This window comes from Nocardia farcinica (assembly GCF_001182745.1).
Classification (GTDB): Bacteria; Actinomycetota; Actinomycetes; order Mycobacteriales; family Mycobacteriaceae; genus Nocardia; species Nocardia farcinica.
On sequence record NZ_LN868939.1, the window covers coordinates 854,896 to 909,547 of the forward strand.

Here is a 54,652-nt window from a genome sequence, read left to right on the forward strand (position 1 = left end):
CTGGTGGACGGCGTCATCGGGCCGGAAGCGGCGCTGGTGCTGCGGTCCGCGATGCTGGGGTGCGGGGTGCGGATCGGCTGACGGGTGGCGCCCGCGCCGCCCCTGCCGATCAGCGCGACTCGAGCAGTGCGCGGACCCGGTGGAAGCGGTTGTGCCACCAGGCCACCCGCTCCCGGTCCGGGTGCCGGTACCGCTCGACCAGCTCCGGGTCCGGGCCGAGCGGGGCACGGGGCACCGGCAGGTACCCGTCGACCGGGCGCAGCGGTGCGGCGACCAGGTCGCCTTCGAACAGCGATGTCGTGCCGAGCCCGCACGCGTGGTCGAGTTCGGGCAGCGCACCGGCCAGCGCCAGCTGCGCACCGAGCCCGATGCTCGTCTCCAGCGCCGAGGACACCACGCACGGCAGCCCGGCGGCCTCGGCCACCGCCAGCGCCCGCCGCACGCCGCCCAGCGGCGTGCACTTGATCACCGCGACGTCGGCGGCCCCGGCCACCGCGACGCGTAGCGGGTCCTCTGCGCGCCGGATGGACTCGTCGGCCGCGATGGGCGCCTCGACCTGCGCGCGCACCGCCGCCAGCTCCTCGATGGTGCGGCAGGGCTGTTCGACGTATTGCAGACCGCCCGCCGCGCGATCCAGTTCGGCGATGTGGGCGACGGCGGTGTCGACGTCCCACGCGGCATTGGCGTCCACCCGCACCGCGCCGTCGACGCCGAGCGCGTCCCGCACCGCCGCCACCCGCTCCAGGTCCTCCCGCAACGACCCGGGGTGGTCGGCCACCTTCACCTTGGCTGTGCGGCAGCCGGATTCGGTGACGATCCGGTGCGCGCGGGCGGCGTCCACCGCGGGCACGGTGCAGTTGACCGGCACCCGGGTGCGCACCGGCTCGGGCCAGCCGGTGCCGGCCTGCTCGAGCGCCGTGGCCAGCCAGCCCGCCGCCTCCCGGTCGTCGTACTCGGGAAAGGGGCAGAACTCGCCCCATCCCAGCGGGCCGGGCACCAGCATCCCTTCGCGCACCGTGATGCCCCGGAACCGGGTGCGCAGCGGAATCGCGTAGACGATGGGTTCACCGAAGTCGCTCATCGCCGCCAGGATACGGGCGATTCCGCCGCGCCCGAGTTCAGAGCCGTTCGAGGATCATGGCGTTGGCGAGTCCGCCCGCCTCACACATCGTCTGCAGGCCGTAGCGGGCGCCGCGCTCGCGCATGGCGTGCACGAGCGTGGTGGTCAGCCGGGCTCCGGAGGCGCCGAGCGGGTGGCCGAGCGCGATGGCGCCACCGTTGACGTTGACCTTGGCCAGGTCGGCTCCGGTCTCCTGGGCCCAGGCCAGCACCACCGGCGAGAACGCCTCGTTGATCTCGACGAGGTCGATGTCGGCGAGCTGGAGGCCCGCCCGTTGCAACACCTTCCGGGTCGCCGGGATGACGGCGGTGAGCATCAACAGCGGGTCGTCACCGGCGACGGCGAAGCTGTGCAGCCGGGCCAGTGGTGTCAGCCCGAGCTGCGCGGCGCGCTCGCCGGTCATGATGAGCACCGCCGCGCTGCCGTCGCTGACCTGGCTGGCCGACGCGGCGGTGATCTGCCAGCCGATCTGCGGGAACCGTTCGGCCATCGCGGGGTCGTAGTAGGCGGGCCGCAGCCCGGCCAGGGTCTCGAGCGTGCTGCCCACCCGGATGCCCTCGTCGGTCTCCAGCCCGGCGAGGGGCGCGAGCTCGGCCGCGAACTGCCCGTTCTTGGTCGCGCGGGCGGCCTTGTCGTGGCTGGACAGGGCGAACTCGTCGAGCTGGGTGCGGGTCAGTCCCCATCTGGCGGCGATGAGTTCGGCGCTGATGCCCTGCGGCACCAGCCCCTCGGGGTACCGCTCGGTGAATGCCACGCCGCCGAGGTCGGCCGAGCCCGCGACGTTGGCGCCCATCGGGATGCGGCCCATCGATTCCACGCCCGCGGCGACCACCACGTCGTAGGCGCCGGCGAGCACCCCCTGCGCCGCGAAGTGAATGGCCTGCTGGCTGCTGCCGCACTGGCGGTCGACGGTGGTGGCGGGCACGGATTCGGGATATCCGGCGGCCAGGGCGGCGCGCCGGGTGATGTTGGCGCCCTGCTCCCCGACCTGGGTGACCACGCCGCCGATGACGTCGTCGATCAGCACCGGGTCGATCCCGCTGCGTCGCACCACCTCGCGCAGGCTGTGCGCGAGCAGGTCGACGGCGTGCACCTGGTGCAGCGCTCCGTTCGGCTTGCCCTTGCCGATCGGCGTGCGAACGGCTTCGACGATGACCGCGTCTCTCATGGGAGGTTCCTTCCGAACCGCGAGCCGGGGCGCCGGTGCCCTGACTCTACTGACGTATAGTCAGGCTAACGCCTGGATATAGTCGACTCAAGTCAGAAGTCGGTATGATGTGCGTCATGGCAGCCGTGATGGAAGGACCGCTGGCCGATCTGTCGTCGTGGCGGACCGACGAGTGCTCGATCGCCAAGGCGATGGACCTGGTCGGCACCCGATCGGCGATCCTGATCCTGCGCGAGGCCTACTACGGCACCCGCCGTTTCGACGGTTTCGCCGCGCGCGTCGGCATCACCCCGGCGGCGGCCGCGGCCCAACTGCGCAAACTCACCGAGGCCGGGCTGCTCGCCAAGCACCCCTACCGCGAGGAGGGCAAGCGCACCCGGTACGAGTACGTGCTCACCCCGATGGGCCGTGACCTGCTGCCCGCGGTGCTGGCGCTGATGCAGTGGGGCGATGCCTACCTGCAACCGGGGCCGCCGCCGCTGCGACTGGTCGACGCGGCGACCGGCGACCCCGTGCGCGTGCAGGTGCGCAGCGCGAGCGGCCGGGAGATCGAACTCGACGAACTCGGCGTCCGGGTGAACGAGGAGTACCTGCGCGCTCGCGGGAAGAAGTGAGCCGGGACGTCCCGGCTCGGCTCAGTTGAGTCGGCGGCCGTCGTCGGCGCCGAAGAAATAGACGTGCTCGGGCGAGGTCGACAGGAACAGCCGCTCGCCCTTGGCGGGCGGGTTGCGCCAGTCCGCGCGCGCCACGATGGTCTCGCCCGCGTCGCCGATGGTCCGCCCGTAGACGTAGGCGTCCGAGCCGAGCTCCTCGACGACCCCGACCTCCATCTCGATCCCCGAGCCGCCGATCTCGAAGTGCTCCGGCCGGATCCCGACCTGTGCCGTGGCGCCCGCCGCGTCGGCCACCGAGCGCGGCACCGGCAGCCGGTATCCGCCGAGCAGCACCGCGCCGTCCTGGATCGGCAGCGTGAACATGTTCATCGCAGGTGAGCCCATGAATCCGGCCACGAAGGCGTTGGCCGGATCGCGGTAGAGATCGCGCGGGCTGGCGCACTGCTGCAACCGGCCGTCCTTCAGCACCGCGACCCGGTCACCCATCGTCATGGCCTCCACCTGATCGTGGGTGACATAGACCGTGGTGGTGCCCAGCCTGCGCTGCAACTGCGCGATCTGGGTGCGCGTCTGCACCCGCAGCTTGGCGTCGAGGTTCGACAGCGGCTCGTCCATCAGGAACACCTGCGGCTGCCGCACGATCGCCCGGCCCATCGCCACCCGCTGCCGCTGCCCGCCGGACAGCGCCTTGGGCTTGCGGTCCAGGTAGGGCTCGAGGTCCAACAGCGCGGCCGCCTCCCGCACCCGCTGCTCCTTCTCCGCCTTACCGACCTTGGCCAGCTTCAGCGCGAAGCCCATGTTCTCGGCCACCGTCATGTGCGGGTAGAGGGCGTAGTTCTGGAACACCATCGCGATGTCGCGATCCTTGGGCTCGGCGTGGGTCACGTCCTTCGCACCGATGAGGATGCGCCCGTCGCTCACCTCCTCCAGTCCGGCCAGCATCCGCAGCGAGGTGGACTTGCCACATCCGGACGGGCCGACCAGGACCAGGAACTCGCCGTCGGCGATCTCCAGTTCCAAGCGATCGACGGCGGGCTTGCTCGCCCCCGGGTAGAGCCGGGTGGCGCGCTCGAAGGTAACCGTGGCCACGGCAGATACTTCCCTTCACCGGCAGGAACGTGCCGGACGATCCGAGTACAGGGTGTCGGCAGGACTCTAGACCACGGCGGTCCCGGGCCGCCGATTTGCTCGGTGCGATCAGCGGCCGCCCGGTGTTTGCGGGAGTAGCCTGCGGGTAGGCGGAGATGACCGGACTCGCGAGCAGAGGAGCATTTCGATGACCGATGTCGCGTCGCAGGGCGCTGCCCAGGGAGACGACCGCCGCGTCCTGACCAACAGGCAGGGACATCCTGTCTTCGACAACCAGAACCAGCGCACGGTGGGTGCCCGTGGACCCGCGACTCTGGAGAACTACCAGTTCTTGGAGAAGATCAGCCATTTCGATCGGGAACGCATCCCCGAGCGTGTCGTGCACGCCCGCGGGGCCGTCGCCTACGGTTATTTCGAGGCGACCGGCAAGTGGGGTGACGAGCCGATCGAGAATTACACCCGCGCAAAGATTTTCGCCGAAGCCGGCAAACGCACCGACCTCGCGATCCGTTTCTCCACCGTCATCGGCGGTCGGGATTCCTCGGAGGCCGCCCGCGACCCGCGCGGCTTCGCGATCAAGTTCTACACCGAGGACGGCAACTGGGATCTGGTCGGCAACAATCTCGGCGTGTTCTTCATCCGGGACGCGATCAAGTTCCCCGATGTCATCCACGCGCTCAAGCCCGACCCGGTGACCTTCCGGCAGGAGCCCGCGCGCATCTTCGACTTCATGTCGCAGACGCCCGAGGCCATGCACATGCTGGTCAACCTGTTCAGCCCGCGCGGCATCCCGGCGAACTACCGCACCCAGCAGGGCTTCGGCGTGAACACCTACAAGTGGGTCAACGCCGAGGGCGTCACCCACCTGGTGAAGTACCACTGGATCCCGAAGGCGGGCGTGAAGAGCCTCACCGAGGCCGACGCCGCCGCCATCCAGGCCCAGGATCTCGGGCACGCGAGCAAGGATCTGTACGAGCACATCGAGGCCGGCGACTATCCCGAATGGGAGTTGCGGGTGCAGATCATGAGCGACGACGAGCATCCGGAGCTGAATTTCGATCCGCTCGACGACACCAAGGTCTGGCCGGAAAACGAGTTCCCGCCGAAACCGGTCGGCAAGATGGTGCTCAACCGGAACGTGAGCAATCACTTCCTGGAGAACGAGCAGATCTCCTTCGGCACCGGCGTGCTGGTCGACGGACTGGATTTCTCCGACGACAAGATGCTGGTCGGCCGCACGTTCTCGTATTCGGACACCCAGCGCTACCGCGTCGGCCCGAACTATCTGCAGCTGCCGGTGAACCAGGCCAAGAACGCGCACGTGGCCACCAATCAGCAGGGCGGGCCGATGGCCTACGGCATCGACGATGTCGGCGAGAACCCGCACGTCAACTACGAACCGTCGATCACCGGTGGTTTGCGGGAAGCCCAGTATCCGACCCACGACGAACAGGGCCCGGAGATCAGGGGCAGGCTCACCCGCAAGCGCATCCCGCGCACCAACGACTACGAGCAGGCCGGCCAGCGCTACCAGCTCATGGAGCAGTGGGAGAAGGACGACCTGGTGACCAACCTGGTCGCCAACATCGGCCAGGCCACCCGCGAGGTGCAGGAGCGCATGGTGTGGCACTTCTACATGTGCGACGACGAGCTGGGCGAACGCGTCGGCCAGGGGCTCGGCATCAGCGCCGACGACGTGCGCGGACTGCCCCCGCTGCAGAGCCAGACGCTGTCCGACGAGGAATTGCAGCGCGCGGCCAACCTGGGCAAGAACGGCCCGCGCAACGTCGAGGGGTTGCAGATGACCCACTGCGTCCCCGACGAACGCGAAGTGCACGCCGCCGCGTGATGGCGTGATCTCCGGTGGGGCGGGCGCGGGCCCGCCCCACCGTCGTCTGCCGGTACCCCGCCACGAGAGGACAGCCATGAGCCGACCGGTTCGGATCGGAGTTCAGCTCCAGCCCCAGCACGCCCCCGACTACGGCCGCATCCGCGACGCGGTGCTGCGCGCCGAGGACGCGGGCGTGGACATCGTCTTCAACTGGGACCACTTCTACCCGCTCACCGGCGACCCCGACGGCGCGCACTTCGAATGCTGGACCATGCTCGGTGCGTTCGCCGAGCAGACCGAACGGGTCGAGATCGGCGCGCTCGTCACCGGCGGCGGCTACCGCAACCCCGACCTGCTGGCCGACATGGCCCGCACCGTCGACCACATCAGCGGCGGCAGGCTGATCCTCGGCATCGGCGGCGGCTGGTTCCAGAAGGACTACACCGAGTACGGCTACGAATTCGGCACCCCGGGGACCCGGCTGAACCTGCTGAAACAGAACATGGAGCGGATCACCGCCCGCCTGCGGGCACTGAACCCCGCTCCCCTGCGCGACATCCCGATCCTCATCGGCGGCGGCGAACGCAAAACCCTGCGCCTGGTCGCCGAATACGCCGACATCTGGCACAGCTTCTCCGATCTGGACACCCTCGCCCGCAAGAACAAGATCCTCGCCGACCACGCCGCGGCAGCAGGCACCGACGCCGCCCGCATCGAACGCTCGGTCCAGTGGCCCGGCCTCGACCAGGCCCCCGCCTACCTCGCCGCGGGCGTCAGCCTGTTCACCATCGGCACCAGCGGACCGGACTACGACCTGTCCGAGGTCGACACCGCCCTGCGCTGGCGCGACGAGGTGAATCCCCCGGACGTCAGCGGCGCGGCCTGAATCGCAATCGAGGCGGAGGCTCCACCGAGCCGGCTGACCGTGGACCGACCCGGCCCGCGGGCTCGACCGCCACTCAGGTGAGGAAGGTGGCGAAGGCCGACCAGAGGAGGGGGGAACGGTCGACCGCGCCGGTGGCCCGCCAGGCGTCCAATTGGCCACGCTGCCAGGCGAGTTGGATCGCCAGCGGGTCGTCGTGGTCGTGGGCGACGTCGAGTTCGCGGATGGCGGACTGGAGGGGGGTGGCGGTCGAGCCCGCGAGGCGCTGGACGGCGAGGTCGGTGGGCAGCGGCCAGCGGGTGGCGGTGACGAGTTCGGCGCCGCCGTGGAGCATGGCGGCGACGAGGCCGAGTGCCTCGGTGAAGCGCAGGTCACCGCCGCTTTCGCAGGCGATGAGGGCGACCCGGCTCGGGATCGGCCAGAGGTCGTGGCCGGCCACCGGGTCGGCGGTGAGGATGTGCGTGCCGAGCAGCAGGTCCTTGGCGGAGAGGGGGCGGTGGGTGCGTTGCGGGTCGGCGAAGCCGACGGTCTCGGCGGTGCAGGCCAGGTGGAGTTCGGCGGTCTCGCTCTGCCCCGATCCGGGGCGCGCCGAGGTGACATGGCCGACGTAGACGAGGCGAGAAGCACCTTCCCGCAACGTCGTCGACAACCAGGTGCGGTCGAGATCGGTGCGGCGGAACAGGTCGTAGGGCTCGTCGACGGCCGGGCGGAGGCGGCCGCGTCGGAGGTGTTCGGTCATGCGGGCCGTCAACGGCGTCGGCGTGGTCATGCGGCCGAGCACCGAGCCGAGGGCGGAGTCGGCGCGGAAGCCGGGGACGCGGGGGTCGAGGATCGCGACGACGGGAAGGTCGCGATCGGTGGCCCAGCGCCGGGGCGTGCGGCCGGGGGCCTGCACGATGCCCGCGGGGGCGAGCAGGCTGAGGTCGGCGATGTCGAGCAGGCGCAGGTCGGGGTCGGGCGCGAGGATCTCCCACGGCACCTGGGCGACGCGCGGGGAGGGCTGGATCCGGATATGGGGGCGGATCGCGCGGGTGTGCAGGTCGTGGAGGTCGACGGCCAGACCGTGCGGGAGCAAGGCGCGGGAAAGATGCTGCGCCAGAGCGGCTTCGCGAGTCGGATCGGCCAGCGCGCCGGTGGTCAGGCTGCGTTCCAGTGCGCCGGGGGCGGCGGGGTCCGGCAGTGCCCCGGCCAGCGCGCGCACGGCGGCGTCGACCGCCGCGGCCGGTATGGCCGCCGCGCCTCGGCGCGCCGGGTCGTGCGCCCATCGCCAGGAGACGTAGAGGTCACCGGCGTCGGCCATCTTGACCAGCACCGTGGGTCGCTGATCGGGCATGGCAGGTCGCGGGATCGCCGCCGCCGCGTTCGGCGATGTCATGCCCGCACCACCTGCCCGGCTCGAACGGAACGGCCGTACTTCTGTTCGGCGACGGCGATGTAGTCGGCCAGGGCGATGTGACCGTCGGGGAGGACCACGCGCGGAGGCGGGCCGACGGGCAGGCCGGCGGCCGCCGCGACATGGGCCAGGGCGGCGCCGAGCGCGAACGCGGGACCCGCGCTGTCGGTCGGCTCGGCGGGTGGTTCCAGCGGGGTCAGCGGGAGATCCGGCCGGTCCGCCTGCTCGGTCCGTGACAGGTCGAGGGTTGTTCCGGCGCAGCGCGTTTCGATGAGGTCGGTGACCAGTTCCCCGTCCCCGCAGAGGTGGGCGAAGCGGAAGGCCAGGCGCATGGCCGGGTCGGCGATCTCGCGGTTCCACTGTTCGCGGTGGCTGCCGTTGGCGAAGGTGTAGCGGACGGCGTCGATCGCGATGGCGGCGGGGACGGCGAGTGCGCGGCCCTCGGCCAGCAGGTCCGGGGGCGGCTCGGCCATGCTGTCGACGACCGACTCGAGCAGGGCGGCGTGCCAGTAGTCCAGTTGCGCGCAGTGCAGGCCGAGGCCGTGCTCGGCGTAGGTGCGGTAGGCGGCGTCGAGCAGGTCCCGGCCTTCGGCGAGGCCGGCGCGGGCGTAGGCGAGGGTGGCCAGGCGGGTGCGGACGGCCGCCAGATCGAGGACGGCGCCGGAGGAAGCGAAGTAGTCGAGCGCGCGGCGGTAGCGGTGTTCGGCCTCGGCCGACTCGCCCCGGCGTTCGGCGAGGAAACCGGAGGTCTTGAGCCCGACACCGGCGCGGTAGGCGAGGCCGCCGCGTTCGAAATACGCCTGCGCGGCCGAGAGCGGGCCCTCGGCTTCGTCGAGACGATCCATGCGCAGCAGCAGGACGGCCAGATTCTGCTGGGTCTCGGCGACGGCATTGGCATCGCCCGCTGCCTCGAACGCCGCCAGCGCCTGCCGCGCGAAATCGACCCCGAGGTCGCGGCGTCCGGTCTCGAAGTAGGCGCCCGCCAGGTTCATCAGCGGATGGCCGCTCAGCGCGGGGGCGAACCGCACCGCCACGTCCAAGGATTCGGTGGCGAGCTCGATCACGCGCGACCACTGCGAGCGGTGGAAGGCGACGGCGGTGAGCGAGAGCAGGCAGGCCACGCGCAGGGTGCCGAGGCTGTCGTCGCCGGCGACCAGCGCCCGGGCTTGCGTCAACGCCGACTCGGCCTCGTCCAACGCGCCGAGATGCTGGAGCGCCTGCGAGTAGTTCACCAGCGCCGACGCCCGCTTCTCCGTGGCATCGGCCGGTATCTCGGCGAGTGCGGCGCGGTAGCGGTCGGCCGAACCCCGGTGGTCGCCGAGTTCGTCGGACATGGCGGCGGCGTTGATCAACGCGCTCACCCGCACCCCGTCCGCGCCGACGCGTACCGCTTCCTCGAAGATCCGTAGCGCCTCGGCGGCATCGCCGCGCTGGTACGCCGCGGCGCCCGCGTGCAGGAGGTCGAGGCCGACCGGCTCGGTATCGCTCATCGCGCCGCCCCCGCGGTGCGGGCCGTTCGCGCGGGGCCGCTCGCGTCGTCGAGGCGTCTCATCGCTAGAAATCCGTGTCCTCGGCGGCCGCTGCCAGCTCGGCGCGCAACGGGCGGTCGTCGTCGGCGGCCGGCGCGGCGCGGTGCAGTCGGTTCCGCGCGAATGCGCGAATGCGCTCGCGCGCAACACTGCCGGACTCGTCATCGATCGCAGGTCCGACCCCGGGCACGTACACCCGCACGCTCGACACCGTTTCGGCGTCGGTGTCCGCGCTGCCGGACCAGGTGTCGCCGACCAGCTCGAGTGCGATGTCGACCGCCTCGTGGCCGGTGTCGACACGGGCGTGTGGGCGCAGGTGGACGGGGACAGCGCCGCTCAGGCCGGGTGCGGCGACGGCGCGGACCCGCACGAGCGTGCGGCCCGCGGCGCGGGTCAGCTCCCAGGAGACGGCGTGTTCGGAGGCGTCGAGCAGGCCCGGTGGGCAGCGCCGCCAATCCCAGCCGCCGCTGCCGCGACCGAAGGTCAGGGCGCCACCCGGGTCGCCGGTCGCCGCCCCGGCGGCCAGCGCGTAGTCCTCGGCGCGGGCCGTCACCGGGACCGGGGTGGATTCGCGGACCGGTGGCTGGGCGTCCGCACCGTCCACGAGCAGATCGCAGTCGTCGGTGAGGGTGGTGATCTCCTCGTCCAGCAGGCGCTGGTCGAGCGCGGGGATGCCGTCGACGGTGGAGGCGGGCCACCAGCGGGCGGCCCAGTGCGCGTAGGCGAGCCGCCACGCGGCTCGGAGAATTCCGGGACGCGCAGGCTCGGCGGTGAGTGTCACCGGCGGGCCGTCCCCGGCGCCGGGCGGCGCCACCGAGGCCGCGGCCACCGCCACGGGCTCGCCGTAGACGGCCCACAACCAGTCCTGTGCCGCGTCGAGATCGTGCAGGACGGCCGCCGGAACGCGACTGCCGGACAACAGGCTCCAGCTCAGATGTCCGCCGACGACCTCGAGGACCAGGGTGTCCAGCGCGGGCGCGGGATCCAGTACCGAGGGAGCGCCCGGCGGGGTGATCGCCCACAGGTCGGACTCGACGCGGCGCAGCTGGACGGTGTCGGGCATCAGCTCGCCCTCGGTTCGGTCGTGCCGACGGCCGGAGCCGCCGCAGCCGCGCTGAGCGCGTTCTTCACCCGGGTGCGGTGGTCGAGGATCACCGATCGGGCCACCCCGTCCAGCAGATCCCACAGTTCCTCGGGTTCGTGCACCGGCAGTCCGCGCACATCGCGCCCGTGCAACCGCACCCACAGCCTGCGCAGATACGGACGCCACGGCGCACGGAGTTCGGCGGCGACGACGGTCAGCGGATCCCGGTCCTCGGCGGCATCCGGGACCAGGTGCACCGCGAGCCGTCGCGCTTGCAGCACATACGCCTCACGACGCCACCGGGAGTTGACCACGCGATGCGCCGCGGACTCGGCGGCCGCGCCGCCGGGGCGGTCGATCGGCTCGAGCCCGAGCCCGAGTTCGGTGCCCGCCGCGGCGGCCGCCCGCAGGGATTCGTCCAGCAGGGCCCAGGGCGCGCAGCTGCGGGCGATCTCGTCGGTGACCAGGTCGGGGATCGGGGGCAGTTCGGCGCGTTCGGTGGATGCCTGCAGAACGGTGAAGACGCGTTCGTAGATGGTGCGGTCGAACGGCAGGGCGAGCGCGGCGGTGGCGGCCGATGCCCCGAGCGCGGGCCGGGCGGGCAGCGGGTGCGCGGTGAGGCCCAGTTCGCGGGCGGTCACACCGAACTCGCTGTACCACAGCGCTATTCCGGTGTGGGTGCCCGCGTTGGCGGCGATTACCGCGGCGAGCAGCCGCGCGCCCTCACCGCGGTGCGGGCTCGTGCGGTCGGCGGCCGCCGTCAGCAGGTCGAGGAGCTGACCGGAATGGGACGGGTCCCGCGGTCGCGGTGGGGGGCGGCGCGTCCACGCCGTCTCGACGAGTTCGGCCAGCCGGGCGGTGACCCCGGCATCGGACAGATGGTCCTTGAGCGCCTGGGTGGTGCGGCCCGCCGCGAACGAGTGGATCTCGCGAAGGGTCGCCTCCGCGCGCGGCCGGTCGCGGGTCGGGTGCGGGTGTCCGTATTCGGTGGCGAGTTCGAAACACCGCTGGAAGTACAGGTCCTGGGCGTTGCCCTCGGTGATGCGCAGCGCCCGGCGCACCTGCTTGAGCAGGGTGAACCAGGCGGCGGTCGCGCGCAGCACATCGGCGGCGGCGTGCACGCGAGTGGCCAGCAGGGTGGCGCCGTCGGCGGTGAGGACCGCGCCCGCGCAGACGGGATGCTGCACCGGCCGGATGACCAGTGGATCGAGGATCAGCTTGACGGTGCGGCGCAGCGGCCCGCCGTGCGGCCCGCTCAACGCCTCCACACCGTCGAGCCCGCGCCACACCTCGTCGAGCACCGAGGCGCGGGGTCGTCGCATCGGCTCAGATTAACGGCTCACCACCCGGTACGCAGTCGCTCAGTCCCGGTCGTGGTGGCAGACGGCCTCGAGCATGATGCCGAAGGGATCGAGCCAGAAGGTGGCGTAGTAGGGCTGCGGATACTCCGGGAAATGCCGCGGCGGATGCAGGATCGGCGAGCCGAGCGCCAGCGCCCGCTGGTGCACCTGCTCGACGCGGCGACGGTCCGGCACCATGAACGCGATGTGCTGCAACCCGGTGCCGTGCCGCGAATAGGCGGCGTCCTCGGCCGCCGGGTAGACGAACAGGTAGGTGCCCGGCTTGCCGCGGGCCGGACGGTAGGCGAATTGGTCGTCGGCGCCGAGGAACTCCTCGAAGTCGAGCAGCGGCACGAGTTCGTCGTAATACGCCTTGGCGGCGGCGAGGTCGGGGACGTTGATCCCGAAGTGGCCGATCATGCGACCACGCTCGCACAGCTCGGCGCCGAAATTCCCAGAAATTTCTCGGATCGGTCCTGACCTGCGGTTTCAGCTCTGCCGAGCGGCTCGGATCCCCGTGCTCGGCGGACCAAAGTTGGGATCGGTAGGCGGCGGGTGTCTTCCTACCTTTCTCTCGACGGCCCGAGCGAGGCCGGACCGACCGAGAGACAGGACGAACACCATGAACACCACCCTCCGCAGCACCGCCCTCCGCGCCACCGCGATCGCCTCCGCCGCCGCCCTCGCGCTGCTGGTCTCCGCCTGCGGGGACGACACCGAGACCGCGGCCCCCACCACGTCGGCCACGACGTCGGCCGCCGCCCCGGCCGCACCGGCGGGCAAGTCCGCCGCCGCGGTGGACGGCAAGGCGCTCGACGCCGGATTCGAGACCACCTGCGCCAAGCAGGGCGACACCCTGGCCCTCGCGCTGACCGACAACAACAACGCCACCTACGGCCAGCTCACCGTGAGCGCCACCGTCACCGGCGACACCGTGCAGGCCGTCGGCATCGCGGGCAGCAAGGGCGGCTCCGCGGGCATGCCGTACGCCCTGGGCTACGGCAACGGCCAGCCCGGCGGCTCGGCGAAGCTGGCCAAGGACGGCAACACCTTCACCATCACCGGCGAAGGCGTGGGCGCACCGGACATGACCAACCCGCTGGCCGGGCCCAGCACCGCCACCTTCGAGATCACCTTCGCCTGCACCGACATCGTCGGCGCCTGAGCGGGTCAGCGGCGGAGGCGGTAGCGAAGCGTCACCACGTAGGCCGCCCCGCTCAGGCGAAATCGGACACCGCCTGAGCGGGTTGCGGCCGGAGGCGGTAGCGAAGCGTCACCACGTAGGCCGCTCCGCTCAGGCGAAATCGGACACCGCCTGAGCGGGTCAGCGAAAACCGACGCAGCCCGGATTCTCGGCTCCCCGTCGTCCCCCACCGGGACGACGGGGTGGCCCGGAACCCGGAACACCCATCCCACCCATCGAGGAGCACATCATGATCCGCGCACTCCGCATCGCCGTCGTCGTCGCCGCCCTGCTGGCCGTCGGCCTCTACCTGTGGCACGGCCTGACCTACGAACCCGTCAGCCGCTGGGAGCCGGGCATCACCGCCTGGGCCAACGGCTACCTCGCCCTGCCGATCGTCGCCTTCGTCGCCGTGACGATGGTCTTCACCTACACCGCGATGGCCGGTGACCTGTTCGGCGGTGGCGTGCTCCAGGCACTGACCGGCCGCAACACCGGCGCCTTCCGCGCCGGCCTGACCGGCTTGGGCACCGTGAAGTCGGTGCGGCAGACCGGGGTCCAGGTCAACGACCAGCCGCAGGTGCGCATCGAGTTCGGTGTGGAGGGTGCCGACGGCAAGGTCTTCGACGCCACCGCCCGCCTCGTCGTCCCGCTCACCGAGCTGGCCCTGCTGCGGCCCGGCGTGGTGCTGCCGGTGCGGTACCTGCCGCACCGCACCGACACCGTGCAGGTCGACCTGTCCGGCGACACCGCCGAGGCGCAGCGGGTGATGAACCAGTCGATGATCCGCAAGGGCTTCACCACCGCGGCCAAGCTCGATATCGCCGCCCGCGGGATCGCCGCACAGGCCGTGGTGCAGTCGCTGGCGGTGACCGGCCGGATCCGCGAGGGCTACGCCGAGGTGCGGATCGGCCTGGCCGTCACCCGCCCGGACGGCAGCACCTTCACCACCCGCACCGAGAAGTTCCTGCCGCCGGCGGGCGTCGCCAATGTGCAGGTCGGGCGGATCGTCCAGGTGCACTACCTGCCGGAGAACGAGAACGAGGTGGTGTTGTCGATCCCGGTGAACGCGTGAGCCCCCGGCCTACCCGGACCCGCCGCCGTTCCGCCCGCGCGCGTCGCCCGACGTTCGCGGACGGTCCGGCGGTGGGCCGGGTCGTCCGTGTTTCCGCAGGACCTGCCAGGACCGGGGCAATTGGTCGGATGTTCACCGATGCGTTCCCTGCGAATCGACTACGGCGTCTAGCGTGCCGCCGTCAGCTGTGTTCGGTGTGCCGGAGCGGGCGGCCCGCGTGCCGCGGTGCCGTCGTCACCGGCCACCGGACCGCTCAGCCCAGTCAGGAGTGATCGTGACCCCGAAGCCTCTCGCCCTCTTCGTCGCCCACGACGGCCGCTCGTCCCGCTCCGCGGTGACCTGCGAATACAAGTGCGCCAACGCCTGCTTCCACGAGGCGCCCAACACCTCCGGCGGTGAGTACTTCGGCGACATCGTCAGCTCCCTCAACCGGCGCGGCCTGCTCAAGGGCGGTGCGGCGGCGGTGCTGGCGGTCGGCGCGGCCGGCGTGCTCGCGGCCTGTGGCGACGACGAGCCCGCCCCGGCGGCGTCGGCGGGTGATCCGGGCACCGGCACCGATTTCACCGCGGTCACCCCCAACACCGAGGACGCGGTGGTCATCCCCGAGGGCTACGAGCAACAGGTGGTGATCCGCTGGGGCGACCCGATCTTCCCGGACGCCCCCGCCTTCGACTTCGAGAACCAGACCGCGGCCGCGCAGGCCCGACAGTTCGGTTACAACAACGACTTCGCCGCTCTGCTGCCCGTCGAGGGCCAGGCCAACCGGTACCTGCTGGTGGTCAACCACGAGTACACCACCGGCCCGCAGATGTTCCGCGGCTACGACAAGAACGCGCCGACCGACGAGCAGATCGCGATCACGCTGGCCGCGCACGGTCTGTCGGTGGTGGAGGTCGAGGGCGAATCCGGTTCGGGCAGGCTGAAGCCCGTCTTCGGCAAGTACAACCGCCGCATCACCGCGACCACCGAATTCACCCTCACCGGTCCGGCCGCGGGCAGCGACCTGGTCAAGACCTCCGCCGACCCGACCGGCACCAAGGTCGCAGGCACCTTCGCCAACTGCGCGGGCGGCGTGACGCCCTGGGGCACCGTGCTCTCCGGCGAGGAGAACTTCCACGGCTATTTCGCCAACGGCGACAAGGTCACCGAGCCCACCGCGGCCGCCCGCCTGAAGCGCTACGGCTTCGCCGAGGGCGCCACCGCCAACCACTGGGAGCGCGCCGACAAGCGCTTCGATCTGGCGCAGGAACCCAACGAGGCCAACCGATTCGGCTACGTCGTCGAGGTCGACCCGTGGGACCCGGCATCGACACCGGTCAAGCACACCGCGCTGGGCAGGCTCAAGCACGAGGGCGCCACCATCCACGTGACCGCCGACGGTTCCGTGGTCTCCTACACCGGCGACGACGAGCGCTTCGACTACATGTACAAGTTCGTGTCGTCGCGCAAGATCCAGCCGGGCACGGGTGCGGCGAGCAGGCGCGCGAACATGACCATCCTCACCGCGGGAACCCTCTACGTCGCCAAGCTCACCGGCGACCACGCGGACAAGATCGACGGCTCCGGCACGCTGCCCTCGGACAAGGGCTTCACCGGCACGGGCCGGTGGATTCCGCTTCTCGAATCCGACGGTGACGGCAAGGGCCGCTCGCTGGTGGAGGGCATGACCGCCGAGGAGGTGGCGGTGTTCACCCGCCTGGCCGCCGACAAGGTGGGCGCCACCAAGATGGACCGCCCCGAGGATTTCGAGGCCAACCCGGTGACCGGCAAGGTGTACGTCGCGTTGACCAACAACGACAACCGCGGCAAGGAGGGCAAGGCCGCCGCCGACGAGGCCAACCCGCGCAACCTCAACAAGAACGGCCAGGTCCTCGAGATCGACGACGACCATACCGGCACCGAGTTCACCTGGTCGCTGCTGCTGGTCTGCGGTGATCCCAAGGCTGCCGACACCTACTACGCCGGTTTCGACAAGGACAAGGTCAGCCCGATCTCCTGCCCGGACAACCTGGCCTTCGACCAGTACGGCAACCTGTGGATCTCCACCGACGGCAACGCGCTGAAGTCCAACGACGGCCTGTTCTCGGTGGTGCTCGAGGGGGCCGCCCGCGGCGAGACCAAGCAGTTCCTCACCGTGCCGCGCGGCGCGGAGACCTGCGGGCCGATCGTCACCGAGTCGCGGGTGCTGGTCTGCGTGCAGCATCCCGGCGAGGAGGACGACGCGACGCCGGACAACCCCGCCTCGCACTGGCCCGACGGCGGCAGCGCGCAGCCGCGGCCCTCGGTGGTCGCGGTGTGGCGTGCCGGTGGCGGGCGGATCGGCGTCTGACCCGGCGGGTCAGCTGCTGCCGAACAGCCCGCCCATGTTGGCGTAGCGGGCGAAATCGCCCTGGGCGCCGCTGTAGACGTTGAGGTCGGTCGGGCCCGCGATGCCGGGCACCGACCCGCTGTCGGTGGTCTGCCAGAACGTCCAGGTCGGCCAGCCGCCCGGCACCTCGGGCTGCGCGTTGCCCCGGTAGTCGGCGATCCACAGCGGATAGCCGGTGAACTGGTCGGTGTCGGCCATGGCGGTGCGCCAGAACGTCGGATAGGTGTAGATGATCGGCACCCGGCCGGTCAGGGCGCGCACGGTGTTCAGGTAGCGGTGCGTCCAGTCGATGAGGGCGGCCGGGGCCAGCCCGCCGGAGTGTTCCAGGTCGAGCACCGGCGGCAGGTCCAGCGGGCCGTTCTGACCGAGCACGGTCGCGGCGTAGAGCGCGGCCTGCGGCTCGGGCGGCAGCTCGGGGCGGGCGTAATGGTAGGTGCCGCGGGCGACACCCGCGGCCCGCATGAGCAGGCTGTCCGGCACGAAATAGGGGTTGACGTAGCCGAGGCCCTCGGTCGCCTTCACCATGGCGAAATCGTGGCCGGCGCGCTTGACGGCGAACCAGTCGATCAGCCTGCCGTCGATGTGCTGCCAGGAGGACACGTCGGGTCCGGTCGGTGCGGCCGCCGCGGGTGCGGTCGCGGCGAGGAGGCCGCCGAGGGTGAGCGCGGACAACGCCAGGGCGCGGGTCGATCTGCGGGAGCTGCGGTCCATGCCGGACGACGATAGCCACGGCGACGCGCGGGTGACCAGCACCGCGCGCGAGTGTTGCCCAGTGTTCACTCCACGGCGTGCACTCCCTTCGGCGCTCACTCCCGTCGGGGTTCACTCCCGTCGGCCGACCCGTTCCGCCGGGCCGCGTATTGATCGCCGCGGTAGTCCAGCAGGGCCGCCGTCCACCCGGGTAGGCCGCCCGGCACCGGCCACGCCATCGTGCGCTCGTGGCCGTAGGCGAACCGGGCCATCCCCGCGCTCATCCGCGCGGTGACGTCGCGGCGTTCCCGCTCGTCGCGCAGCCCGGCCAGCACCCGGCGCTGATGATCGATGGCGCCGAGGATCGCGTCGGTCTGCTTCTGCATGCTCCAGCCACGCGCGAGCACGATCGAGGCGGGTTCGTGCCCCTCGGCCAGGGCCGCCACCGCACGGTCGTGCCCGTCGAGGATCACCCAGCCGTCGAAGCCCGACACCTCCCACAGCAGCACCGGCGCCAGCGTGCCCGCCCGGGCTCGCCGCCGCGCCGCCGCCAGCTCCGGTGCGTCCGGATCGGTGAGCGGCCGCAGCGGGATGATCGCGGTGCAGCCGCGCCGCCAGGCCAGGTAACCGCCCGGCCAGTCGCGGATGAACTCGCCGTGCCAGGTGCCGTGGGTGAGCGTCGACCGGTATTCGAGCAGCCAGCGCCCCGGGTGCAGCGGCCCGTTGTCGGCGGCGGAGAGCGCATCGGCGAACCCGGACAGCCACTGCTGCTCGGTGCCCGTCTCCGCGGGGTCCAGCGGTGGCAGCGGCGAGCGGTAGCCGACCCGGCGGAACAGCTCCACGCCGGTCCGATCGCCGTCGATGCGGCCGAGCAGGATCGCCCGCCCGCACTGGCGCAACAGCATCCGATCGGTGCCTGCCACCTCCATGTGCAGCGGCGGCGGCAGCAGCGGGCCCGTCGAGGTCAGGACGACGGCGTCGTCCAGGTCCTGTCTTCGCATGGGTCAGCCGAGCCAATCCAGTACCGAGGCGGCGGTCCAGGACTGCTGCATGCTGCCCAGCGGCTCGCCGGTGAACGGCTCGTAGTACTCGGCGAAGCTGCCGTCACTGGCCTGGCGAAGGCCCTCCGCGCGCAACATGAAAGCCCGCTCGGCCCAGCCGCGGCGGGCGAACACCCAGGAGAACAGCCAGCTCATCACCGGCCAGACCGGGCCGCGCCAGTACTCACGCGGCCGGAAATCCCGCGAGACCGGCGAGGTGGACGGCGGCAGCGCGTACCGCAGATCCGGGTGCCCGCAGAAGCGCGGGCCCTCGAACAGGCGCAGCAGACTGCGTTCGGTGTCGCGCGGCAGGCCGCCGCACAGCAGCGGCGCGAAGCCGGCCAGCGTCTCGGTGCCGATCCAGCGCCCCAGCCGCACGTCGTAGTCGCGGGCCACCCCGGTGCGCGCATCGGTCGTGGCGATCACCCCGGCGCGGAACCGCTCCGCCCACCCGTGCAGCTCGCGCACGTCGGCGTTGGGCTGCTTGTACTCCTCGCCGATGTGGGCGAGCACCTCGCAGGCCAGCGCGAAGATCGCCGTGACGAACACGTCCTGCACCGCGAAGCTCATGGTGGAAGCCAGCTGGTAGTCGTCGTAGCCCGCGCGGCGCATCTGTTCGACCAGCCACAGGTACCGGTCGTACTCGCGGTCGGTCGGACGCTGCGTCGGATCGGACACCACCAGCACGTCGGCGCGGCGGTAGGGCGGCAGATCGCCGGGCACGACATTGTCGTAGGCACGGTCCCAGCGCGGCGAGTTGTCCATCCCGGACTCCCAGCCGTGATAGAGCGTGATGCGCCCGCTCTCCTTGGGGTCACGCGCGGTGGCCAGCCAGCGATGCCAGCGCACCAGATCCGGCCAGCGGCGGTTGAGGAATTCCTCGGCGATCGCCCGGGTGGTGCGGCCGTGCCTGCGGGAATGGTCGAGGATGCGCTGTACTGCGATGGCGTGCACCGGCGGCTGGGTGATCCCGGAGGTGTCGAAGTGCTCGGGGGCGTTGGCGGCCAGCGCGCGGCACTCCCAGCGGGCCGGGCCGGGGAAATAACCGTCCACGCCGTTGGCGAACACGATGTGCGGGATCATCCCGTTCTTCCACTGCGCCGACAGCAGCGTGTCCAGTTCGACGACCGCGCGTTCGACACTCAGCGGCGCCAGCCCGACGGCGACGAAGGCCGCGTCCCAGCTCCACATGTGCGGATACAGCCGCGGCGCCGCGCTGGTCATCGTGCCCAGGTCGTTGCCCCGCAGCAGATACGCGGCGCGTGCCGCGAGCTGGGTGGGGGTGAAACCCGGATGTGCCATCCCCCTATTCTGCGGTGCGACCGGCAAGTACGCCTGTTCAGCGGTGGGTTCGTCCGGTACGTGCCGGTTCTCGACCGGCCGATGTGCGGCGGTTGTCACTTCTCGCGTTGCCCCGTCCCTGGCGATGGATTGGTTCCGGTATCCGCATCGTCGGGCGGCGCCGCCGTGCTACGCGATCGGCACACTACCGTGGGGCCCATGACGACCGCTGTGACGAGCCTGCCGAAGCCCACCGCGTTGATCACCGGCGCCAGCCGCGGTCTCGGCGCCGCCATCGCGCGCGAACTCGCGCCGACCCACGACCTGCTGCTCGGCGCCCGCACCGCCGACTCGCTGCGCGCGGTGCTCGACGAACTGCCCGGCGCGAGCGCCTGGCCGGTGGAACTGACCGACTACGAAGCGGTCGCCGCCGCCACCGAACCCATCCGCCGCCTCGATGTGCTCGTGCACAACGCGGGCGTCGCCGACCTCGGCACCATCGCCGAATCCTCGGTGGCGCAATGGCGTACCACGCTGGAGGCCAACCTGATCGCGGTCGCCGAATTGACCAGGCTGCTGCTGCCCGCCCTGCGCGCGGCCGAAGGCCATGTGGTGCTGATCAATTCGGGCGCCGGGCTGCGCGCCAACGCGGGCTGGGGCTCCTACGCCGCGAGCAAATTCGGCCTGCGCGCCTTCGGTGACGCGCTACGCCTGGAGGAACCGACGCTGCGGGTCACCTCGGTGCATCCGGGCCGCATCGACACCGACATGCAGCGCGCGATCGTCGCCGACGAGGGCCGCGAATACCGACCCGAGGAATTCCTGACCCCCGAGACCGTCGCCCGCGCCGTCCGCCACGCGGTGGAGACTCCGCGCGACGGGCATCCCACCGAGATCGTGCTCCGCCCGACGCCGCCGCGCTGACTCGACACCGCCGGATAACCGGATGGTTGCGCGGAATCCGCCACCGACTCACCTATCATCCGTACCGTGCCGCGGGACCGGTCGTGAGCCCCGGCGCGCCGGCGGCGAGCATGCGAGGTGGGGATGGTGGAGAGGCGACAGCTGCTGTCGATGATCGCGGCGGGCACCGCCCTGTTGCTGACTGGTTGCACTGCGGCGAGTGAGGCCGCCGACAGTGCCGTCGACGCCGCCGCGCCCCCGTGCCGCCCGCGCCCCCAGAGCCGCCGGCCCCGCTGCTGCCGCCCCCGCCGGGCGGCCCGCGCACGCCCATCGGCCGCACCACCATCACCGCGCTGCCCGGCCCCGGCACCAACCTCGCCCTCACCGTGGACGACGGTGCCAGCCCCGAGGTGGTGGGCGCCTACCTCCGGTTCGCCCGCGACACCGGCGCCCGCTTCACCTTCTTCGTCACCGCGCACTACGAGTCGTGGACCATCCACCGCGCCGAACTGGCGCCGCTGGTGGAATCCGGGCAGATCCAGCTCGCCAACCACACCTGGAGCCACGCCGACCTCACCGCCGTCTCGCGGACGGCCGTCGCCGAGGAACTGTCGCGCGCACAATCGTTCCTGCGCAACACCTTCGGCGTGGACGGCACGCCCTACTACCGGCCACCCTTCGGCAGGCACAACGCCGCGGTCGACGCGGTCGCCGCCGATCTCGGCTACACCGTGCCGACCATGTGGTACGGCTCGCTGTCGGACTCCGGCCTGATCACCGAGGAGTTCCTCGTCGAATGCGCGCACCGCTGGTTCAACCCGCAGGCCATTGTCATCGGCCACGCCAACGCGCCCACCGTCACGAAATGCTACGGGCAGCTCGTGGACATCATCCGTGCGCGCAACCTGTCGATGGTCACGCTGAACGACGTCCTGGAACCGCCCGCGTAAACGGGGGCACCGGGGCGGCCTGCGTGGTGGCGCTGCGCTGCCGCCTCCGGCCGCTGACCGCTCAGGATGTGCCAACCCCCGGTCAGGCGACGATGTTCACCAGGCGGCCGGGGACGACGATCAGCTTGCGCGGGGTGGCGCCGGCGAGCAGGGCCGCGATCTTCTCGTCGGCCAGTGCGGCGGCCTCGATGGCGGCGTTGTCGGCGTCGGCGGGCACCTGGATGCGGCTGCGCACCTTGCCGTTGACCTGGATCGGGTACTCGACCGTCTCCTCCACCAGCCACGCCGGATCGGCCACCGGGAACGGACCGTGCGCCAGGGATTCGCTGTGCCCCAGGCGTTCCCACAGTTCCTCGGCGACGTGCGGCGCCAGCGGGGCCAGCATCAACACCAGCGGCTCGACGGCCGCGCGCGGCGTGCCGTTCGGGTAGCTCTTGGTGAGATGGTTGGTCAGCTCGATCAGCTTGGCCCCGGCGGTGTTGTCGCGCAGCGCGGCGAAATCCTCGTCGACGCCCGCGATCGTCCGGTGCAGGAAGCGCAGCGTCTCGTCGGTCGGCGCGTCCTCGGTGACGCGGCTCGCGCCCGTCTCCTCGTCCACCACCAGTCGCCACACCCGCTGCAGGAACCGGTGCGCGCCCACGACGTCCTTGGTCGACCACGGCCGCGAGGTGTCCAGCGGACCCATCGACATCTCGTAGAACCGGAAGGTGTCCGCGCCGAACTGGTCGCACACCTCGTCGGGGGAGATCGCGTTCTTCAGCGATTTGCCGATCTTGCCGTACTCCTGGGACACCTCGATCTCGGTGCCGGTGGCATCGGTCCAGAAGAACGCGCCGTCGCGCTCCACCACCTCGGCGGCCGGCACGTAGGCGCCGCGCGGGTCGGTGTAGGCGTAGGCCTGGATGTAGCCCTGGTTGAACAGCCGCCGGTAGGGCTCACTGCTGCTGACGTAGCCCAGGTCGAAGAGCACCTTCTGCCAGAACCGCGCGTAGAGCAGATGCAGCACGGCGTGTTCGACGCCACCGACGTAGAGGTCCACCCCGCCCGGGTCGTCCGGGCCGTGCTCGGCGGTGCGGGGGCCGAGCCAGTACTGCTCGTTCTCCTTGGCGCAGAACGCGTCCGCGTTGGTGGGGTCGGCGTAGCGCAGCTGGTACCAGGAGCTGCCCGCCCAGTTCGGCATGACGTTGGTGTCGCGCCGGTACTTCTTGGGCCCGTCGCCCAGATCCAGCTCGACGTGCACCCAGTCGGTGGCCTTCGCCAGCGGCGGCGACGGCTCGGAATCGGCGTCGTCGGGGTCGAAGGTCACCGGGGCGAAGTCGTCCAGCTCCGGAAGCCGCACGGGCAGCATGGATTCCGGCAGCGCGTGCGGGGCGCCGTCCTCGTCGTAGACGATGGGGAACGGCTCGCCCCAGTACCGCTGGCGCGCGAACAGCCAGTCGCGCAGCTTGTACTGGATGGTGCCGGTGCCGTGCCCGTCGGCCTCCAGCCTGCCGATGACGGTGGCCTTGGCCTCCTCCACCGACAGCCCGTTCAGGTAGTCGGAGTTCACCAGCTCGCCCTCACCGGTGTGCGCGGCGGCGGTGATGTCGCCGCCGGAGATCACCTCCACGATCGGCAGGCCGAAGGCGGTGGCGAATTCCCAGTCGCGCTGGTCGTGGCCGGGCACCGCCATGATCGCGCCGGTGCCGTAGCCGCTGAGCACGTAGTCGGCGATGAAGATCGGCACCCGCGCGCCGTTGACCGGGTTGACCGCGTGCACGCCGAGGAAGACGCCGGTCTTCTCCTTGTTCTCCTGCCGCTCCAGATCCGACTTGGCCGCGATGGATTTGCGGTACTGCGCCACCGCCTCGGCGGGGGTGGCCGCACCGCCGGTCCAGCGGGGGTCGGTGTCGGCGGGCCACTGCGCTGCGGCCAGCGCGTCGACCAGGTCGTGCTCGGGCGCCAGCACCACGTAGGTGGCGCCGAACAGGGTGTCCGGGCGGGTGGTGAACACCTCGATCTGCCCGGCCGGGGAGTCGAAGCGCACCTGCGCGCCGCGCGAGCGGCCGATCCAGTTGCGCTGCATGGCCTTGACGTTCTCCGGCCAGTCCAGCAGGTCCAGGTCGTCGACCAGGCGGTCGGCGTAGGCGGTGATGCGCATCATCCACTGCCACAACCGCTTACGGAACACCGGGAAGTTGCCGCGCTCGCTGCGGCCCTCCGCGGTGACCTCCTCGTTGGACAGCACCGTGCCCAGGCCGGGGCACCAGTTCACCATCGAATCCGTCTGGTACACCAGGCGATAGGAATCGATCACGGCGGCACGCTCGGCCTGCGACATGCTCGCCCAGTCCTTGCCGTCGGGCGCCGGGCGGGCGCCGGAGGCGAACTGTTCCTCCAGCTCGCTGATCGGGCGGGCCCGGTTCAGCTCCAGGTCGTACCAGGCGTTGTAGATCTGCAGGAAGATCCACTGGGTCCAGCGGTAGTACTCGGGGTCGGTGGTCGCGAAGGAGCGGCGGCGGTCGTGGCCGAGGCCGAGCCGGTCCAGCTGCCGCTGCATGGTGGCGATGTTGGATTCGGTGGTGTCGCGCGGGTGCGCGCCGGTCTGCACCGCGTACTGCTCGGCGGGCAGGCCGAAGGCGTCGTAGCCGAGGGCGTGCAGCACGTTGCGCCCGCGCATGCGGTGATAGCGGGCGAACACGTCGGTGGCGATGTAGCCCAGCGGGTGGCCGACGTGCAGGCCCGCGCCCGACGGGTACGGGAACATGTCCTGCACGAACAGCTTGTCCGCGGGCAGCGCCGCCGTCGGCCCGGCGAGCGGCCCGGTGGGGTTCGGGGCGTGGAACGTCCCGCGCTCGAGCCAGCGCTGCTGCCACCGGCGCTCGATGCGGCCCGCGAGCGCGGCGTTGTACCGGTGCTCGGGTACATCGCTTTCGGTTGCACGAGTGTCCTGCACGGTCCTGCCTTCTTGTTTCTCGCCGATATCCCGACAGACGTCGGCTATCAGGGTAGAACGTGGGCTCGACCGGACCGGCAGTCGGGCCGTACCGGCGCTGCGATACCCTGACGTGGTGTTCGTCGTCGCCCTCGTCCTGTTCGTGCTGGCCCTGGTGGCCATCGCAACCGGCCTGCTCGGCCTGACAGGCAGGCTGCCGCGCAACCGGTTCGTCGGGGTGCACACCGAAGCCGCTCTCAGCTCCGAGCAGACCTTCCGCATCGCCAACCGCGTCGCCGCCCCCACCTCGGTGGGTGCGGGCGCGCTGCTGTTCGCCGGTGGCCTGGTGGTCTTGGCCGCGGGCACCCCGGTCGCCCTCGTGGTCGCGTTCGTCGCCGCGGTGATCGCCCTGTTCACCCTGGGTGCGGGTGCCGACGCGGCAGGCCGGGCCATCGCCGATCTGGTCCCCGCCCAGCCGAGCGGCGCCTGCGGGCAGTCCTGTGGCGCGTGCTCGCTGCGGGAAGCCTGCGGCCCCGCCCACTGACGCGGTTCGCCGACCTGCCCGCGAGTTCCCGGGGCGGCGTAAGCACCACCTCTTGCCCATCCGCAACCCGCGCGTGCTGACGTTCTCGCCGGTACGCTGGTCGTGAGCCCGCTCACAGCGGGTTCGGCACGGGGGAGGTTTCCATGTTCTTCGGCTCGGCGTGCTTCGGTTCGGCGATCGTCGCTCTCGTCCTCGGGGTCGTGCTCGCGGAGGTGCTCCATCCCGCGTTCGGGTGGATTCTGCTCGCGGTGGCCGTGGCGCTCGTGATCGCGGGCACCGTGCGCGGCCGGAACGATCCGCCGGGCGGTCCGCGGCGCGCCGCTTCCCGTCGCTCCGCGCGACGCGCGGCAGGCGGCTGGAGCGCGGGCGGTATCGGCTACTACGGCAGCGGCGGTGACAGCGGTGGCGCCTGGGGCGGTGATTCGGGCAGTGGCGGGTCCGGCGGTGGTTCGAGCTGTGGGGGTGGTTCGAGCTGTGGCGGAGGTTCGGGCTGCGGCGGTGGTTGCGGCGGCGGTTGAACCGTCTCAGGGCGCCAGGCCCGGCGGTGGATCGACGCTGCGGGACAGCGGGCTGCCCGCTGGATTGAGGTACAGCACGAACAGCGTCACCGGATCGCGGCCGCTGTTACGCGCGACGTGGCAGTTGGCGGGCCCGCTCGGCTCGCGGAACACGCGCGGGCGGCGGTAGGTGACGGGCGCGCCGTCGGCGTAGGGATGGTCCAGGGTGCCGCGGGCGACCAGGACGACCAGCGTCCCGTCGTGGTAGTGCCAGCCGCTGCTGCCGCCGGGCGCGATCACGGTGTGGCGCACCACCACCTCCCGCCGGCCCAGCCGCAGCCGCAGCAGCACCCGACTGGCCGTTCCCGTCGCCGGGGCGGGGTTCGGCCGCAGGGCCGGTTCGTATCCCGGAATCACCCGTCTATGGAACCACCGCCGGTGAGCGCGGCGAGCACGGCGCGCCCGGCCGCCGGGTCACCGACGGCGATGCGGGCGCTGCCGTCCGGATAGGCCTTGGCGGTGATTCCGGCCCGGCGCAGCGCGGTGGCGACCCCGGGACCGGGCAGGTAGAGGAAGTTGGCGTGGCTGCGGGGGACCGCGCGACCGCGCGCCCGCAGCGCCGCGCGCAGCCCGTCGCGTTCGGCCGTGATGCGGGCGACCCGGCGGGTGAGTTCCGGCCGGGCGGCGTAGCAGGCGGCGACCGCGGCCGTAGCGGTGGCGGGCACGCCGAAGGGCAGCTGATGGCGCCGGACCGACGCCATCCGCGCTCGATCGCCGAAGGCGTAGCCGATACGCAGCCCGGCCAGCCCGTAGGCCTTGGAGAAGGTGCGCAGCACGAGCACGTTCGGATGCGCGCGCAGGAGGGCGGTGGTGTCGAGCCGGTCGGCGGGCGCGAGGAATTCGACGTAGGCCTCGTCGAGCACGACGGTGACCCGCTCCGGGAGCCCGCGCAGGAAGGCGCGCAGCGCGGCGGCCGTGATGAGCGCGCCGGTCGGGTTGTGCGGGCGGCAGATCACGACCAGGGCCGTCCGTTTGTGCACAGCCATCCCCAGGGCGGCCGGGTCGGGCGCGCCCGCGGCGTCACACGGCACGGGGACCAGGACAGTTCCGGTCATTTCCGCCAGGATCGGATACCCGTCGAATGTCGGTGTCGCGGTGACCAGTTCCGCGCCGGGACCGGCGAGCGCCGCCATGATCTGTGCCGCCACCCCGGTCGCGCCCGCGCCGACGACGACCTGCTCGGGATGCAGGCCGAGGTGCCCGGCGATCAGCTCGGGCAGCGTGCGCGGCCGGAACTCGGGATAGCGGTTCGCCCCGGCCAGCGTCTGCTGTACCGCGTGAAGCACCGACGGCAGCGGCGGATACGGGTTCTCGCTCAACGACAGGTCGAAGCGGCACGGTGGGCGCCGCCCGGACCGGCGCGCCGAGCGCGAGTCCTCGGCCAGGTCCAGGGTCATCGCGGTGCACCCCAGCGCAGCGCCGCCGCGGCGGCGAAGTCACCGGCGTGCGCGAACGCCGCCAGCAGCACCAGCGCGCCCTCGCGCAGTCGTCCCTCCCGGTTCGCGATGTCGAGGGTGACCGGGATGCCCGCGGCGAAGAGGTTGCCGCAACGGTCGAAGGTGTCGGGGTGGCGTTCGGGCGGAAGTTCCAGTGCCTCACGCCAATTGCGCAGGAACAGCCGGTTCGGCTGATTGGTGACGAACGCGTCCACCTCGCGACCCGCGATCCCGAGCCGGTCGCACACCGCCAGCGACACCTCCGGCACCAGCCGGTTCCCGCGCGCGAACACCTTGGCCACCTTCGACTCGGAGAACCGCACGCATCCCTGCCCCTCCCCGGGTTCCCAGTACTTGCGCGCGCCGCCGGTGGAAAACGCCATGTCGCCGGCGAATTCGGGGTAGGTGCGGCATTCGATGTCCAGAATCGGCGCGCGGTCGTCGGCGACGAGCAGCCCGACCCCGCAGCCGTCACCGGGCACCGGCGCCTGCGCCAGCCCGCGGATCTCGGTCTGGGTGAACACCGGTCCCGCGCAGTTCTGGGTGACGGCGATCAGTGCCGTGCGCGCCGAGGTCGTCCGCAGAAGCATCGCGGCGAGGCCCATGAGGTGTATGAACGCCGCACACCCGCCGTTGTGCACGTCGTAGACCCAGCCCGGCCGCATGCCCAGCCTGCGCGCCACCTCCGGGCCGCAGCCGAGCACCGGATTGTCGGGCAGCTGGGTGTGGGTGAGCAGCACGTCGACGCTGGTGAGCAGATCGGAGCCGTGCCGCTCGACCAGCGGGGCGACCGCGCGCTCGACCATGTCCACGGCGGTCTCCTCCCGCCCGACGTGATGGCGCGTGCGCGGGGCGCGGAACATCACGTTGGCGGCCATCCGGTCCGACCGGGAGAACCGGGTGAAGTACTCGGTGCCGACCGGTTCGCCCGGCAGGTAGGACGCGACGTCGGCCAGGCTCACCGGCGGAAGCCCCTGGGGATGGTTGTGGATCATCGCACCGACCTCATTCCATCCAGGACGGCTTCAGCGGAAGCCCGTGCGCGGCACGGTATTCGCAGATGGCCTTGAGATTGTCCAGCTCGAGGCGATGCCCGGCGGAGAACATCTCCCAGAAGTCGCCCACCCAGACCGGCCTGCCGGGCGGTGCGGTGTCCGGATAGGGGTTCTCGTCGTAGAAGGGGTGGCGGCAGTTGTTCCACAGCACCACCGACCCGGGCCGGTTCAGCACCACCTGGGCGTCGACGACCCGCATCAGGTAGATCATCCACAGGTGCTCGCCCTGGTCCCACGCGCAGTGATAGTCGACGGTCATCGCGTGTGGATCGGCCACGGTCCTGGTGTAGATGGTGGTCGCGTCACCGAGCCGGTCGTGGGCGCGCCACAGTCCGGGTTCCGCCGTCTCGGTGAATCCGCGCAGGCTGTAGGTCCATTCCTCCAGCGACCGCGTATCGGCCAGGTACTCGTACACCGCCCGCGGCGGCGCGGCGACGAAATCCTGCACCGGACAGAAGCGCCCGTAGATCTGATCGTGCGGATACACCGACCGCAGCATGTCCATGATGATCGGGGTGGTGGCCTCGCGGTCGGAGTTCTCGATCCGCAGGATGCCCGGTACGTCGTCGGGGAGGTCGCTGAGGGCGGGCAGGGCACTGGTGGTCACGGTGATCTCCTCGGGAGGTCGTGGAAGGGGGCGAAGGGCGGCATCTCGTCGGGGTCGCAGACGATTTCGAGGAAGGCGGGGCCGTGGTCGGGCAGGCAGACCGGCAACGCGGCGGCCAGTTCGGCCGGCGTGCGCGCGGTGCGCACCGGCAGGCCGGGGAACATCGCGGCGATGCCAGCGCCCAGGTGGGCGGGCCGGAAACGGTTGTAGCTGTATCGGTCTCCGTAGTAGACCTGCTCGCGGGTGACGCACATCGCGTGCGCGTTGTTGTTCAGCACCACCACGGTGACCGGCAACCCGTACTCGACGGCGGTGTGCACCTCCATGCCGTGCATGTAGAACGCGCCGTCGCCGGCGATCACCACGGTGCGCCTGCCGCGAGCGAACGCCGAGCCGATCGCGGAGCCGAACGCATACCCCATGCCGCCCATCCCCAGCGCCACCGTGAACCGGCCGTCGGGCGGCACGCGCAGGTGATGGACCACCGCCGCGCCGGTGTTGCCCGCGTCGCAGACCACGTCGGTGCCGGTCGGCAGCGCATCGGAGAGCTGTTCGACCAACGCGCGATAGCGCAGACCGGGCCCGCTCGCCGGCGGGACGTCCATCGCGGTCAGCCGGATGCCCGGCCGTGGCGTCGGCGCCCGCGCGGCCGCGGTCCGGCATCCGGTGTCGGCGCCGAACTCCTCGGCCAGCTCGGCCAGGGTGACGGCCAGATCGGTGCTGGCGGCGTGCCGGGCGGGCAGGAACGGCGAGGACGCGCCGACGCTCACCAACGGGATCGCCGCCAGCTGCTCGGTGAGCCCGGCCCGCGCGGTCACCGTCATGGTGGCGCCGACCAGCAGGCACACCGCGCCGGTGCGTAGCGCCGCCGCCGCCTCGGCGTGGCCCATCGTGCCGACCACGCCGCAGAAACCGGGGGCGGTGTCGTCGTAGCAGTACTTCGCCTCGGGGGTCACCGCGACGGCGGCGTCCAGTGCCCCGGCCAGGGCGGCCAGCTCGGCGCGCGCGTCGTCACGGGCGACCTGATCGCCCGCGACGATCACCACCTTGCCCAGCCGCCGGGCGGTGTGCAGCATGGCCCGCACGTGCTCCAGCCCGGCGCGATCGTGCACGTGCCGCGGCTCCAACGGCACCGGCACACACGGGTAGCCCTCGGCCTGCTGAACGTCCTTGGGCAGCAACAGCACCGCGGGACCGCCCTGTCGCGCCGCCGTGACCGCGCGGTCGAGCCGGACCGGCAGCTCGCGCGGGGAGTCGACCCGGGCGCAGTAGCGGCTGATCGAACCGAACAGAACGGCCGCGTCGATCGTGCCCGCCGCCCCGCTGGTGTCCTGGAACGCGCCGCGCCCGGCCAGCCCGGTGGGCGGCTGGCCAACCAGGGCCAGCACCGGCACCCGCGAGGCGAACGATTCGGCCAGTCCGGCAACGAGATTCATGGCGCCACCGCCGGAGGTCGCCGCCACCACCCCGAAGCCGGTGGCGCGCGCGTACCCGTCGGCCATGGTGGCCGCGGAGAACTCGTGCTTGGCGATCACACCGGTGACGGGTGAGTCGTACAGCGCGTCGTAGAGATCCTCGATGTTGGCGCCGTCCACCCCGAAGACGTGGCGCACGCCCAGGTGCGCGAGGGTGTGCACCAGCTGGTCGGCTACCCGGTCCGGCATGGGCGGCTCCTTCCGCGCGCGGTCCGCGTTCAGGAGGTACACGGGCGGGATGGGTGGCCGGTTCACGGGAATCCGAGCCCGGGTCTTGCGTCTACGTATACATCTACATATAGTTGGTTCATGCCCAACAAGACGATCTACGTCGCCGACGACGATCTCCCGCTGTTCCAGCGCGCGCAGGAGTTGGTCGGCGGCAACCTGTCCGGCGCGGTGGTGACGGCGCTGCGCCGCTTCATCGAGCTGGAGGAGGGTCGCCAGGAAGGCTACGAGGAGGTCGTCCTCAAGGTCGGCCACAACGGGGTGCGCCAGGTGCGCTTCGCGGGCACCCTGCTCACCGAGTGGCGCGAGATGGGCGACGAGGGGTTCGCGCGCATCCGGGTCTACCGCAGCCGCAAGGGCAAGTTCGTCCTGCACACCCAGGACTCGAAGTGGTCGGACTACCCGACCACCGACAACTGGAACTGGCGGCGGATGCTCGGCATCGGCGACCCGGACTGGGGCGAATTCGTCCTGACCATCGTCGATTCCGTGTCCGAATTGAAAGGCAAGCTGCCGGACCCGCTCTACGAGCGGGTCGTCGACGTCACCGAACATCCGAAGATCGAGGACCTCGACATCTGAGCCGACGCGCGGCAGAGACTCGCGCCCAACCACACATCCAGACCACACCGCGCCCCGGGGCGTGGTGGCGATGAAACATGCGTTTATTCGAATTCAACTATGAAAGGACCATCCGATGAGGGACACCCAGCGCGCGCCGGCGATCTCGGCGCGCGGGCTGTGCAAGAGTTTCGGTGAGCAGGTGGTGCTCGACGGCATCGACCTCGCCGTCGCGCCCGGCACCATCTTCGCCCTGCTCGGCCCCAACGGCGCGGGCAAGACCACCACCGTGCAGATCCTCACCACATTGATGCGCGCGGACGCCGGTGAGGTCAGGGTCGGCGGTTTCGACGTGGCGGCCGAACGCACCGAAGTCCGCGGGACGATCGGGGTGACCGGTCAGTTCGCCGCGGTCGACGAACTGCTCACCGGCCGGGAGAACCTGCTGCTCATGGCCGACCTGCACCACCTGCCCCGCGCCGAGGGCAAGCGGCTGGCCGACGAACTGCTGACCCGCTTCGACCTCACCGAGGCGGCCGACAAGACCGCCGCCACCTACTCCGGCGGCATGACCCGCCGTCTCGATCTGGCGATGACCCTGGTCGGCGACCCGCGCATCATCTTCCTCGACGAGCCGACCACCGGCCTCGACCCGCGCAGCAGGCGCGACATGTGGCAGATCATCGCCGACCTGGTCACCGACATGGGCGTCACCGTCTTCCTCACCACCCAGTACCTCGAGGAGGCCGATCAGCTCGCCGACCGCATCGCGGTGCTGAACCACGGCCGGATCGTGGCCGAGGGCACCGCCGCGGAGCTCAAGCGACTGGTGCCCGGTGGACACATCCGGCTCGACTTCGCCGACGCCACGAGCCTGCGCAGCGCCGCCGGTGTGCTCGACGGCGCCCGCGTCCTCGACGGCGAGGGCGGCGGGTTCACCCTGGCGGTGCCCAGCGACGGCGGCGTGCGTTCGCTGCGCGCGGTGCTCGACCGGCTCGACGCCGCCCGTGTGGAGGTCGACGGATTGTCCGTGCACACCCCCACCCTCGACGACGTCTTCCTCACCCTCACCGGCGCACCGACCGCCGACACCACCTCGAAGGAGGCCCTGCGATGAGCGCGACCGCACTCACCGATTCGATGACCATGCTGCGGCGCAACCTCGTGCACGCCAAGCGCTACCCGAGCATGGTGTTCAGCGTCGTGCTGATGCCGGTGGTGCTGTTGCTGGTGTTCGTGTTCGTCTTCGGCGGCGCGCTGGAGAAGTCCTCCGGCGGCAACTACATCGACTACCTCACCCCCGGCATGCTGCTGATGATCCCGGCCTACCTCACCGCCTCGGTGGCCGTCTCGGTCTCCACCGACGTCACCAAGGGCATCGTCAACCGGTTCCGCACCATGGCGATCGCGCCCTCGTCGATGCTCACCGGGCACGTCTTCGGCACGGTGCTGCTCGGCATGCTCGGCACCGTGGTGATGATGGCGGTGGCGTTCCTGGTCGGCTGGCGGCCGCAGGCGAACCCGCTGGAATGGCTGGCCGTGTTCGGTCTGCTCGCCCTGCTGGTGTTCGCCCTGGCCTGGTTGTCGGTCGCGCTGGGACTGCTCTCGCCCAACCCCGAGGCCGCCAGCAACGCCGTCTTCCCGGTCATCATGCTGCCCTTCCTCGGCAGCGGCCTGGTCGCCACCGACACCATGCCGGTCGGCATGCGCCAGTTCGCCGAGTACCAGCCCTTCACCCCGATCACCGAGACCGTGCGCGGGCTGCTGATGGGCACCGAGATCGGCGGCCAGGGCATCGCCGCGCTGGCCTGGTGTGTCGGGCTCGGACTCGCCGGCTACCTCTGGTCGGCGCGGATCTTCGCCAAGCAGGCGGGCTGATCACCCCGCCGCGCGACGACATGCCCCACGGGTACGCACCCGTGGGGCATGTTCTCGTGCGCCGGGGCGGTCACACGTCGCCGGTGAGCAGCACGCGGTTCGTCTCCGCCGAGGTGATCTCCACCCGGCGCACCTGCTCGGGGGCAAGATCGACGCTGCTGTCGACGGTGAGCGAGGTGCCCGGGCCCGCGGGCCATTCACCCAGGTCGACGCGGCTGCCGTCGGCGCCGATCACCGCGAGCCGGTAGCGGCGGGTGTAGGCCTGCTCGCCCGCGCCGTAGTCGCAGGTCATCACGACACGGGTGCGATCGCCGTCGGCGAGCAGCCGGAAACTCGCCGCGATCGGCGTCGGCTCCACCGGACTCATCGACCGTTCCGCCAGCACCTGTTCGGCGGTGACCGGCGGGGCGGGCTGCTCGCGACCGGCCAGCACCGGCACGGCGATCGCGACGGCGGCGGCCGCACCCGCGAGCGCGGCGCCCACGGCGACCCAGCGGCTGCGTCGCCTGCGCCGCTCCGCAGCGGCGGCCAGCGTCGGCAACAGGTCGGGGGCGGCGGGCGCCGGCGCCCGTTCGTCGCTCGCGCCGATCATCGCCTCGGCGGTGTCGGCGTCCACCAGGGCGAGCATGCCGGGCAGACCGGCGAGTTCGGTCACCGCCGCGCGGCACACCGGGCAGCCCGCCAGATGCTCCTCGTACTCGCGGCGTTCGGCACTGCCGAGTGCACCGAGCACGTACGCCGCGTCCCACGTCGTGTAGTCGTCGGCGATCTCGGTCATCGGTCGGTCACCCCCATCTCCTGCAAGGCCAGCCGCAGCGCGCGCATCCCGTAGTGCATCCGCGACTTTACCGTGCCCGCGGGAATGTCGAGCTCGGCCGCGATCTGGTTGGTCGACAGGCCGCGATAGTAGGCGCGCACGATCACCTCCCGGTGGTCGGCGCTCAGTCCGCCCAGCGCGTCGGCGACGAGCCAGCTGTCCAAGGCACGATCCGAGCGGTCCGGCTCGGCCTGCTCCGGCGGATTGTCGGTGCGGAACTCGCGACGGTTGCGCGCGCTGCGGAAATCGTCGACCACCAGGTTCCTGGCCACGGTGAACAACCACGCCCTGGCCGAGGTGGTCGACTGGTCCAGCACGCTCGGGCGCTGCCAGGCGCGCAACAACGTCTCCTGCACGATGTCCTCGGCCCGGCCCGCGTCGCGCACCAGGCCCAGCGTGTACCGCCACAGCGCGGGCGCGTGCTCGCGATAGAGCACCCGCATCAGTTCGGCCTGGTCGTCGGGCATCGATCACCTCCCGCCCATCCCACGACGCGGGAGGCTCCCCGGTTCACCCGGCGTCGCTCAGTTCCGTTCGACCTCGATCGGGTGGGTGGCCAGCAGCGACATCGGCAACGGCTGGCGGCGGAGCACGTCGGCCCACAGGTCGGGGCGCGCCGCGCTGATCGGATCCGTGGGCAGCGCGGACAACACGATCCAGTCCTCGTTGTCCAGCTCGCCCTCGAGCTGGCCGAAGGTCCACCCGGCATATCCGGCGAACACCCGGATGCCCTCGACCAGCGGTGCGATGCGCTCGGGATCGGCGGCCAGGTCGACGAGCACGACCCGGCCATCGATGCGGCGCAACCCGGGCACGCCCGCGGTGGAGGCACCCACCTTCAGCGTGCCGAGGCACAGTGCGGCGTCGCGTTTGACCGGTCCACCGAAGTAGAGCGTGCCCGGGTCGGCCGCCAACGCCGACCAGCGCGGCAGCACGTCGGCGAGCGAGGTCTCGCTGGGCCGGTTGATCACCACGCCGAGACTGCCCGAGTCGTTGTGCTCCATGATGTAGACGACCGAGCGGCGGAACGTCGGCTCGGTCAGATCGGTGGCGGCCAGCAGCAACGTCCCGGCGCGGACCACCTGCTCGCCGCCGCGGAATTCGCGCCGTCGCCGGTCGCCGTGCCCGCCCTGAGTTTTCCGCTCGTCCGGGTCGTCTGCGCGTGCCACACCGACATCATCGCAGTTTGTCGGGCGAAGTGCTCGCCCCTGTCGGTGCCGATCCGGTCGCGGATCTAGAGTCGGGCGTATGCAACCGCCCGAGGTCGTGCTCGAGAACGCCGACGCCGTCTACGACTACTACCGGGATCACCGCCAGAACCGGCTCCAGGCCTGGGCGGCGTACGCGCTGCTGGGACGGCGCTTCCACCCGCGCATCCACTACGCGGGCCAGGCCGAGCAGAAGGTGCGGGAGCTGCTGCGTTCCGGGCGGCCGACGATCTTCGCGATCAACCACCTGTCGCGGCTGGACCCCTACACGGTCGCGGCGGCGGCCTGGCGCAGCCCGCTGCGCCGGATCATCGGCCGGGTACGCGTGCTGGCCAAGGACGAGTTGTTCGTCGACCCCGCTCAGCGCCGCAAGGTCGACATGATGGGCGGCATCCCGGTGTTCCGCGGCAAGGACCACGGCATCCGGGCGGTGAACGCGGCGGGACAGCAGATGATGGACATCTGCGCGCAGCGGCTGGCCCGTGGCGACCACCTGGCGATCTTCCCCGAGGGCACCTGCAACGAGGTCGATCCGAGCCGGGTGCAGGCCGTCGGCAGCGGCATCGGGCACATCGCCTTCCGCGCCATGAAACTGGGTGCGCAACCCGCACTGGTGAGCCTGGCGCTGAGCTACGGTCCCCGCCCGCCCGGTGCGGGCGAGCCCGGCAAGGAGGAGGTGAAGTCGGCGAGCTTCTACTTCGGCATGCCGGTCACCGAGCTGCCCGCCAAGCCGGCCGAGATCGCGCGCCTGGTGCGCGCGGATCTGCAACAGGCCGTCGACGGCGCCGTCGCGAACTACTGACCGGGGCCGCTACTGCGGCAGCCCCATCCGCTGCCTGGCCCACTGCGGCACCGAGGCGATGTACTCGGTGTGCGTCTCGACGAAGTGGCGCACCATCGGGCACAGCGGCAGCACACCGAAACCCTCGGCGCGGCTGGCGCTCAATGCCGCGCCCACCAGCTGTTTCGCGTAGCCCCGGTGTTCGTAGCCGGGATGGATCTCGGTGTGCACGAAGGCGCGTTCGGAGGCCGTGTCCTGGTATTCGGCGTAGCCGGCGAGGTCGCCGTCGACGAAGATCTCGAAACGTTCCAGTGCGGGATTGATGCGGACCTCGGTCGACATGGTTCGACGCTACTCCGCCGGGGCGCGACACGAGACATCGCGACGCGCACGAGTGGGAAATCTCCCGGTCGACTTGTCTGCGCGTGCCGGGCCGATCAGAATGCTCTGTGGCCGAGAGGTACGAAAGATGATGAGGACACGGCTGTTCCGGGCGGTTTCGGCCCTGACCGCGGTGGGCGCCGTCGGTGCGTCGCTGCTCTGCGCAGTCGCGACCGCCGCGCCGGGACCGGTGTTCGGGGACTGCCCCGAGGGCGCGGTCACGCCCGGCGTCGGGGTGCGCTGCGCGGTGGTGAGCGTGCCGATGAACCATGCCGAACCCGACGGTCCCCGAATCGAACTCACCGTCAGCCGCATCGCCGCCTCGGGCGAGCGCCGCGGCGCGCTGTTCACCAACCCCGGTGGCCCGGGTGTCGACGCGCTCGACTTCTGGGCGCAGCGGCTGTCCGCCGTACCCGCCGAACTCGTCGAGCACTACGACCTGCTGGCCGTGCAGCCGCGCGGGCTGCGCTGGGCCACGCCGTTGGCCTGCGCGGTGGATGCGGCCGCCCCCGGCCAGGTCTCGACCACCGACGAGGAACTGAAGCGGGCCTGCGACGCCGCCCAGCCCGGCTACCTCGACACCATCACCACCGAGAACACCGCGCGCGACCTGGATGCGGTGCGCGCCGCGCTCGGCCTCGACCGGATCGACTACCTGGGCACCTCCTACGGCACCTACCTGGGCGCGGTGTACGCCACGCTGTTCCCGGATCGGGTCGGCCGCACGGTGCTCGACTCGAACGTGCACCCGGGCTGGATCTGGACCGAGGAATTCGCCCAGCAGCAGGCCGCGGGCAAGCAGCGCATGGACGACCTGTTCGGCTGGATCGCCGAACGTGACGCCGAATACCACCTGGGCAGTACGCCGTTGCAGGTCTACCGCACCTGGGTGCGGCTGGTCTCGGCGCAGGGCGGCGGCTGGTACGCCAATCTCACCCCGCCGCCCGCGAGCGTCGCCGACTTGCCGGGCGATCTGCCCGAGCCGCTGGCCGAGATCGCCCGCGACGGTTTCAACGGCACGGTCGAGCACCTGGTGAAGGTGCAGAACTTCCTGCGCACCTTGGTGTCCGGCGGCGCCTCGGCCCAGGTACCGCTGATCGGGGCGACGTCGGTGGCCACCTACACCCGCGCGTTCTGGCCGACTTTCGCCGAGGCGATGGCCGCCGCGAACGCCGACCCGGCGAACGTGGCCCGGCTGCGCGCCATCGCCGGTGCGACCGCGACCGATCCCACCGGGCGTTTCGTGTTCTCCGCCATCACCTGCAACGAGAACGCCGTACCCGGCAGGCCGGAGATGCTCGGCGCGGCGGTGGGCACCATCGCCTCGGGCGGCAACGCCCTGGACGCGCGCGCCGATCTGGTGCGTTCCGGGATGAGTTGCGGCACCTGGAAGCCGGTCACCACGCCGGTGCCGATCGACGGCTCGGGCCTGGCGACCACGCCGCTGCTGCTGCAGAGCCGCAACGACGCGCTCACCCGCTACGAGGGCGGACCGGCGATGGCGCGGGCGCTCGGCGGTGCCCTGGTCACCGTCGAGGGCGGCGACCACGGCACCTTCGGGCGCGGCAACCCGGCCGTCGACGAGGCCGTGCTCACCTATCTCCGCACCGGTGAGGTGCACGCGACCGTGCTCCCCGAGGCACCGCTGCCCGGCTGAGCAGCCCGCCTCGGCGAAATTCCCCCCGGCGGTCGAGAATGGCCCGATGACCTCCGTGCCCCGCGTGCTGCTCGCCCCGGACAAGTTCAAGGGCTCGCTGACCGCGCCCGCGGTGGCCGACGCGCTCGCCCGCGGCATCCTCGCGGTCGCACCCGCGGCCGATCTGCGCCGGGTGCCGGTGGCCGACGGCGGTGACGGCACCGTGGACGCGTTCGTCGCCGCGGGGTGGCGGCGGGTGCGGTTGACCGCGCCCGGGCCCACCGGGCAGCCCACCGACGCGTGTTACGCCGTGCGCGGGGACACGGCGGTGGTGGAACTGGCCGCAGTGGTCGGGCTGACGAAACTGCCCGCGCGACAACCCGATCCGCTGGGTGCGAGCACCTTCGGCCTCGGGGTGGTGATCGCCGATGCGGTGGCGGCCGGTGCCCGTGAGATCGTGCTCGGTCTCGGCGGCAGTGCGTCGAGCGACGGCGGCGCGGGAATGCTCCAGGCGCTGGGCGCGCGGATCCTGGACGCGCACGGGCGCGAGGTGGGCCGGGGCGGTGCGGCACTGGCCGCGGCGGCGCGGTTCGATCCCGCCGAGCTGCCCGGCAGGCTGGCCGGGGTGCGGTTCACCCTCGCCTGCGACGTCGACAATCCGCTGCTGGGTGCCAACGGCGCGGTGCGGGTCTACGGCCCGCAGAAGGGCGCCGGCGTCGGTGATCGAGCGATCCTCGAAGCGGCACTGGCGAATTGGGCGCAGGTGGTCGATCCGTCCGGTGCGGGCCTGCCCGGTGCGGGGGCGGCGGGCGGCACGGGTTTCGCGGCCCTGACGGTGCTCGGCGCCCGATTCCGCAGCGGTATCGAGGTGATCCTGGAGCTGTTGGGGTTACCGGCGCTGCTGCCGGGCGTGGGCCTGGTGATCACCGGGGAGGGTTCGCTGGACGAGCAGAGCCTGCACGGCAAGGCACCGATCGGGGTGGCGGACGCGGCCGGGGCGGCGGGCGTGCCCGTGGTCGCCGCCGTCGGCCGGGCGCTCCTGCCCGCCGATCGCCTGCGCGCCGCCGGTTTCACCGCCTGCTACGCGCTCACCGACCTGGAGCCGGACCCGCGGCGCTGTGTCGAACAGGCGGCCGCGCTGCTGGAACGCCTCGGGGCGCGAATCGCCGCGGATCACCTGCGCTGAGCCCGAATACGTGACGCCGCCGGGCACGCGACACCGCCGAGTGCGCCGCACCGCGGAGTACGCGCTGCCGCCGGGCACGCGACGCCGCCGAGTGCGCCGCACCGCGGAGTACGTGACGCCGCCGGGCACGCGACGCTGCCGGGCACGCGACGCCGCCGAGTACACCACGCCGCCGAGTACCCCCACGCCGCTGTACTCGGCGGCAGGCGGGGTTCAGCAGCTGGCGGCGAGCCTGCCCAGTACGGTGTCGCGGTGCCGTTCGCCCCAGGCCTCGAGCGGGCGCAGCGCGAGTGCGAGGTCCTCGCCGAGCGGGGTGAGCGAATACTCCACGCGCGGCGGGATCTCCGCGTACACCTCCCGGCACACCACCCCGCTCGCCTCGAGCTGGCGCAGGTTCTCGGTGAGCACCTTCTCGCTCACGCCGTCGAGCAGCCGCCGGATCTCGCCGAAGCGCCGCGGCCCCTCGCCCAGCACCCACATCAGGTGCAGCTTCCACTTGCCCCCGACCACATCGATCGCCACGGACATGCCGCACACATCGTGAGCCGTGTCACTGCTGCTGTCCACACCGGCCTCCTGACCATATTTCGGACCTCGGGGTAAGCAACCCCACCTCGACGTACGGTCTTGTCGACTCTACCTGCGCGGACGAGCATCGGACCCACCGCGGAACAAGCAACTCCGACCAGTACACGAAGGGGCATACGATGTCCGAGCAGTCCACCCGTTCGGTCTCCGTGATCGGTCTCGGCCCGATGGGCCAGGCGATGGTCCGGGCCTTCCTCGCCGCCGGTGTCGAGGTGACCGTGTGGAACCGCAGCGCCGCCAAGATCGACGCGATGGTCGCGCTCGGCGCGCGGCGCGCCGCCACGGTCGCCGAGGCGCTGGACGCCAACCAGGTCACCGTGCTGAGCCTGACCCACTACGCCGCCATGTACGACGTGCTCGGCCAGGCGCTCGACCACCTGCCGGGCAAGACGGTGGTCAACCTCTCGTCGGATTCGCCGGAGCACGCCCGCCAGGGCGCGGCGTGGGTTCGCGAACACGGCGCGCGCTTCCTCAACGGCGGGGTGATGTCGGCGGGTGACGACCTCACCCATCCGGCGTCCTACATCTTCTTCAGCGGGCCGCGCGAGGACTTCGACGCCGTGGCCGGCCTGCTGCGCCCGCTGAGCCCGCAGGAGTACCTGGGCACCGACGACGGGCTGGCCCAGCTGTTCTACCAGGGCCTGTTGACGATCTTCCATCCATGGCTGCTGGCGTTCGACCAGGCCACCGCGATGATCGCCAACGCCGGGCACGACATCGGCGCCTTCGTCGAGTACGCGGTGCGCTCCAACGCCGCCTTCCCGCACTTCATGCAGCAGATGTCGGCGGCGAACCAGCAGGGCGGCTGGGCGGACCTGGCGAGCCTGAAGATGATGGACGCGGGCGCGCAGCACGTCATCGACGCGAGCGAGGAGGTGGGCGTCGACGCCACCCTCGCCCACGCCGCACAGGCGTTCTGGCGCAAGGCCGTCGCGGCGAGCGAGGAGGCGGGGCAGCCGGTGTCGACCTACGCGCTGATGCGTGGCGGCGCGGCCTGAACGGCGTGGCGTGCGCGGCGAGACCCGAACCGTGGCCGCCCGAGCCGGGAAGTCTACCGGCTCAGGCGGTTTCGGCGCCGAGGCGTGGAAACGGCGTCGTGGAGAAGACGACCTCGACGGCCACCTCGAAGTAGGCCGCGATGCGCAGCGCCAGGTGCAGGCTGGGGCTGTACTCGCCGCGTTCGAGGTAGCCGATGGTCTGATAGTGCACGCCGAGCGCCTCGGCCAGCTCGCGGCGGGAGATGCCGCGCTCGGCGCGCAGCATCGCGATCCGGTTGTAGATGACCTCAGTAGGCACGCTGCATAGCCTTCTCCCGCCGGGCGGCGACGCTGGAACCGGACTCCCGGCGCGCCATCCTACGCAGCAGCACCGGCGCCACGACGAGCCCGACGGCCGACCAGGCGCCGAGCACCGCCACGGTTGCCGGCCACCGCCACGAACCGCCGAGTTCCACCGCGGCGGCGGCGTCGGGCAGCATCGCCGCGCGCATGCCGAGGCCGAGCCAGTACACCGGGAAGCACTGCGCCAACCCCTGCACCCAGCCCGGCATCGCGGTGATCGGGTAGAAGATGCCCGACACCGCGACCAGGCCCATGATCGGCATGGAGGCGAACCCGACGCCGCGGGGGCTGGTGAACAGCGAACCGATGATCGCCCCGATCGGCAAGGTGGCCAGCATGCCGAGCAGGACGACACCCGCCAGCGCGAACCAGGCTCCGGCAGAGTCCAATTCGACTCCGCCGACCATGAACATCCCCGGGAGGAGCACCACCACGAACGGAACCAGCACCCAGCCGGACACGAGCACGATCTTGCCGACCAGGTAGCCGACCATTCCGTTGGGCGTGGCCTTGGCCCGCAGCAGCGTGCCGTCCTCGCGTTCGGTCGCCAGCAGCTGCGACATGCCGAACATGCCGTTGAAGGCCACCAGCATGCCCAGGATGCTCGGCAAAGCCAGCGCGCCCAACCCGAAGCCGCTCGACTCGAAGGTCGCGTCGCGCATGAAATAGAGCACGACGAGCATGATCACCGGCCAGAACAACATGCCGAACAGGTCCTGCCCGTTGGTCAGTGACTGCCGGAACTCGATGCCGCCGCGCGCGAGCCCCGCGCGCACGGCCACGCTGGTCGGATTCATCGCCGTACCTCCTCCAGGGTGCGCACCTCGTCGGTGAGGTCGCCGGATTCGAACTGCCGCACCAGGGTCATGTAGGTGTCCTCGAGCGAGGCGCGGCGGACCTCGAGCTCGCGGATCCGGTCGCCGTGCTGGATGAACAGGTCGTGCACGAACTCGGTGGACTCGGCGGTGGTGTGCACGAAGCGCTGGCCGTCGCGGGTCCAGCGCACCTCGGCCTCGCCCGCGATGCGGCGGGAGAGCTCGTCGGCCGAGCCGTCGGCGATGATCCGCCCGCCGGCCAGGATCAGGATGCGGTCGGCCAGCTTCTCGGCCTCGTCGAGGTCGTGGGTGGTGAGCAGGATGGCGGTCTGTTGGTCGTCGGCGAGGCGGTGCACCAGGTCGTGGAACTCCCGCCGGGCCTGCGGGTCGAAACCGGCGGTCGGCTCGTCCAGGAACAGCAGCTCCGGTCGGCCGACGATGCCGATCGCCACGTCCAGCCTGCGGCGCTGACCGCCCGACAGTGCCATGATCTTGCGGTCGGCCTGCTCGCCCAACCCCACGAGATCGACGAGTTCGTCGACGTCCCAGGGCTTCTTGCGGCGTTCGGTGCTGTAGGGGGCGTAGTAGGAGCCGAGGTGGGCGAGCAGTTCACGCACCCGCCACTTGCCGTGATCGCGCCAGGACTGCAACACCACCCCGATCCGCGACCGCCACTGCTCACCGCCCTCGGCCGGGTCGGTGCCCAGCACCGACACCCGGCCCGCCGAGCGCATCCGGAACCCTTCGAGGATCTCGATGGTGGTGGATTTGCCCGCTCCGTTGGGGCCCAGCAGCGTGAGTACCTCACCGTGGTGCGCGCGGAAGGTGACATCGCGCAGCACCTCGGTCGTCCCGTAGCGCATGCGCAGGTTCTCGACATCGATGACTATTCCGTCGCCCACGGTCATGGCGGTCCCTCCCGTTGTAGTGAGCGGATCGCTCGTAGCATATCTACTACATTCCGCAGCAGCAATGCGGTTTCGGCGGAGGCGGCGTTGACATGCAGCCGAATGGCTGCCTAAACTATTCATGCAGCCGAACGGCTGCCTATGTTGGATCGGTGAGCATGGACGAGGTTTTCAAGGCGCTGGCCGACCCCGGCAGGCGCCGGCTGCTGGACAGCTTGAACGCCCGCAACGGGCAGACGTTGCGCGAGCTGTGCGCGGAACTGGACATGGCGCGCCAGTCGGTGAGCAAGCATCTGGCCGTGCTCGAGGCGGCCAATCTGATCACCACCCGCCGCCGCGGTCGCGAGAAGCTGCACTACCTCAACGCCGAGCCGATCAACGCCATCGCCGACCGCTGGATCAACCGCTACCACCGCGGGCGCGTCGAGGCGCTCGCCGACCTGAAGCACGCACTGGAGGCACTTCCCATGAGCGACAACGCGTTCGTCTACACCACCTACATCAAGACCACGCCCGAGCAGCTCTGGCGGGCGCTCACCGACCCCGCCTTCACCAGCCGGTACTGGGGAGTGAGTTTCGATTCCGACTGGCGCACCGGCTCGCCCGTGGTGTGGCGGCAACGCGGATGGGTAGGCAAGGATCCCGAGCAGGTGGTCCTCGAATCCGACCCCTATCGCAAGCTGTCCTACACCTGGCACACCATCGACGAAGCGTTCGGCGCCGAATTCGGGCTCTCCGGTGCGGAATTGGCGCAGTGGGCCGCCGAGCCGCGCTCGAAGGTCAGCTTCGAACTCGAGCCGCAGGGCGAGGTGGTGAAGCTGACCGTGGTGCACGACGGCTTCGCGCCGGGCAGCCGGGTGCTCGAAGGGGTCAGCGGCGGCTGGCCCGCCATTCTGGCCGCTCTGAAGACGCTGCTCGAGACCGGGGAGGTGCTGTCCATCGGCTGACGGCCGGGAAAACAGTGAGCACTGCTCTTGACGGGGCCGGAGCGGCGGTGAATACTGGTCTCAACAGAGAGCACTGCTCACAAAGGAGTCGACATGACCACCGCCACCCGCTACCTCGCCCCCACCGGCCTCGACACCGTGTTCAACCGGATCATGCCGTGGCTGCCGCGGCTGGGCATCGACCTGATGGGTGCCCGCATGCTCGCCGTGCGCGGCCGCACCAGCGGGCAGTGGCGCACCACGATCGTCAACCTGCTCGAGGACGAGACGGGTGCGCGGTATCTGGTGGCCCCGCGCGGACGCACCCAGTGGGTGCGCAACCTGCGGGTGGCCGGTGGCGGCGAACTGCGGCTGGGCCGCACGGTCGAGCCGTTCGTCGCCGCCGAGGTCGACGACGCGGACAAGACACCGATCCTGCGGCTGTATCTGCGCAAGTGGGGCTGGGAGGTCGGCCGGTTCTTCGAGGGCGTCACCAAGGATTCCAGCGACGCCGAATTGGCGGCCATCGCACCGGGATTCCCGGTCTTCCGAATCCAGGAAACTTCGGCGGCCTGACCCGCCGGGCGGGCAAACGGCCTACCGGGTGGCGAGGAATTCGATCGCCGCGGCGTAACCCTGGATTCCCATTCCGGCGATCACCGCCGTCGCGATCGGGGAAATGTAGGAGTGGTGCCGGAATTCCTCGCGCGCATGCACATTGCTGATGTGCACCTCCACGATCGGCACCTCCGGAATCACCAACGCGTCCCGCAGGGCCACCGAGGTGTGCGTGAGTCCACCCGGATTGACGACAATGGCCGATGTCGCCCCGCGTGCCTCGTGGATCCGATCGATCAGCGCGCCTTCGTGATTGGACTGGAAGGCGGTGATCGTGCGGTCGAACCGCGCCGCCGTCCGCTCGCACAGCGCGACGACGTCGTCGAGGGTGTCCGCGCCGTACACCTCGGGCTGGCGGGTGCCGAGCATGTTCAGATTCGGTCCGTTGAGAACCAGGATCGGGGCGATGCGGTCGGCCATGTGCTCACCCTAGCCGCACCGCATCGCCGTCGACGCCGCAGCGCTCACAACCCCTTCGGGCCCTCCGAACGCAGATCCTCGACCTTGCGCATGGCACTGCGCAGTTCCGCCAGCCACTCCTCGGCATGTTTGCCGGCCAGTCGCACGGTCCAGGCCAGCGCGTCGGAACGGGACCGGGCCACGCCCGCGTCCACCAGCGTGTCGAGCACCTTGCGCTCGGGCTGGCGCAGCCGGGTCATCACCGGGACCGACAACTGGGTGAACATGATCCGCTCGCCCTCGACCGTCACACCCCAGGCGACCCGCCTGCCGTAGCGGTGCTGGGCCTCGTTGGCGATCTGCATCCGGGCAGGCCGGGTGCTCTCGCGGAACCGGGCGACCGCGCCCTCCTTGGTGGCCTCCGGGACGGCCGCGGTCGTCGCCTCCCCCGCTTCGTCGCCGGACGATTCGGGTCGTGGCAAGGGGAGCTCGCCGACGACCACGATCTCGTCGCGGTCGATCTCGATCTCCGGCGGACCCGTGAACCAGTCGCTCGGCAATCGACCGGCGAACCAGTCCGGCGCATCCGCCGGGTCGGGCAGGTCGGCCTGCTGCCACCCGCCCGGTCGTCCGAATCCCCGTCCGTGTCGCATAGGGCTCACCCGCTCACTTCTGCTTTCGTTGTTACAGTGATTACAATGTTACGCCGCAAGGGCGCGGCGCGGTTCTGCTCAGCGTGAACAGGCACGGTGGCGGCCCGGCTCCCCTCGCGCCGCGCGGCCCGGTACGGTGGCTGCGCGGGTTATCGGCTTGTGACCGGAACGCCGACCATGATCGACCACTCGAGCCCGGGTATTCGGGCACAATTGGGTAGCTGAGCATGGGTAACGCCCCGGTCACCGGGGCGTCGCGGGCAGATCCTTTTCAGGTACGGTGGTCTTGTTGCTGGAGTGACAAGAGTGAAGAGTGGGCGACATGGATGTGTGGGGATCCCGCCGCTTTCGCGTCCGGGGCGCATTGGCACTCGCGGGGGTGGCGGCTGTGGTGCTGGCCTCGGGTGCGTGCGGCGTCCGCGCGGAAGCGACTGAGCCCGAAGCGCTCGTCGACCGTTTCACCGAACTGCTCGACGAGCAGGACTACCGCAAGGCCGCGGAACTCACCTCCTACCCGAACGCGGCGTCGGCAACGATGCAGCAAATGTTCGAGGGATTGCAGCCCGGCACCGTCGACTACGAGAAGACGCAATTCATCGGCCTGGATTCCGAGTCCGCCATTTTCAGCATGGACGTCGACTGGAACTTCGGCGAGAACAAGAACTGGGGCTACAGCCTGCAGGGCACCGTCCGCAAGCTGGCGATCGGCTGGCGGATCTCCTGGGAGCCCGCCCTGGTGCTGCCGGAACTCCAGGGCAACCGCACGGTGAAGCTGGTGCGCACGATGCCCTCCCCGCCGCCGCGGGTGGTCGACATCGTCGGCGAGCCGCTGATGCACGAGCAGATCATCAACGTGATCAAGCTCGACCCGACGAAGATGCCCGATCCGGTCGCGTCCACCAACGCGCTGGCCGAGGCGATCGAGCCGGTCGCCCCGCTGATCACCGGGCCGAGCCTGATGCAGCAGCTCGCCACCGCACAGGGCAAGCCGATCGTCGCGGTGAACCTGCGCGAGGGCGACTTCGCGATCCTCGAGCCGCGGATGGCCCCCATCCCCGGCGTGGTGATGGAGAAGCAGCCGCGGCTGATCTCCTCCGACCGCCGGGTCTGGTCGCCGATGCTCGACGCACTGCGCAAGGTGTGGCAGGACAGTCAGGACCAGCACGCGGGCTGGGGCGTCCAGGTGTTCGAGCCGGACGGCCGGTTCATCCGGCAGGTCGCCGGCCACCAGGGCCCGCCCGGACCCGACATCGCCGCGACGATGGATCAGCGGCTACAGCGCGCCGCCGAGGACGCGGTCGTCAGCGTCGGCACGCCCGCCTCCATCGTGGCGATCCAGCCGTCCAGCGGCGCGGTCGTCGCGGTCGCGCAGAACAGCCAGGCCAGCGAGCACGGGCCGGTCGCGTTCACCGGGCTCTACCCCGTCGGTGGCGCGGTCGAGCTGCTGCGCTCGGTGGCGGCGCTGGACAAGAACAAGGCGCCCCAGGACGTCACCGTGCAGGAGGCCGCCGAGGCCGCGGGCAGGCTCGGCATCGGGGTCGACTTCCAGGTGCCGGGTCTGGACGAGGTGACCGGGCGGCTCGCCATCGGCGGTCGCGGTGCCGAACAGGTCCGCCAGGGCGGAGCCACCGACGCGGTGCTGGCCAGCCCGTTCGGCATGGCCATCGCGGCCGCGGCCATCGCGCGCGGCGAGGTGCCCGCACCCGCCATCGAGCGCGACCGGCCGGGCAGCACGGACGCTCAACTCACGCCGCTGGGCGGACCGGTGACCGACCGGCTGCGCACCATGTTGCAGGAGGCGATGGCGAGCCCCGAGCTGGCGCCGCTGCGCCCCTACCCGGTCATCGCCTACGCCGCCACCGCGGGGTCGGACGGCTGGCTCGTCGCCAACATGGGAGATTTGGCCTTCGCGATCCACATCGACGAGGCCGACAGCGGCAACGCCACCGCTCGGATGGCCGCGCGCATGCTCCAGTCCCTGGCCCAGCCCGAGACCCCCTGACCGGTGGTCAGGTGAGTGCCGAGACGGCCGCTCGCCAGCCGATCAGGAACAGCGCGAGCACTGTGCCCGCCACCAGGACGAAGCTCGGCGCCGTGCCCTGCCCGGCGACCACCCGCAGCAGCATTCCGCCGACCAGCGTGCCCGCCCACACCAGCACCGCGGTCGGCCACACCGCCGTCGGCACGAACGGCACCCGACGCTGCCTGCTCACCAGCACCGCGAGCAACCAGCCGAGCGCCAGCCCGACCGCGAACGGCCACAGCGTCTTCGCCAGGCCCGCGAGCACCGCCTCGTCGTGACTGCGCCGCCCGATGGCGCAGAACAGGGCCACCAGGACCACGTCGACCACGACCGCCAACACCACTTTCCGCACGGGGTCAGCGTAGTGGCGGCCCGGCCGGGCTCGGCTCGGGCGGGGCTCAGCCGCGCCGCCCGGCCTCGAATTCCTTCTCGAATTCGGCGTCGTCGGCCTGCGGGGTGCGGAACAGGAAGGCGAAGACGATCCAGCCGACGATCGCCACCAGCACGAAACTGACCATCCGATACACGAAGGCCGCGGCCACCGCCTGCGCCGCGGGCAACCCGGCCGCCGCGGTGAGCCCGTAGATGAGGGTGGCGTCGACGTAGACGATGCCACCCGGCGCGAACGGGATCGAGCCGACGGCCTTGCCCGCGCTGAACGCGATCAGCAAGCCCGCGATCTTCGGGTCGGCACCCACCGCGTAACAGGCCGCACCGAGGCAGGCCACATCGGCGAGGCGGTGCACCAGTGCCCAGACCGTCACCCAGGCGCCGTCCCCGGTGCCGAGGTCGACCGATTCCAGCTGGGCCAGCAGGTCGCGCACCTTGGTCGTCCCGTGCTCGCGCGGCTGCTTGCGGATCCGGTTGACCACCCCGAGCACGCGGCGGACCAGGGCCTCCAGTCCGCCGGGGTGGTCGGAGAGGTGGTTGCCCGCCCACACCAGCACCACCACCGCGGCCAGCGTGAGGAGCAGTTTCACCGGACCCACCCGCTCGCCGACCAGCAGCGCGCCACCCACGGCCAGCAGCGCCAGCCCGGCCGCGGAGATCACCCCGGAGATCACCAGCTGCCAGGAGGCCACCATCGGGCTCGCGCCCCAACGGCGGGTCTGCCGGTAGGTGAAGGCGGTGGAGAAGACCTGGCCGGCGGGCAACGTCACCGACATGGCGGTGGCGCCGTAGACGACGGCGACCGAGCGGCGCTGACTCACCGCGACCCCGCCCGCGCGCAACAGTTGTTTCTGCACCCGGCCGAAACCGCTCATCGACAGGGCCTGCAGGAGGACGCAGGCGGCCAGGAAGCCCCAGTGCATCTCGGTGAGGCTGCGCCAGGACTCGTGCAGCCGGGGCCAGAGATAGACCCCCTCCCCGACGAGCAAGGCGATCAGCGCGACGCCGAGTACCCAGCGCACCCAGCGGAACCGGCGGCTCGGCGAGGGCGCCGCCGGAGCGGGTCCGCGCGCCGAGTCCCCGTTGGCCGTCACCCGGTCAGCCTAACGAACGCGCCGTTTCGCCGTCCGTCTCCGCCGGCGCGGTCACGCTGTCCTTCGGCCAGGCCAGCTGCGTCTTGCGGCGTCTGCCGCGCAGCTGGACCTCCTCCCCGGTGATCCACAGCCGCTGCTCGGCCTCCTCGGCGAAGTACAGCGCGCTGCCCGAACCGAGCACCCGGCCGGGATGGTCCTTGGCGAGTTCGGTGAGCCGGGATGCCTCGTTGACCGGGTCGCCGATGACGGTGTACTCGAACCGGTTGGCCGCGCCGATGTTGCCGGCGACCGCCAGGCCCGCCGACACCCCGATGCCGATGTCGAGTCCGGGCACCTCGCGCAGTGCCTCGCGCAGTTCCCTGGCCGCGGCCAGCGCGGCGGTCGGCGCGTCGGGCCGGTCCAGCGGGGCGCCGAAGATCGCCAGCGCCGCGTCGCCCACGAACTTGTTGACGAAGCCGTGGTGGCGGTCGATGACGTCGACGACGATCCGGAAGAACTCGTTGAGCAGGCTGACGACCTCGGTCGGTGGATGCTCGGCGGCGGTGGCGGTGGAGCCGACCATGTCGACGAACAGCACCGCCACGAACCGGGTCTCCCCGCCCAGCTCGGTGCCGTAGTCGAGGGCGCGCTGGGCGACCTCCTCGCCGACGTGCTGGCCGAACAGCTCCTGCAACTGCCTGCGCTTGGCGGCCTCCTCCATCATGCGGTTGAAACCGACCTGCAGCAGCCCGATCTCGCTGCCGTCGAACACCTCCACCTGGACGTCGCGGGCGCCCTCCTGCACCCGGTCGATGGCCTGGCTGAGCTGGCGCACCGGATCGGAGATGCTGGAGGCGGTGAGCATCGACAGCGCCAGCGCCTGCATGATGACCACCCCGCACAGCAGCAGGATCGAGATGGCCAGCGACTGCGCGGAGAACTTCACGTCCGAGGAGATCTGGGTGACGCACAGCAGCACGATCGCGATGGTCGGGGCGAACGTGCCCATGCCCCAGGTCATCGCCATCCTGGTGCCGACGCCCGGGGTGAGGGTGTGGTCGAAGGTGCCCTCGGTGAGCGCCTGCGCGGCGACCGGGCGCAGGATGCGCTCGCCGAGCATGTAGGTGAAGCCGAACACGATGGTCGCGGCCATGCACAGCGTGACGATCACCGCGCCGGCCAGTCTGGGCGATTCGGAGATGATCAGCGAGGCCAGCACCGCGCCGCCGAACAGCCACAGCACCAGGTGCAGGATCGCCTGCCGCAGCGGCGCGTGCAGGGCGGCCATCTGCTCCTGCCTGCTCGGCGGACCGCCGCGCATCTGCCACCGCATCACCGGACGCAACATCAGGGCCGAGGCGGCCAGGCTCAGCAGCCCACCGGTGACGAAGACCAGGCCGGGGACGAGCAGGCCGGTGCGCCTGGCATCGGCCACCTCGCCTTCCGGAACGGGGAGCCCGTATTGCAGGAACGCCCACACCAGAACCGCGCCGAAGGCGTTGGCCAACAGCATCGATGTCAGGTACAGCGGCCAGCGCGTTCGCATGGTCTGTTTGACCGCTTCCAGGGGCGCCGACACGCTCACCAATCTAGCGTTTCGATCATGTGCGCATGTTCGCGGCGGTGACCGGCCATTAGGCTCACCGAGGTGAGCGACCCCGAGGACGATGCGCCGCGCAGCGCCGCGGACGCCGTGCACCCGATCGTCCGCCAGAGCGCGGAGTGGGCATGGCGGCTGCTCGTCGTCTTCGCGGCCGTGCTCGCCGTGGCGATGCTGGTGCAGAAGCTGGCCACCGTGGTCATCCCGATGGCCATCGCGCTGCTCGCGGCCGCGTTGCTCGCGCCACTGGTGGACTTGATGCAGCGGCTCGGCGTGCCGCGCTGGATCGGGGTGTTCGTCTCACTGGTCGGTTCGCTCGGACTGGTCGCGGGCATCATGACCTTCGTCGTCGAGCAGTTCGTGGCCGGCGTGCCGCAGCTGTCCGACGAGGTCACCGCCAGCATCCACAAGATCCAGGACTGGCTGATCAACGGCCCACCGCACCTGAGCGACGAACAGATCCGCAACGCGGGCGACGCCCTGGTCAAGGCCATCCAGTCCAATCAGGACAGCGTCACCAGCGGTGCACTCACCACCGCCACGGTGATCGGGCACATCCTCACCGGTACCTTCCTGACGCTGTTCATCCTCATCTTCTTCCTCTACAGCGGCGACCAGATCTGGGAGTTCGTCACCCGGATCGTGCCGACCAAGCACCGCGAGCGGGTGCGGCTGGCCGGTGAACTCGGGTTCGGCACGCTGGTCGGCTTCGTGCGGGCCACGGTCGCGGTCGCGGCGGTGGACGCGATCGGCATCGGCGCGGGTCTGGCGATCCTGGGGGTGCCGCTGGCGCTGCCGCTGGCCTCGCTGGTGTTCATCAGCGCGTTCATCCCGATCATCGGTGCGTTCCTGGCCGGCTTCATCGCGGTGTTCATCGCCCTGGTCACCAAGGGCCTGGTGACGGCGCTGATCGTGCTCGGCATCATCATCGCCGTCATGCAGCTGGAAAGCCATGTGCTGCAACCGCTGCTGCTCGGGCGCGCGGTGAGCATCCACCCGCTGGCGGTGGTGCTGGCCATCGCGGCCGGCCTGGTGCTCGGCGGGATCGCGGGCGGTCTGCTCGCGGTGCCGTTCGTGGCGGTGATGAACACCGCGATCCGTTCGCTGCTGGCCGAGAGCCCCGAGGAAGCCTACGGCGAGCTGCTCGGCGGCGAACCCAAGCTGTATTCGGCCGAGCCGGACAAACCCGATCTCGGCCGGTTCGACGTGGCCGCGACGCTGGCCGGGGAGTCCATGCGCCCGGACAGCCCGCTGCGCGGCCGACCGGCGGCGGCTCAGGACGAGGGGACCACCGATGAGCCGGATCCCGCCCGGTGAGCTGAGCGCCGACGACGCCGCCACCGTTCCGCTGTGGCGGGCGGTACAGGCCTTCCGGCTGGTGACCCTGCTGTATGCGATCGGCCAGCAGATCGCCTCGGTCCCCTACTACCACAACCAGCGGCTGAGCTGGGTGTTCATCGCGCTGATGGTGGTCTGGTCGGGTGCGTCGGCGCTGCTGCTCTCGCAGTGGCGCAGCACCGGTATGGCGCGGGTGCGGGCCGGGGTGGTGGTCGGCGACCACGTGGTGGTGATCGGGTTGATCGCGGCGACCCGGCTGGTCGCCGACTACGACTGGTACCACGGCCACCAGACCCTGCCGACCACCATGTGGGCGGCCAACGCGGTGATCTCGGCGGCCATCCTGCGCGGGTGGGGGCTCGGCATCGCCTCCGGGCTGCTGATCTCGGCGGTGATCATCACCGTGCGCGAGCAGTGGGGGCAGGACGTGTGGACCGACGCCACCGCGCCGGTGCTGGTCTCGGTCGGCCTTGCGCTCGGCCTGGCCGCCGACACCGCCCGCCGCGCCCAGGACCAGCTGCGCCGGGCGGTGCGGCTGACCGCGGCCGCCGAGGAACGGGAGCGGCTGGCCCGCGAGGTGCACGACGGGGTGCTGCAGGTGCTCAGCTACATCAAGCGTCGCGGCGCCGAGATCGGCGGGCCCACCGAGGAGTTGGCGCAGCGGGCCGGTGAACAGGAGGTCGCGCTGCGGGTGCTGATCTCCGAGCAGGGCGGCCGGGAGGACGCCGGAGGCAGCGAGGTGGACCTGCGTCCCCTGCTGACGGCGCACGCCACCCCGACGGTGTTCGTGTCCACGCCCGGCGAGCCGGTGCGGGTCGGGCGCTGGGTCGCGGGTGAGATCGCCGCCGCCGTCGCCACCGCGCTCGCCAACGTCGACCTGCACGCCGGACCCGACGCGAAAGCCTATGTGCTGCTGGAGGACACCGGTGCGGAGCTGATCGTCAGCGTGCGCGACGACGGCGTCGGCATCCCGCCGGGACGGCTGGCCGAGGCGGAAGCCGAAGGGCGGATGGGTGTGTCGCGTTCCATCGTCGGCCGCATCGCGGCGCTGGGCGGGCAGGCCGAACTGCTCAGCGACGGCGGGGACGGCGAGGGCGTGGAATGGGAGTTCCGGGTGCCGCGCGGCTGAGCCCGGCTCTGGCACGATGAACAGGCGGGAGAGGAGTGCGATGACCGAGGACGCTGCCCCCGGGACCATCACGGTGATGGTGGTCGACGACCACCCGATGTGGCGCGACGGCGTGTCCCGCGACCTGGGCGAAGCCGGGTTCACGGTGGCCGCCACCGCCGACGGGGTGGGCTCGGCCACCCGGCGGGCGGCCGCGGTGCGACCCACCGTGGTGCTGATGGACATGCAGTTGCCCGACGGCAACGGCGCCCAGGCCACCGCCGAGGTGCTGCGCGTCTCGCCGGACAGCCGGGTGCTCGTGCTCTCGGCCTCCGCCGAACGCGACGACGTGCTCGAAGCCATCAAGGCGGGCGCCTCCGGCTACCTGGTCAAGAGCGCCTCGGCCGCGGAACTGATCGAGGCGGTGCGCGCCACCGCCGCCGGACAGCCGGTGTTCACTCCCGGCCTGGCGGGCCTGGTGCTGGGCGAATACCGCCGGATGGCCAGTGCCCCGGCCCGTCCCGACGAACCGCACCGGCCCGCGCTGACCGAGCGCGAGACCGAGGTGCTGCGCATGGTGGCGAAAGGACTGTCCGCCAAACAGATCGCGGCCCGGCTCGGCCTGAGCCACCGCACCGTGGAAAACCACGTGCAGGCCACACTGCGCAAACTGCAACTGGCGAACCGGGTGGAACTGACCCGCTACGCGATCGAGCAGGGGCTCGAATAGCGGTCTCGCCGCGGGTCGGGGGGCGAATCAGGGATCGCCCTGATGCCGTGCGCGCGGGGTCGTCGGTAACCTCGATGGCATGGGCGGCCCCGAATCGGTATCCAAAGACGTCGGCTCCGGTCAGCCGGTGGGCGACCGGGACCTGCGCGTGTCCGATGCCGAACGCGAGCACGTCGGCGAATTGCTACAGCGGGCCGTCGGCCTCGGCATGCTCTCGCTCGGCGAGTTCACCGAACGCATGGACACCGCCCTGGCCGCCAAGACCCGCGGCGAACTCAACTCGGTGCTCATCGATCTGCCCGGCGTGCGGCTGGTCGGCCAGCCCGCCGCCCCCGCCACCGGGTTCGTCAACACGAGCGCGCCCTACCAGCCGCCCGTCGCCCCGCCCGGCACCAACCACGGCGCGGTGATCCGCAGCCGCCTGTCCGGGGTCAACCGGCGCGGCCCCTGGCACGTGCCGCCGACCCTGCACCTGAACAACTGGTTGTCCTCGGTCACCCTGGATTTCACCGAAGCGGTGATGGCGACCCAGGTGGTCGAGGTGGTGATGGACGATTTCTGCAGCTCGCTCACCCTGGTGGTGCCCGCCGAGGCGACCGTCGACCTCAACTCCCTCGACCTCGTCGGCTCCAGCGTCAACAACAAGGTCCGCACCGGCCCGCCGCTGGGCCCCCTGCACCTGGTGGTCCGCGGCCGGGTCCGCTTCGGCTCGGTGACAGCCAAGCGCCCCCTGATCGCCCACTGGCGCAAACTGATGGGGCACTGACGCAAACCGATGGGGCACTGAGCCGTTCGGGGCCGTTCGGGCCGTTTCAGGTGTTGACGCCGAGGCGGCGGGCGAACGCGCGCAGCGGGACCCTGCGGTCGTTGTCGAGTAGTTCCGAGACGATGTGGCGGGGCAGGGACTGGTATTTCATCCAGTCCGGGCCGCCCACCCGCTCGGCGGCGAGCAGCGCGTCCAGGGCGCGCTGATACTGGCCGGTCCGGGTCCAGGCCACCGCGGTGTCGGCCAGATGCCGGGCCCGTGACGCCTGCGGCAGGCCGGCGCCCGCGGGCATCTGCGTCGCCGCGGCCAGCGCTTCGGGGTACCGCTCCGCCGAGACGTTCACGTCGACGGTCTGCATGACGACCTGCGACGGGCCGAAATAGGTTTCGTAGTCCTGCCGGTCGGCACCGATCCGCAACGCCACCTCGCTCGCGGACTCCAGCAGCGCCAGCGCCTCGGGCACCTGCTGCGCCCGGCCCGCGGCGGTCGCGCCCTGCAACACCAGCGACCCGTAGGCGGCCAGGTGCGCCGGGCCGACCTCACCGGCGGGCTCGAGTTCCGTCGCCGCGCGC

General features: G+C 71.2%; 56 protein-coding genes (2 of these 56 running past the window's edge). 25 read left to right on the forward strand and 31 right to left on the reverse strand.

All coding sequences use genetic code 11. The features are described from left to right. Positions 1-81, forward strand: partial view of a TIGR04338 family metallohydrolase gene (locus tag AMO33_RS20965; protein WP_060593971.1) — the 3' portion only. The gene continues 426 nt to the left of window position 1, outside the view; 81 of the gene's 507 nt are visible here — the last part of the coding sequence; its start codon lies beyond the left edge, outside the window; its stop codon occupies positions 79-81. Positions 82-109: 28 nt separating this feature from the next. Here the strand turns inward: AMO33_RS20965 and AMO33_RS20970 are convergent, their stop codons facing one another. Beyond that, positions 110-1,081, reverse strand: coding sequence for an o-succinylbenzoate synthase (locus AMO33_RS20970; RefSeq protein ID WP_060593972.1), 972 nt, complete (start codon positions 1,079-1,081; stop codon positions 110-112). Between the two features lie 37 nt (positions 1,082-1,118). Then, complete coding sequence (locus AMO33_RS20975) at positions 1,119-2,288, reverse strand: thiolase family protein (protein WP_060593973.1); 1,170 nt, start codon at positions 2,286-2,288, stop codon at positions 1,119-1,121. 104 nt (positions 2,289-2,392) lie between these two features. Between AMO33_RS20975 and AMO33_RS20980 the strand changes: the two genes are divergently transcribed. Continuing rightward, entirely contained in the window at positions 2,393-2,902 is a 510-nt protein-coding gene (locus AMO33_RS20980; RefSeq protein WP_170916147.1) for a winged helix-turn-helix transcriptional regulator, read from the forward strand. 21 nt (positions 2,903-2,923) lie between these two features. Here AMO33_RS20980 and AMO33_RS20985 read toward each other — a convergent pair whose 3' ends face one another. Beyond that, complete coding sequence (locus AMO33_RS20985) at positions 2,924-3,991, reverse strand: ABC transporter ATP-binding protein (protein WP_060593974.1); 1,068 nt, start codon at positions 3,989-3,991, stop codon at positions 2,924-2,926. Positions 3,992-4,178: 187 nt separating this feature from the next. Here AMO33_RS20985 and AMO33_RS20990 point away from each other — a divergent pair, with 187 nt between their 5' ends. Both AMO33_RS20990 and AMO33_RS20995 read left to right on the forward strand, forming a co-directional pair. Then, the gene (locus AMO33_RS20990) at positions 4,179-5,840 is read left to right on the forward strand and encodes a catalase (protein ID WP_060593975.1); all 1,662 of its coding nucleotides are present in this window, start codon (positions 4,179-4,181) and stop codon (positions 5,838-5,840) included. Positions 5,841-5,916: 76 nt separating this feature from the next. After that, a complete protein-coding gene (locus AMO33_RS20995; RefSeq protein WP_060593976.1) occupies positions 5,917-6,708 on the forward strand; it encodes an LLM class F420-dependent oxidoreductase in 792 nt (263 codons plus the stop codon). A gap of 73 nt (positions 6,709-6,781) precedes the next feature. Here the strand turns inward: AMO33_RS20995 and AMO33_RS21000 are convergent, their stop codons facing one another. From AMO33_RS21000 to AMO33_RS21020, 5 genes are all read right to left on the reverse strand, one after another. After that, a complete protein-coding gene (locus AMO33_RS21000) occupies positions 6,782-8,080 on the reverse strand; it encodes a CHAT domain-containing protein (protein WP_082668776.1) in 1,299 nt (432 codons plus the stop codon). Beyond that, the gene (locus AMO33_RS21005; RefSeq protein WP_060593978.1) at positions 8,077-9,588 is read right to left on the reverse strand and encodes a tetratricopeptide repeat protein; all 1,512 of its coding nucleotides are present in this window, start codon (positions 9,586-9,588) and stop codon (positions 8,077-8,079) included. The genes AMO33_RS21000 and AMO33_RS21005 overlap by 4 nt, the downstream gene beginning before the upstream one ends. Before the next feature lie 64 nt (positions 9,589-9,652). Further along, on the reverse strand, positions 9,653-10,690 hold the full coding sequence (locus tag AMO33_RS21010) for a hypothetical protein (protein WP_082668777.1): 1,038 nt from the start codon (positions 10,688-10,690) through the stop codon (positions 9,653-9,655). After that, entirely contained in the window at positions 10,690-12,033 is a 1,344-nt protein-coding gene (locus tag AMO33_RS21015) for a hypothetical protein (RefSeq protein WP_060593979.1), read from the reverse strand. Before AMO33_RS21015 ends, AMO33_RS21010 begins: the two co-directional genes overlap by 1 nt. A gap of 39 nt (positions 12,034-12,072) precedes the next feature. Then, positions 12,073-12,471: a VOC family protein gene (locus AMO33_RS21020; protein ID WP_060593980.1), complete on the reverse strand. Its 399-nt coding sequence runs from the start codon at positions 12,469-12,471 to the stop codon at positions 12,073-12,075. A gap of 202 nt (positions 12,472-12,673) precedes the next feature. On the opposite strand from AMO33_RS21020, the gene AMO33_RS21025 reads away from it, so the two are divergent. The 3 genes from AMO33_RS21025 to AMO33_RS21035 all read left to right on the forward strand — a co-directional run bounded on the left by AMO33_RS21025 (position 12,674) and on the right by AMO33_RS21035 (position 16,638). Beyond that, entirely contained in the window at positions 12,674-13,216 is a 543-nt protein-coding gene (locus tag AMO33_RS21025; protein WP_011212066.1) for a lipoprotein LpqH, read from the forward strand. A 268-nt stretch (positions 13,217-13,484) separates the two neighbouring features. Then, on the forward strand, positions 13,485-14,309 hold the full coding sequence (locus tag AMO33_RS21030; protein WP_060593981.1) for a hypothetical protein: 825 nt from the start codon (positions 13,485-13,487) through the stop codon (positions 14,307-14,309). 274 nt (positions 14,310-14,583) lie between these two features. Then, a complete protein-coding gene (locus tag AMO33_RS21035) occupies positions 14,584-16,638 on the forward strand; it encodes a PhoX family protein (RefSeq protein ID WP_060595075.1) in 2,055 nt (684 codons plus the stop codon). 9 nt (positions 16,639-16,647) lie between these two features. Here AMO33_RS21035 and AMO33_RS21040 read toward each other — a convergent pair whose 3' ends face one another. From AMO33_RS21040 to ggh, 3 genes are all read right to left on the reverse strand, one after another. Then, complete coding sequence (locus AMO33_RS21040) at positions 16,648-17,388, reverse strand: glycoside hydrolase family 25 protein (protein ID WP_041560500.1); 741 nt, start codon at positions 17,386-17,388, stop codon at positions 16,648-16,650. A gap of 95 nt (positions 17,389-17,483) precedes the next feature. Beyond that, positions 17,484-18,368: a hypothetical protein gene (locus tag AMO33_RS21045; protein ID WP_011212062.1), complete on the reverse strand. Its 885-nt coding sequence runs from the start codon at positions 18,366-18,368 to the stop codon at positions 17,484-17,486. A 3-nt stretch (positions 18,369-18,371) separates the two neighbouring features. Further along, positions 18,372-19,709, reverse strand: coding sequence for a glucosylglycerate hydrolase (gene ggh, locus AMO33_RS21050; protein WP_060593982.1), 1,338 nt, complete (start codon positions 19,707-19,709; stop codon positions 18,372-18,374). A 198-nt stretch (positions 19,710-19,907) separates the two neighbouring features. Between ggh and AMO33_RS21055 the strand changes: the two genes are divergently transcribed. After that, a complete protein-coding gene (locus tag AMO33_RS21055; protein ID WP_060593983.1) occupies positions 19,908-20,612 on the forward strand; it encodes an SDR family oxidoreductase in 705 nt (234 codons plus the stop codon). Positions 20,613-20,851: 239 nt separating this feature from the next. Then, positions 20,852-21,541, forward strand: coding sequence for a polysaccharide deacetylase family protein (locus AMO33_RS21060; protein WP_314826569.1), 690 nt, complete (start codon positions 20,852-20,854; stop codon positions 21,539-21,541). A gap of 82 nt (positions 21,542-21,623) precedes the next feature. On the opposite strand, the gene leuS is transcribed toward AMO33_RS21060, so the two are convergent. After that, entirely contained in the window at positions 21,624-24,476 is a 2,853-nt protein-coding gene (leuS, locus tag AMO33_RS21065) for a leucine--tRNA ligase (protein ID WP_060593984.1), read from the reverse strand. A 115-nt stretch (positions 24,477-24,591) separates the two neighbouring features. Here leuS and AMO33_RS21070 point away from each other — a divergent pair, with 115 nt between their 5' ends. Beyond that, positions 24,592-24,999 (forward strand): SdpI family protein, encoded by a 408-nt coding sequence (locus AMO33_RS21070; protein WP_060595076.1) that lies wholly within the window; start codon positions 24,592-24,594, stop codon positions 24,997-24,999. A 143-nt stretch (positions 25,000-25,142) separates the two neighbouring features. Continuing rightward, on the forward strand, positions 25,143-25,517 hold the full coding sequence (locus tag AMO33_RS21075; protein ID WP_076573740.1) for a hypothetical protein: 375 nt from the start codon (positions 25,143-25,145) through the stop codon (positions 25,515-25,517). Positions 25,518-25,523: 6 nt separating this feature from the next. Here the strand turns inward: AMO33_RS21075 and AMO33_RS21080 are convergent, their stop codons facing one another. Genes AMO33_RS21080 through AMO33_RS21100 form a run of 5 tightly spaced genes read right to left on the reverse strand, consistent with a single transcriptional unit; the run spans position 25,524 to position 30,318 of the window. Next, positions 25,524-25,913: a cupin domain-containing protein gene (locus AMO33_RS21080; RefSeq protein WP_060593985.1), complete on the reverse strand. Its 390-nt coding sequence runs from the start codon at positions 25,911-25,913 to the stop codon at positions 25,524-25,526. Further along, a complete protein-coding gene (locus AMO33_RS21085) occupies positions 25,910-26,953 on the reverse strand; it encodes an aminotransferase class I/II-fold pyridoxal phosphate-dependent enzyme (RefSeq protein WP_060593986.1) in 1,044 nt (347 codons plus the stop codon). The genes AMO33_RS21080 and AMO33_RS21085 overlap by 4 nt, the downstream gene beginning before the upstream one ends. Continuing rightward, the gene (locus tag AMO33_RS21090) at positions 26,950-27,987 is read right to left on the reverse strand and encodes a 3-oxoacyl-ACP synthase III family protein (protein WP_060593987.1); all 1,038 of its coding nucleotides are present in this window, start codon (positions 27,985-27,987) and stop codon (positions 26,950-26,952) included. The genes AMO33_RS21085 and AMO33_RS21090 overlap by 4 nt, the downstream gene beginning before the upstream one ends. 10 nt (positions 27,988-27,997) lie before the next feature. After that, positions 27,998-28,654, reverse strand: a complete 657-nt coding sequence (locus AMO33_RS21095; protein ID WP_060593988.1) for a hypothetical protein — start codon at positions 28,652-28,654, stop codon at positions 27,998-28,000. Then, entirely contained in the window at positions 28,651-30,318 is a 1,668-nt protein-coding gene (locus tag AMO33_RS21100) for a thiamine pyrophosphate-binding protein (protein WP_060595078.1), read from the reverse strand. The genes AMO33_RS21095 and AMO33_RS21100 overlap by 4 nt, the downstream gene beginning before the upstream one ends. 120 nt (positions 30,319-30,438) lie before the next feature. On the opposite strand from AMO33_RS21100, the gene AMO33_RS21105 reads away from it, so the two are divergent. From AMO33_RS21105 to AMO33_RS21115, 3 genes are all read left to right on the forward strand, one after another. Beyond that, positions 30,439-30,939, forward strand: coding sequence for an EXLDI protein (locus tag AMO33_RS21105; RefSeq protein WP_060593989.1), 501 nt, complete (start codon positions 30,439-30,441; stop codon positions 30,937-30,939). 115 nt (positions 30,940-31,054) lie between these two features. Continuing rightward, the gene (locus AMO33_RS21110) at positions 31,055-32,035 is read left to right on the forward strand and encodes an ATP-binding cassette domain-containing protein (protein ID WP_060593990.1); all 981 of its coding nucleotides are present in this window, start codon (positions 31,055-31,057) and stop codon (positions 32,033-32,035) included. After that, positions 32,032-32,796, forward strand: coding sequence for an ABC transporter permease (locus AMO33_RS21115; protein ID WP_060593991.1), 765 nt, complete (start codon positions 32,032-32,034; stop codon positions 32,794-32,796). Before AMO33_RS21110 ends, AMO33_RS21115 begins: the two co-directional genes overlap by 4 nt. Before the next feature lie 70 nt (positions 32,797-32,866). On the opposite strand, the gene AMO33_RS21120 is transcribed toward AMO33_RS21115, so the two are convergent. From AMO33_RS21120 to AMO33_RS21130, 3 genes are read right to left on the reverse strand one after another with little or no spacing between them, the layout of a single operon-like run. Continuing rightward, positions 32,867-33,574 carry a zf-HC2 domain-containing protein gene (locus tag AMO33_RS21120; protein ID WP_060593992.1) on the reverse strand — a complete coding sequence of 236 codons (708 nt, stop codon included), beginning with the start codon at positions 33,572-33,574 and terminating at the stop codon, positions 32,867-32,869. Continuing rightward, the gene (locus AMO33_RS21125; RefSeq protein ID WP_011212046.1) at positions 33,571-34,080 is read right to left on the reverse strand and encodes a sigma-70 family RNA polymerase sigma factor; all 510 of its coding nucleotides are present in this window, start codon (positions 34,078-34,080) and stop codon (positions 33,571-33,573) included. The genes AMO33_RS21120 and AMO33_RS21125 overlap by 4 nt, the downstream gene beginning before the upstream one ends. Before the next feature lie 57 nt (positions 34,081-34,137). Continuing rightward, a complete protein-coding gene (locus tag AMO33_RS21130; protein WP_011212045.1) occupies positions 34,138-34,782 on the reverse strand; it encodes a YqgE/AlgH family protein in 645 nt (214 codons plus the stop codon). A 79-nt stretch (positions 34,783-34,861) separates the two neighbouring features. Between AMO33_RS21130 and AMO33_RS21135 the strand changes: the two genes are divergently transcribed. Continuing rightward, positions 34,862-35,623 carry a lysophospholipid acyltransferase family protein gene (locus AMO33_RS21135; protein WP_060593993.1) on the forward strand — a complete coding sequence of 254 codons (762 nt, stop codon included), beginning with the start codon at positions 34,862-34,864 and terminating at the stop codon, positions 35,621-35,623. A 9-nt stretch (positions 35,624-35,632) separates the two neighbouring features. Here the strand turns inward: AMO33_RS21135 and AMO33_RS21140 are convergent, their stop codons facing one another. After that, positions 35,633-35,944 (reverse strand): GNAT family N-acetyltransferase, encoded by a 312-nt coding sequence (locus tag AMO33_RS21140; RefSeq protein ID WP_011212043.1) that lies wholly within the window; start codon positions 35,942-35,944, stop codon positions 35,633-35,635. 127 nt (positions 35,945-36,071) lie between these two features. Here AMO33_RS21140 and AMO33_RS21145 point away from each other — a divergent pair, with 127 nt between their 5' ends. After that, entirely contained in the window at positions 36,072-37,640 is a 1,569-nt protein-coding gene (locus AMO33_RS21145) for an alpha/beta hydrolase (protein WP_060593994.1), read from the forward strand. A 46-nt stretch (positions 37,641-37,686) separates the two neighbouring features. Then, entirely contained in the window at positions 37,687-38,805 is a 1,119-nt protein-coding gene (locus tag AMO33_RS21150; protein ID WP_060593995.1) for a glycerate kinase family protein, read from the forward strand. A gap of 213 nt (positions 38,806-39,018) precedes the next feature. Here the strand turns inward: AMO33_RS21150 and AMO33_RS21155 are convergent, their stop codons facing one another. Beyond that, entirely contained in the window at positions 39,019-39,372 is a 354-nt protein-coding gene (locus AMO33_RS21155; protein WP_011212040.1) for a winged helix-turn-helix transcriptional regulator, read from the reverse strand. A 140-nt stretch (positions 39,373-39,512) separates the two neighbouring features. Here AMO33_RS21155 and AMO33_RS21160 point away from each other — a divergent pair, with 140 nt between their 5' ends. Next, a complete protein-coding gene (locus AMO33_RS21160) occupies positions 39,513-40,391 on the forward strand; it encodes an NAD(P)-dependent oxidoreductase (protein WP_011212039.1) in 879 nt (292 codons plus the stop codon). Between the two features lie 61 nt (positions 40,392-40,452). Here the strand turns inward: AMO33_RS21160 and AMO33_RS21165 are convergent, their stop codons facing one another. From AMO33_RS21165 to AMO33_RS21175, 3 genes are read right to left on the reverse strand one after another with little or no spacing between them, the layout of a single operon-like run. Further along, positions 40,453-40,656: a helix-turn-helix transcriptional regulator gene (locus AMO33_RS21165; RefSeq protein ID WP_011212038.1), complete on the reverse strand. Its 204-nt coding sequence runs from the start codon at positions 40,654-40,656 to the stop codon at positions 40,453-40,455. 22 nt (positions 40,657-40,678) lie between these two features. Then, entirely contained in the window at positions 40,679-41,530 is an 852-nt protein-coding gene (locus AMO33_RS21170) for an ABC transporter permease (protein ID WP_060593996.1), read from the reverse strand. Next, positions 41,527-42,456, reverse strand: coding sequence for an ABC transporter ATP-binding protein (locus tag AMO33_RS21175; RefSeq protein ID WP_011212036.1), 930 nt, complete (start codon positions 42,454-42,456; stop codon positions 41,527-41,529). Before AMO33_RS21175 ends, AMO33_RS21170 begins: the two co-directional genes overlap by 4 nt. 158 nt (positions 42,457-42,614) lie before the next feature. Between AMO33_RS21175 and AMO33_RS21180 the strand changes: the two genes are divergently transcribed. Both AMO33_RS21180 and AMO33_RS21185 read left to right on the forward strand, forming a co-directional pair. Continuing rightward, positions 42,615-43,403 carry an ArsR/SmtB family transcription factor gene (locus tag AMO33_RS21180; RefSeq protein ID WP_060593997.1) on the forward strand — a complete coding sequence of 263 codons (789 nt, stop codon included), beginning with the start codon at positions 42,615-42,617 and terminating at the stop codon, positions 43,401-43,403. A 93-nt stretch (positions 43,404-43,496) separates the two neighbouring features. Further along, positions 43,497-43,958, forward strand: coding sequence for a nitroreductase/quinone reductase family protein (locus AMO33_RS21185; RefSeq protein WP_011212034.1), 462 nt, complete (start codon positions 43,497-43,499; stop codon positions 43,956-43,958). A gap of 21 nt (positions 43,959-43,979) precedes the next feature. Here the strand turns inward: AMO33_RS21185 and aroQ are convergent, their stop codons facing one another. Together aroQ and AMO33_RS21195 are read right to left on the reverse strand one after the other, a co-directional pair. Then, complete coding sequence (gene aroQ / locus AMO33_RS21190) at positions 43,980-44,420, reverse strand: type II 3-dehydroquinate dehydratase (RefSeq protein ID WP_011212033.1); 441 nt, start codon at positions 44,418-44,420, stop codon at positions 43,980-43,982. A 44-nt stretch (positions 44,421-44,464) separates the two neighbouring features. Then, on the reverse strand, positions 44,465-45,052 hold the full coding sequence (locus AMO33_RS21195; protein WP_041560498.1) for a hypothetical protein: 588 nt from the start codon (positions 45,050-45,052) through the stop codon (positions 44,465-44,467). Positions 45,053-45,374: 322 nt separating this feature from the next. On the opposite strand from AMO33_RS21195, the gene AMO33_RS21200 reads away from it, so the two are divergent. Beyond that, positions 45,375-47,054, forward strand: coding sequence for an NTF2-like N-terminal transpeptidase domain-containing protein (locus AMO33_RS21200; protein ID WP_076573776.1), 1,680 nt, complete (start codon positions 45,375-45,377; stop codon positions 47,052-47,054). 7 nt (positions 47,055-47,061) lie between these two features. Here the strand turns inward: AMO33_RS21200 and AMO33_RS21205 are convergent, their stop codons facing one another. From AMO33_RS21205 to AMO33_RS21215, 3 genes are read right to left on the reverse strand one after another with little or no spacing between them, the layout of a single operon-like run. Continuing rightward, on the reverse strand, positions 47,062-47,427 hold the full coding sequence (locus AMO33_RS21205) for a DUF3054 domain-containing protein (protein ID WP_060593999.1): 366 nt from the start codon (positions 47,425-47,427) through the stop codon (positions 47,062-47,064). A 46-nt stretch (positions 47,428-47,473) separates the two neighbouring features. Further along, entirely contained in the window at positions 47,474-48,559 is a 1,086-nt protein-coding gene (locus tag AMO33_RS21210; RefSeq protein ID WP_060594000.1) for a lysylphosphatidylglycerol synthase transmembrane domain-containing protein, read from the reverse strand. A 4-nt stretch (positions 48,560-48,563) separates the two neighbouring features. Further along, complete coding sequence (locus AMO33_RS21215) at positions 48,564-50,084, reverse strand: adenylate/guanylate cyclase domain-containing protein (RefSeq protein ID WP_170916156.1); 1,521 nt, start codon at positions 50,082-50,084, stop codon at positions 48,564-48,566. Between the two features lie 102 nt (positions 50,085-50,186). Between AMO33_RS21215 and AMO33_RS21220 the strand changes: the two genes are divergently transcribed. The 4 genes from AMO33_RS21220 to AMO33_RS21235 all read left to right on the forward strand — a co-directional run bounded on the left by AMO33_RS21220 (position 50,187) and on the right by AMO33_RS21235 (position 54,080). Then, positions 50,187-51,455 (forward strand): AI-2E family transporter, encoded by a 1,269-nt coding sequence (locus AMO33_RS21220; RefSeq protein WP_011212027.1) that lies wholly within the window; start codon positions 50,187-50,189, stop codon positions 51,453-51,455. Further along, positions 51,433-52,605, forward strand: coding sequence for a MacS family sensor histidine kinase (gene macS, locus AMO33_RS21225; protein ID WP_050768187.1), 1,173 nt, complete (start codon positions 51,433-51,435; stop codon positions 52,603-52,605). The genes AMO33_RS21220 and macS overlap by 23 nt, the downstream gene beginning before the upstream one ends. A 40-nt stretch (positions 52,606-52,645) precedes the next feature. Next, positions 52,646-53,314, forward strand: coding sequence for a response regulator (locus tag AMO33_RS21230; protein WP_011212025.1), 669 nt, complete (start codon positions 52,646-52,648; stop codon positions 53,312-53,314). A 127-nt stretch (positions 53,315-53,441) separates the two neighbouring features. Beyond that, on the forward strand, positions 53,442-54,080 hold the full coding sequence (locus tag AMO33_RS21235) for a DUF1707 SHOCT-like domain-containing protein (RefSeq protein ID WP_086845663.1): 639 nt from the start codon (positions 53,442-53,444) through the stop codon (positions 54,078-54,080). A gap of 46 nt (positions 54,081-54,126) precedes the next feature. Here the strand turns inward: AMO33_RS21235 and AMO33_RS21240 are convergent, their stop codons facing one another. After that, positions 54,127-54,652: the 3' portion of a helix-turn-helix domain-containing protein gene (locus tag AMO33_RS21240; RefSeq protein ID WP_060594002.1), read on the reverse strand. The gene runs 665 nt beyond the window's last position; the window shows 526 of its 1,191 coding nt (coding positions 666-1,191); its start codon lies off the right edge, out of view — the gene reads right to left on this strand; its stop codon occupies positions 54,127-54,129.

What these genes read in the sequence shown, in the direction of transcription:
- AMO33_RS21010 (WP_082668777.1), bottom strand. Translation starts at nt 10,690, where the DNA reads ATGCCCGACACCGTCCAGCTGCGCCGCGTCGAGTCCGACCTGTGGGCG.
- AMO33_RS21085 (WP_060593986.1), bottom strand. Translation starts at nt 26,953, where the DNA reads ATGACCCTGGACCTGGCCGAGGACTCGCGCTCGGCGCGCCGGTCCGGG.
- aroQ (WP_011212033.1), bottom strand. Translation starts at nt 44,420, where the DNA reads ATGGCCGACCGCATCGCCCCGATCCTGGTTCTCAACGGACCGAATCTG.
- AMO33_RS21115 (WP_060593991.1), top strand. Translation starts at nt 32,032, where the DNA reads ATGAGCGCGACCGCACTCACCGATTCGATGACCATGCTGCGGCGCAAC.
- AMO33_RS20990 (WP_060593975.1), top strand. Translation starts at nt 4,179, where the DNA reads ATGACCGATGTCGCGTCGCAGGGCGCTGCCCAGGGAGACGACCGCCGC.
- AMO33_RS21165 (WP_011212038.1), bottom strand. Translation starts at nt 40,656, where the DNA reads ATGCTGCGCGCCGAGCGCGGCATCTCCCGCCGCGAGCTGGCCGAGGCG.
- macS (WP_050768187.1), top strand. Translation starts at nt 51,433, where the DNA reads ATGAGCCGGATCCCGCCCGGTGAGCTGAGCGCCGACGACGCCGCCACC.
- AMO33_RS21000 (WP_082668776.1), bottom strand. Translation starts at nt 8,080, where the DNA reads ATGACATCGCCGAACGCGGCGGCGGCGATCCCGCGACCTGCCATGCCC.
- AMO33_RS21185 (WP_011212034.1), top strand. Translation starts at nt 43,497, where the DNA reads ATGACCACCGCCACCCGCTACCTCGCCCCCACCGGCCTCGACACCGTG.
- AMO33_RS21195 (WP_041560498.1), bottom strand. Translation starts at nt 45,052, where the DNA reads ATGCGACACGGACGGGGATTCGGACGACCGGGCGGGTGGCAGCAGGCC.
- AMO33_RS21175 (WP_011212036.1), bottom strand. Translation starts at nt 42,456, where the DNA reads ATGACCGTGGGCGACGGAATAGTCATCGATGTCGAGAACCTGCGCATG.
- AMO33_RS20975 (WP_060593973.1), bottom strand. Translation starts at nt 2,288, where the DNA reads ATGAGAGACGCGGTCATCGTCGAAGCCGTTCGCACGCCGATCGGCAAG.
- AMO33_RS21105 (WP_060593989.1), top strand. Translation starts at nt 30,439, where the DNA reads ATGCCCAACAAGACGATCTACGTCGCCGACGACGATCTCCCGCTGTTC.
- AMO33_RS21015 (WP_060593979.1), bottom strand. Translation starts at nt 12,033, where the DNA reads ATGCGACGACCCCGCGCCTCGGTGCTCGACGAGGTGTGGCGCGGGCTC.
- AMO33_RS21200 (WP_076573776.1), top strand. Translation starts at nt 45,375, where the DNA reads ATGGATGTGTGGGGATCCCGCCGCTTTCGCGTCCGGGGCGCATTGGCA.
- AMO33_RS21055 (WP_060593983.1), top strand. Translation starts at nt 19,908, where the DNA reads ATGACGACCGCTGTGACGAGCCTGCCGAAGCCCACCGCGTTGATCACC.
- AMO33_RS21120 (WP_060593992.1), bottom strand. Translation starts at nt 33,574, where the DNA reads ATGACCGAGATCGCCGACGACTACACGACGTGGGACGCGGCGTACGTG.
- AMO33_RS21110 (WP_060593990.1), top strand. Translation starts at nt 31,055, where the DNA reads ATGAGGGACACCCAGCGCGCGCCGGCGATCTCGGCGCGCGGGCTGTGC.
- AMO33_RS21215 (WP_170916156.1), bottom strand. Translation starts at nt 50,084, where the DNA reads ATGCGAACGCGCTGGCCGCTGTACCTGACATCGATGCTGTTGGCCAAC.
- AMO33_RS21090 (WP_060593987.1), bottom strand. Translation starts at nt 27,987, where the DNA reads ATGATCCACAACCATCCCCAGGGGCTTCCGCCGGTGAGCCTGGCCGAC.
- ggh (WP_060593982.1), bottom strand. Translation starts at nt 19,709, where the DNA reads ATGGCACATCCGGGTTTCACCCCCACCCAGCTCGCGGCACGCGCCGCG.
- AMO33_RS21150 (WP_060593995.1), top strand. Translation starts at nt 37,687, where the DNA reads ATGACCTCCGTGCCCCGCGTGCTGCTCGCCCCGGACAAGTTCAAGGGC.
- AMO33_RS21020 (WP_060593980.1), bottom strand. Translation starts at nt 12,471, where the DNA reads ATGATCGGCCACTTCGGGATCAACGTCCCCGACCTCGCCGCCGCCAAG.
- AMO33_RS21145 (WP_060593994.1), top strand. Translation starts at nt 36,072, where the DNA reads ATGATGAGGACACGGCTGTTCCGGGCGGTTTCGGCCCTGACCGCGGTG.
- AMO33_RS21170 (WP_060593996.1), bottom strand. Translation starts at nt 41,530, where the DNA reads ATGAATCCGACCAGCGTGGCCGTGCGCGCGGGGCTCGCGCGCGGCGGC.
- AMO33_RS21135 (WP_060593993.1), top strand. Translation starts at nt 34,862, where the DNA reads ATGCAACCGCCCGAGGTCGTGCTCGAGAACGCCGACGCCGTCTACGAC.
- AMO33_RS21025 (WP_011212066.1), top strand. Translation starts at nt 12,674, where the DNA reads ATGAACACCACCCTCCGCAGCACCGCCCTCCGCGCCACCGCGATCGCC.
- AMO33_RS21160 (WP_011212039.1), top strand. Translation starts at nt 39,513, where the DNA reads ATGTCCGAGCAGTCCACCCGTTCGGTCTCCGTGATCGGTCTCGGCCCG.
- AMO33_RS21040 (WP_041560500.1), bottom strand. Translation starts at nt 17,388, where the DNA reads ATGGACCGCAGCTCCCGCAGATCGACCCGCGCCCTGGCGTTGTCCGCG.
- AMO33_RS21125 (WP_011212046.1), bottom strand. Translation starts at nt 34,080, where the DNA reads ATGCCCGACGACCAGGCCGAACTGATGCGGGTGCTCTATCGCGAGCAC.
- AMO33_RS21045 (WP_011212062.1), bottom strand. Translation starts at nt 18,368, where the DNA reads ATGCGAAGACAGGACCTGGACGACGCCGTCGTCCTGACCTCGACGGGC.
- AMO33_RS21005 (WP_060593978.1), bottom strand. Translation starts at nt 9,588, where the DNA reads ATGAGCGATACCGAGCCGGTCGGCCTCGACCTCCTGCACGCGGGCGCC.
- AMO33_RS21140 (WP_011212043.1), bottom strand. Translation starts at nt 35,944, where the DNA reads ATGTCGACCGAGGTCCGCATCAATCCCGCACTGGAACGTTTCGAGATC.
- AMO33_RS20980 (WP_170916147.1), top strand. Translation starts at nt 2,393, where the DNA reads ATGATGTGCGTCATGGCAGCCGTGATGGAAGGACCGCTGGCCGATCTG.
- AMO33_RS20995 (WP_060593976.1), top strand. Translation starts at nt 5,917, where the DNA reads ATGAGCCGACCGGTTCGGATCGGAGTTCAGCTCCAGCCCCAGCACGCC.
- AMO33_RS21180 (WP_060593997.1), top strand. Translation starts at nt 42,615, where the DNA reads ATGGACGAGGTTTTCAAGGCGCTGGCCGACCCCGGCAGGCGCCGGCTG.
- AMO33_RS20970 (WP_060593972.1), bottom strand. Translation starts at nt 1,081, where the DNA reads ATGAGCGACTTCGGTGAACCCATCGTCTACGCGATTCCGCTGCGCACC.
- AMO33_RS21230 (WP_011212025.1), top strand. Translation starts at nt 52,646, where the DNA reads ATGACCGAGGACGCTGCCCCCGGGACCATCACGGTGATGGTGGTCGAC.
- AMO33_RS21075 (WP_076573740.1), top strand. Translation starts at nt 25,143, where the DNA reads ATGTTCTTCGGCTCGGCGTGCTTCGGTTCGGCGATCGTCGCTCTCGTC.
- AMO33_RS21030 (WP_060593981.1), top strand. Translation starts at nt 13,485, where the DNA reads ATGATCCGCGCACTCCGCATCGCCGTCGTCGTCGCCGCCCTGCTGGCC.
- AMO33_RS21100 (WP_060595078.1), bottom strand. Translation starts at nt 30,318, where the DNA reads ATGCCGGACCGGGTAGCCGACCAGCTGGTGCACACCCTCGCGCACCTG.